The sequence below is a fragment of the Snodgrassella sp. B3882 genome (genome assembly GCF_026535915.1).
GTDB lineage: Bacteria > Pseudomonadota > Gammaproteobacteria > Burkholderiales > Neisseriaceae > Snodgrassella.
In genome coordinates this window covers 57,672-115,342 of the sequence record NZ_JAFNPF010000001.1, presented here as the reverse complement: position 1 = coordinate 115,342, position 57,671 = coordinate 57,672, and the positions used below count along the sequence as shown (strand labels likewise).

The 57,671-nt window shown below is 39.7% G+C and carries 57 protein-coding genes, 1 tRNA gene and 1 riboswitch (1 of these 59 only partly in view); of the genes, 13 read left to right on the top strand and 45 right to left on the bottom strand.

Translation table 11 applies throughout. From position 1 onward, the window contains the following. The first annotated feature begins 813 nt into the window (after nucleotides 1–813). Genes J3U68_RS00535 through J3U68_RS00525 form a run of 3 tightly spaced genes read left to right on the top strand, consistent with a single transcriptional unit; the run spans nucleotide 814 to nucleotide 3,154 of the window. Nucleotides 814–1,968, top strand: a complete 1,155-nt coding sequence (locus J3U68_RS00535) for a toll/interleukin-1 receptor domain-containing protein (protein ID WP_267373303.1) — start codon at nucleotides 814–816, stop codon at nucleotides 1,966–1,968. Continuing rightward, the gene (locus J3U68_RS00530; protein ID WP_267373301.1) at nucleotides 1,961–2,539 is read left to right on the top strand and encodes a hypothetical protein; all 579 of its coding nucleotides are present in this window, start codon (nucleotides 1,961–1,963) and stop codon (nucleotides 2,537–2,539) included. Before J3U68_RS00535 ends, J3U68_RS00530 begins: the two co-directional genes overlap by 8 nt. Next, complete coding sequence (locus J3U68_RS00525; RefSeq protein WP_267373299.1) at nucleotides 2,540–3,154, top strand: TIR domain-containing protein; 615 nt, start codon at nucleotides 2,540–2,542, stop codon at nucleotides 3,152–3,154. 58 nt (nucleotides 3,155–3,212) lie between these two features. Here J3U68_RS00525 and J3U68_RS00520 read toward each other — a convergent pair whose 3' ends face one another. From J3U68_RS00520 to J3U68_RS00375, 31 genes are all read right to left on the bottom strand, one after another. Beyond that, on the bottom strand, nucleotides 3,213–3,668 hold the full coding sequence (locus J3U68_RS00520; RefSeq protein ID WP_267373297.1) for a hypothetical protein: 456 nt from the start codon (nucleotides 3,666–3,668) through the stop codon (nucleotides 3,213–3,215). A 1-nt stretch (nucleotide 3,669) separates the two neighbouring features. Further along, nucleotides 3,670–4,149 carry a TIR domain-containing protein gene (locus J3U68_RS00515; protein ID WP_267373295.1) on the bottom strand — a complete coding sequence of 160 codons (480 nt, stop codon included), beginning with the start codon at nucleotides 4,147–4,149 and terminating at the stop codon, nucleotides 3,670–3,672. Nucleotides 4,150–4,182: 33 nt separating this feature from the next. After that, nucleotides 4,183–4,758, bottom strand: coding sequence for a toll/interleukin-1 receptor domain-containing protein (locus tag J3U68_RS00510; RefSeq protein ID WP_267373293.1), 576 nt, complete (start codon nucleotides 4,756–4,758; stop codon nucleotides 4,183–4,185). Between the two features lie 30 nt (nucleotides 4,759–4,788). Beyond that, the gene (locus J3U68_RS10635) at nucleotides 4,789–4,896 is read right to left on the bottom strand and encodes a hypothetical protein (protein ID WP_416384619.1); all 108 of its coding nucleotides are present in this window, start codon (nucleotides 4,894–4,896) and stop codon (nucleotides 4,789–4,791) included. A 2-nt stretch (nucleotides 4,897–4,898) separates the two neighbouring features. Then, on the bottom strand, nucleotides 4,899–5,507 hold the full coding sequence (locus J3U68_RS00505) for a JAB domain-containing protein (protein WP_267373291.1): 609 nt from the start codon (nucleotides 5,505–5,507) through the stop codon (nucleotides 4,899–4,901). 131 nt (nucleotides 5,508–5,638) lie between these two features. Further along, nucleotides 5,639–5,968 (bottom strand): type II toxin-antitoxin system RelE/ParE family toxin, encoded by a 330-nt coding sequence (locus J3U68_RS00500; protein WP_267373290.1) that lies wholly within the window; start codon nucleotides 5,966–5,968, stop codon nucleotides 5,639–5,641. Continuing rightward, nucleotides 5,965–6,240, bottom strand: coding sequence for a type II toxin-antitoxin system Phd/YefM family antitoxin (locus J3U68_RS00495; RefSeq protein ID WP_267373288.1), 276 nt, complete (start codon nucleotides 6,238–6,240; stop codon nucleotides 5,965–5,967). Before J3U68_RS00495 ends, J3U68_RS00500 begins: the two co-directional genes overlap by 4 nt. A gap of 1,118 nt (nucleotides 6,241–7,358) precedes the next feature. Continuing rightward, complete coding sequence (locus J3U68_RS00490) at nucleotides 7,359–7,724, bottom strand: roadblock/LC7 domain-containing protein (RefSeq protein WP_267373286.1); 366 nt, start codon at nucleotides 7,722–7,724, stop codon at nucleotides 7,359–7,361. Between the two features lie 21 nt (nucleotides 7,725–7,745). Further along, nucleotides 7,746–8,405: a peptidase M23 gene (locus J3U68_RS00485; RefSeq protein WP_267373284.1), complete on the bottom strand. Its 660-nt coding sequence runs from the start codon at nucleotides 8,403–8,405 to the stop codon at nucleotides 7,746–7,748. 6 nt (nucleotides 8,406–8,411) lie between these two features. Then, entirely contained in the window at nucleotides 8,412–8,948 is a 537-nt protein-coding gene (locus J3U68_RS00480; RefSeq protein ID WP_267373282.1) for a GTP-binding protein, read from the bottom strand. A gap of 19 nt (nucleotides 8,949–8,967) precedes the next feature. Beyond that, the gene (locus J3U68_RS00475; RefSeq protein ID WP_267373280.1) at nucleotides 8,968–10,134 is read right to left on the bottom strand and encodes an alpha-glucan phosphorylase; all 1,167 of its coding nucleotides are present in this window, start codon (nucleotides 10,132–10,134) and stop codon (nucleotides 8,968–8,970) included. Then, entirely contained in the window at nucleotides 10,131–11,627 is a 1,497-nt protein-coding gene (locus J3U68_RS00470; RefSeq protein ID WP_267373278.1) for a hypothetical protein, read from the bottom strand. Before J3U68_RS00470 ends, J3U68_RS00475 begins: the two co-directional genes overlap by 4 nt. Nucleotides 11,628–11,760: 133 nt before the next feature. After that, on the bottom strand, nucleotides 11,761–13,065 hold the full coding sequence (locus J3U68_RS00465) for a murein transglycosylase A (RefSeq protein ID WP_267373276.1): 1,305 nt from the start codon (nucleotides 13,063–13,065) through the stop codon (nucleotides 11,761–11,763). 455 nt (nucleotides 13,066–13,520) lie between these two features. Next, complete coding sequence (locus J3U68_RS10615; RefSeq protein WP_323811413.1) at nucleotides 13,521–14,021, bottom strand: BMC domain-containing protein; 501 nt, start codon at nucleotides 14,019–14,021, stop codon at nucleotides 13,521–13,523. Between the two features lie 12 nt (nucleotides 14,022–14,033). Next, entirely contained in the window at nucleotides 14,034–14,822 is a 789-nt protein-coding gene (gene pduB, locus J3U68_RS00455; protein ID WP_267373274.1) for a propanediol utilization microcompartment protein PduB, read from the bottom strand. A gap of 21 nt (nucleotides 14,823–14,843) precedes the next feature. Next, nucleotides 14,844–15,131, bottom strand: coding sequence for an ethanolamine utilization microcompartment protein EutM (gene eutM, locus J3U68_RS00450; protein WP_267373256.1), 288 nt, complete (start codon nucleotides 15,129–15,131; stop codon nucleotides 14,844–14,846). 267 nt (nucleotides 15,132–15,398) lie between these two features. Beyond that, entirely contained in the window at nucleotides 15,399–16,646 is a 1,248-nt protein-coding gene (locus J3U68_RS00445) for a histidine kinase (RefSeq protein ID WP_267373272.1), read from the bottom strand. A 104-nt stretch (nucleotides 16,647–16,750) separates the two neighbouring features. Beyond that, complete coding sequence (gene metK / locus J3U68_RS00440) at nucleotides 16,751–17,893, bottom strand: methionine adenosyltransferase (RefSeq protein WP_267373270.1); 1,143 nt, start codon at nucleotides 17,891–17,893, stop codon at nucleotides 16,751–16,753. 187 nt (nucleotides 17,894–18,080) lie between these two features. Beyond that, nucleotides 18,081–19,130, bottom strand: a complete 1,050-nt coding sequence (locus J3U68_RS00435; RefSeq protein WP_267373268.1) for an AraC family transcriptional regulator — start codon at nucleotides 19,128–19,130, stop codon at nucleotides 18,081–18,083. A gap of 17 nt (nucleotides 19,131–19,147) precedes the next feature. Next, the gene (locus J3U68_RS00430; RefSeq protein WP_267373266.1) at nucleotides 19,148–20,386 is read right to left on the bottom strand and encodes a PocR ligand-binding domain-containing protein; all 1,239 of its coding nucleotides are present in this window, start codon (nucleotides 20,384–20,386) and stop codon (nucleotides 19,148–19,150) included. A gap of 212 nt (nucleotides 20,387–20,598) precedes the next feature. Further along, nucleotides 20,599–21,516, bottom strand: a complete 918-nt coding sequence (locus J3U68_RS00425) for a glycyl-radical enzyme activating protein (RefSeq protein ID WP_267373264.1) — start codon at nucleotides 21,514–21,516, stop codon at nucleotides 20,599–20,601. 289 nt (nucleotides 21,517–21,805) lie between these two features. Then, on the bottom strand, nucleotides 21,806–24,355 hold the full coding sequence (gene grpM, locus J3U68_RS00420; RefSeq protein WP_267373262.1) for a glycyl radical diol dehydratase GrpM: 2,550 nt from the start codon (nucleotides 24,353–24,355) through the stop codon (nucleotides 21,806–21,808). Nucleotides 24,356–24,702: 347 nt separating this feature from the next. Next, nucleotides 24,703–25,014 (bottom strand): BMC domain-containing protein, encoded by a 312-nt coding sequence (locus J3U68_RS00415; RefSeq protein WP_323811412.1) that lies wholly within the window; start codon nucleotides 25,012–25,014, stop codon nucleotides 24,703–24,705. Nucleotides 25,015–25,028: 14 nt separating this feature from the next. Next, on the bottom strand, nucleotides 25,029–26,576 hold the full coding sequence (locus J3U68_RS00410) for an aldehyde dehydrogenase family protein (protein WP_267373260.1): 1,548 nt from the start codon (nucleotides 26,574–26,576) through the stop codon (nucleotides 25,029–25,031). 26 nt (nucleotides 26,577–26,602) lie between these two features. Then, a complete protein-coding gene (pduB, locus tag J3U68_RS00405; RefSeq protein WP_267373258.1) occupies nucleotides 26,603–27,391 on the bottom strand; it encodes a propanediol utilization microcompartment protein PduB in 789 nt (262 codons plus the stop codon). A gap of 21 nt (nucleotides 27,392–27,412) precedes the next feature. Further along, on the bottom strand, nucleotides 27,413–27,700 hold the full coding sequence (gene eutM, locus J3U68_RS00400) for an ethanolamine utilization microcompartment protein EutM (RefSeq protein ID WP_267373256.1): 288 nt from the start codon (nucleotides 27,698–27,700) through the stop codon (nucleotides 27,413–27,415). 385 nt (nucleotides 27,701–28,085) lie between these two features. Continuing rightward, on the bottom strand, nucleotides 28,086–28,622 hold the full coding sequence (locus J3U68_RS00395; RefSeq protein ID WP_267373254.1) for a GlcG/HbpS family heme-binding protein: 537 nt from the start codon (nucleotides 28,620–28,622) through the stop codon (nucleotides 28,086–28,088). A 16-nt stretch (nucleotides 28,623–28,638) separates the two neighbouring features. Further along, a complete protein-coding gene (locus J3U68_RS00390) occupies nucleotides 28,639–28,908 on the bottom strand; it encodes a EutN/CcmL family microcompartment protein (RefSeq protein ID WP_267373252.1) in 270 nt (89 codons plus the stop codon). Nucleotides 28,909–28,913: 5 nt separating this feature from the next. Next, complete coding sequence (locus J3U68_RS00385) at nucleotides 28,914–29,720, bottom strand: flavoprotein (RefSeq protein WP_267373250.1); 807 nt, start codon at nucleotides 29,718–29,720, stop codon at nucleotides 28,914–28,916. Between the two features lie 11 nt (nucleotides 29,721–29,731). Then, entirely contained in the window at nucleotides 29,732–30,556 is an 825-nt protein-coding gene (eutJ, locus tag J3U68_RS00380) for an ethanolamine utilization protein EutJ (protein ID WP_267373248.1), read from the bottom strand. A gap of 227 nt (nucleotides 30,557–30,783) precedes the next feature. Next, nucleotides 30,784–31,899: a 1-propanol dehydrogenase PduQ gene (locus J3U68_RS00375; RefSeq protein ID WP_267373246.1), complete on the bottom strand. Its 1,116-nt coding sequence runs from the start codon at nucleotides 31,897–31,899 to the stop codon at nucleotides 30,784–30,786. Between the two features lie 536 nt (nucleotides 31,900–32,435). Between J3U68_RS00375 and J3U68_RS00370 the strand changes: the two genes are divergently transcribed. The 4 genes from J3U68_RS00370 (at nucleotide 32,436) to J3U68_RS00355 (ending at nucleotide 37,638) form a co-directional block, all read left to right on the top strand. Beyond that, nucleotides 32,436–33,341 (top strand): hypothetical protein, encoded by a 906-nt coding sequence (locus tag J3U68_RS00370; RefSeq protein WP_267373244.1) that lies wholly within the window; start codon nucleotides 32,436–32,438, stop codon nucleotides 33,339–33,341. A gap of 73 nt (nucleotides 33,342–33,414) precedes the next feature. After that, the gene (locus J3U68_RS00365; RefSeq protein WP_267373242.1) at nucleotides 33,415–34,620 is read left to right on the top strand and encodes an acetate kinase; all 1,206 of its coding nucleotides are present in this window, start codon (nucleotides 33,415–33,417) and stop codon (nucleotides 34,618–34,620) included. Between the two features lie 248 nt (nucleotides 34,621–34,868). Then, entirely contained in the window at nucleotides 34,869–37,481 is a 2,613-nt protein-coding gene (gene mutS, locus J3U68_RS00360) for a DNA mismatch repair protein MutS (protein WP_267373240.1), read from the top strand. An 80-nt stretch (nucleotides 37,482–37,561) separates the two neighbouring features. Further along, nucleotides 37,562–37,638, top strand: a tRNA-Met gene (locus J3U68_RS00355). Between the two features lie 929 nt (nucleotides 37,639–38,567). Here the strand turns inward: J3U68_RS00355 and J3U68_RS00350 are convergent. The 8 genes from J3U68_RS00350 to J3U68_RS00315 all read right to left on the bottom strand — a co-directional run bounded on the left by J3U68_RS00350 (nucleotide 38,568) and on the right by J3U68_RS00315 (nucleotide 44,290). Then, nucleotides 38,568–38,921 carry a hypothetical protein gene (locus tag J3U68_RS00350; RefSeq protein WP_267373238.1) on the bottom strand — a complete coding sequence of 118 codons (354 nt, stop codon included), beginning with the start codon at nucleotides 38,919–38,921 and terminating at the stop codon, nucleotides 38,568–38,570. 524 nt (nucleotides 38,922–39,445) lie between these two features. Next, a complete protein-coding gene (locus J3U68_RS00345; RefSeq protein ID WP_267373236.1) occupies nucleotides 39,446–39,661 on the bottom strand; it encodes a YetF domain-containing protein in 216 nt (71 codons plus the stop codon). Between the two features lie 25 nt (nucleotides 39,662–39,686). Beyond that, complete coding sequence (locus J3U68_RS00340; protein ID WP_267373234.1) at nucleotides 39,687–40,094, bottom strand: DUF421 domain-containing protein; 408 nt, start codon at nucleotides 40,092–40,094, stop codon at nucleotides 39,687–39,689. Nucleotides 40,095–40,374: 280 nt separating this feature from the next. Next, entirely contained in the window at nucleotides 40,375–40,728 is a 354-nt protein-coding gene (locus tag J3U68_RS00335) for a GFA family protein (RefSeq protein WP_267373233.1), read from the bottom strand. 575 nt (nucleotides 40,729–41,303) lie between these two features. Continuing rightward, nucleotides 41,304–41,912 (bottom strand): peptide chain release factor H, encoded by a 609-nt coding sequence (prfH, locus tag J3U68_RS00330; RefSeq protein WP_267373232.1) that lies wholly within the window; start codon nucleotides 41,910–41,912, stop codon nucleotides 41,304–41,306. Then, the gene (locus J3U68_RS00325; protein WP_267373230.1) at nucleotides 41,912–43,048 is read right to left on the bottom strand and encodes an RNA ligase RtcB family protein; all 1,137 of its coding nucleotides are present in this window, start codon (nucleotides 43,046–43,048) and stop codon (nucleotides 41,912–41,914) included. The genes prfH and J3U68_RS00325 overlap by 1 nt, the downstream gene beginning before the upstream one ends. 324 nt (nucleotides 43,049–43,372) lie before the next feature. Next, on the bottom strand, nucleotides 43,373–43,828 hold the full coding sequence (locus J3U68_RS00320; protein WP_267373228.1) for a GNAT family N-acetyltransferase: 456 nt from the start codon (nucleotides 43,826–43,828) through the stop codon (nucleotides 43,373–43,375). A gap of 78 nt (nucleotides 43,829–43,906) precedes the next feature. Next, nucleotides 43,907–44,290 (bottom strand): macro domain-containing protein, encoded by a 384-nt coding sequence (locus tag J3U68_RS00315; RefSeq protein ID WP_267373227.1) that lies wholly within the window; start codon nucleotides 44,288–44,290, stop codon nucleotides 43,907–43,909. 1,093 nt (nucleotides 44,291–45,383) lie between these two features. Between J3U68_RS00315 and J3U68_RS00310 the strand changes: the two genes are divergently transcribed. The 4 genes from J3U68_RS00310 to J3U68_RS00295 all read left to right on the top strand — a co-directional run bounded on the left by J3U68_RS00310 (nucleotide 45,384) and on the right by J3U68_RS00295 (nucleotide 48,444). Continuing rightward, nucleotides 45,384–46,067 carry a hypothetical protein gene (locus J3U68_RS00310; RefSeq protein ID WP_267373226.1) on the top strand — a complete coding sequence of 228 codons (684 nt, stop codon included), beginning with the start codon at nucleotides 45,384–45,386 and terminating at the stop codon, nucleotides 46,065–46,067. 598 nt (nucleotides 46,068–46,665) lie between these two features. Continuing rightward, nucleotides 46,666–47,082, top strand: a complete 417-nt coding sequence (locus tag J3U68_RS00305) for a DUF421 domain-containing protein (protein ID WP_323811411.1) — start codon at nucleotides 46,666–46,668, stop codon at nucleotides 47,080–47,082. Nucleotides 47,083–47,107: 25 nt separating this feature from the next. Then, entirely contained in the window at nucleotides 47,108–47,728 is a 621-nt protein-coding gene (locus J3U68_RS00300; RefSeq protein ID WP_267373224.1) for an L-threonylcarbamoyladenylate synthase, read from the top strand. A gap of 62 nt (nucleotides 47,729–47,790) precedes the next feature. Then, entirely contained in the window at nucleotides 47,791–48,444 is a 654-nt protein-coding gene (locus tag J3U68_RS00295) for a site-2 protease family protein (RefSeq protein ID WP_267373222.1), read from the top strand. Nucleotides 48,445–48,534: 90 nt separating this feature from the next. On the opposite strand, the gene prmC is transcribed toward J3U68_RS00295, so the two are convergent. Both prmC and mgtE read right to left on the bottom strand, forming a co-directional pair. Then, entirely contained in the window at nucleotides 48,535–49,374 is an 840-nt protein-coding gene (gene prmC / locus J3U68_RS00290) for a peptide chain release factor N(5)-glutamine methyltransferase (RefSeq protein ID WP_267373220.1), read from the bottom strand. Nucleotides 49,375–49,395: 21 nt separating this feature from the next. Continuing rightward, complete coding sequence (gene mgtE / locus J3U68_RS00285) at nucleotides 49,396–50,679, bottom strand: magnesium transporter (RefSeq protein ID WP_416384646.1); 1,284 nt, start codon at nucleotides 50,677–50,679, stop codon at nucleotides 49,396–49,398. A gap of 438 nt (nucleotides 50,680–51,117) precedes the next feature. On the opposite strand from mgtE, the gene J3U68_RS00280 reads away from it, so the two are divergent. Next, on the top strand, nucleotides 51,118–52,011 hold the full coding sequence (locus J3U68_RS00280) for a LysR family transcriptional regulator (protein WP_267373216.1): 894 nt from the start codon (nucleotides 51,118–51,120) through the stop codon (nucleotides 52,009–52,011). Nucleotides 52,012–52,023: 12 nt separating this feature from the next. On the opposite strand, the gene J3U68_RS00275 is transcribed toward J3U68_RS00280, so the two are convergent. Beyond that, nucleotides 52,024–53,010 (bottom strand): aldo/keto reductase, encoded by a 987-nt coding sequence (locus J3U68_RS00275; protein WP_267373214.1) that lies wholly within the window; start codon nucleotides 53,008–53,010, stop codon nucleotides 52,024–52,026. A gap of 378 nt (nucleotides 53,011–53,388) precedes the next feature. After that, nucleotides 53,389–53,496: riboswitch (TPP riboswitch) on the bottom strand. A gap of 43 nt (nucleotides 53,497–53,539) precedes the next feature. Continuing rightward, nucleotides 53,540–54,202 (bottom strand): hypothetical protein, encoded by a 663-nt coding sequence (locus J3U68_RS00270; RefSeq protein WP_267373212.1) that lies wholly within the window; start codon nucleotides 54,200–54,202, stop codon nucleotides 53,540–53,542. Between the two features lie 184 nt (nucleotides 54,203–54,386). Here J3U68_RS00270 and J3U68_RS00265 point away from each other — a divergent pair, with 184 nt between their 5' ends. Beyond that, on the top strand, nucleotides 54,387–54,575 hold the full coding sequence (locus J3U68_RS00265) for a hypothetical protein (protein WP_267373210.1): 189 nt from the start codon (nucleotides 54,387–54,389) through the stop codon (nucleotides 54,573–54,575). Here J3U68_RS00265 and dld read toward each other — a convergent pair. Then, nucleotides 54,572–56,269 carry a D-lactate dehydrogenase gene (gene dld, locus J3U68_RS00260; protein ID WP_267373208.1) on the bottom strand — a complete coding sequence of 566 codons (1,698 nt, stop codon included), beginning with the start codon at nucleotides 56,267–56,269 and terminating at the stop codon, nucleotides 54,572–54,574. The genes J3U68_RS00265 and dld overlap by 4 nt on opposite strands. A gap of 104 nt (nucleotides 56,270–56,373) precedes the next feature. Next, nucleotides 56,374–57,671: the 3' portion of an ABC transporter ATP-binding protein gene (locus J3U68_RS00255; RefSeq protein ID WP_267373206.1), read on the bottom strand. 544 nt of this gene lie beyond the right edge of the window; only the last 1,298 of its 1,842 coding nucleotides appear in the window; its start codon lies beyond the right edge, outside the window; the stop codon is at nucleotides 56,374–56,376.

Sequence of the window (57,671 nt, the reverse complement as noted above, 5' to 3'; positions counted from 1 at the left end):
AGAGACCTACCACTAAGAGCCATTCTGCGGTTATTTCCCTATATCTAAACAGGCTATCGCAATTATCAAAGAATTATTAAGTTAACACTTTCAGGGACAAAAATACTTGTTAGCCCATCGTTATGAACCCAGATTGTGTTACAGTGAAAAGACCCTTGACCAAAGTTTAAACGCCTAGGTTAATATCAAACTTCCGACACAGGATATTAAAGCAACCATTTCAACGGCATTAACTGAGCTAGGTTATTCTAAGCGCAATTATTCCATGCAGACCCTAATCAGGTGCGACGAAACTATAATTACGCAGGCTATGTCGAGCAGCGTCGAACCATGATGCCCGGTTAGAACAATGGGAAGCTGAAAACACGATTCAATTCTGTGAACAACATCACTGCATTTAAACAATCTCCAAAAAGCACTCACCGTCATCAACAACGCCTTACACATCACCGCCCTACAAAACCGCAAACTTATCAACAAATCCTATCTAAACAAGCCATGACCTACAGCTGTAACCAAATAGAGGCATTGGGTCTAATAGACAAAATCTCACCTCATAACCTGATATATGCCTTACTTAAGATATGACCCGATACTTAATCAAACAAGGTTATACTGAAAAAGAAGCTAGCTCTCACTTCTATTGATTTGGGGGCATGAGGATGGTAGGGAACGGTTTATTGAAAGGGTTTATAGTTTGTAAAACTAATTGAATTGACATTAAATTATTTTTAATAAACTATATATCTTAATACTGATAACAATTTTAAATAAGAAATATAATAAATCTATACGATAACTAGGTAAAGATATATGAAATATCAGTTAATAATATTAGGGGCTCCAAATAAGTTCGAACAAGCTATTTTAGATTTGCTCTTCAAGCAAGTTGATGAACTAGGAATGAATTGTAATATGTTACATATTCTTAAACGTGACAATTTTAAGAATGGATATCATGCCAATTACCCTGCATATTGTTTATACATGGGTGATATTAATCAAGAAGCTGATTTAGACATCCTAACTATATTAAAAAATGATGCTACCTTAATCCTTCCTATTGTTTCAGATTTAACAAATTTTGATGAAAGCATCCCTGAAATATTAAAAAATCAAAATGGTTTTAAGCTATCAAATGAAGAAGAGATATCAAGTTTAGTTAGTTGTATTTTGGAAGGGTTTAGCTTAATAAGAACCAGTCGTAGAGTTTTCATTAGTTATAGACGTTCAGACTCCAGTCATGTTGCAATTCAATTGTATGAAGCTTTAGAAAAATCAGGATTTGACGTTTTTTTAGACACGCATAGTATTCGTCCAGGAGAGCCTTTTCAAGAAGAGTTATGGCATCGAATGACTGACTCCGATATTATTGTTTTATTAAATACAGCTAACTTTTTAGAAAGTAAGTGGACTAAACAAGAGCTGGCTAAAGCAAACTCATTAAGTATTGGTATTATTCAAGTTATTTGGCCTAATTTAAAATTAATTCCAGAAGCACATATTTGTAAACCGATTCTATTGGAAGATAAGGATTTTGACGATTATACCCACAAAAAATTAGAAGAAAGTGTAGTAAAAAACATTATATCTTCTACTGAAGTACTTAGAGCGAGAACTCTTGCTGCTCGTCAGGATAATTTAACGTCAGAATTTATTTCTTTTGCAAGTCAAAGTAATGTTGAAGTAACGCTCCATCATGATAAATTTATATCTATATATAAAAATAATGAAGAATATATAATTATCCCTACAATAGGTGTACCTAAGTCATTGAGTTGCAATAATGCAGAAGAGTTAATTTTAAGGATTAAACAAAAGAAGCCTAAATGTATTTATTTACTTTATGATCATGTGAATATCAGAAATAAATGGTTATGCCATTTAGAATGGCTAAATCAATATTTACCTGTACAATCTCTTAAGTTATCTGAATCTTTGACAATTTTAGGAGCTAATGGTGAATAAAATATTTCTTTCTGCCAGCATTCCTTTACCTGATAGAGACCCTAAATATATTGGAACAGCAGATATTTCAGCAATAAGAGATGCAGTAAATGCACTAGCAAAAGTTGTTATTCCTAATGCAATTTTAGTTTGGGGAGGGCATCCTTCTATTACACCACTTATTCGAGTAATTTTGGAAAAACTTAAAATAGATGTTTCTAAACATGTTGTTTTATATCAATCAGAATTTTTTAACAAAATATTTCCTGCAGATAATGAACAGATTAATTGTATAAAATTGATAAATGAAATTAAAGATAATAAAGATGAAAGCTTAGCACTAATGCGGAAAGAAATGATTGAGGGGAATGATTTCATTGCGGGAATTTTTATTGGTGGTATGGAAGGGGTTGAAGATGAGTTTAAGCTATTCAAACAATATCACCCTGATGCTTTACTTTTACCAGTAGCAACAACAGGGGCTGCTGCTTTATCAATTTATCAAGCATCTCCTGAAAACTATATGGAAGAACTTAATACAGATTACGCTTACATGGCACTATTTACTAAATTATTAAAAGGGAAAATTTAAATGAGTAAGAAAATTTTTATTTCTTATAAATATGGAGATACACAAGTAGCAAGACTTAATAGCCTATATAGTTGGGAATTAACAAAAGTAAGAGATTACGTTGATCTCCTACAAAAGCAATTAGAAAAACAAGGCGATCATATAAATAAAGGTGAAAATGATAATGAAAGTTTAGCTCATTTTAAAGATGAAACTATTCAGTCTAGGTTAGCCGATAAAATTTATGATAGTACAGTAACGATAGTCCTAGTTTCTAAGGGAATGAATGAGCTGTGGTGTTCAGAAAAAGACCAATGGATACCTTGGGAAATTGCCTATTCTTTAAGAACTAAAACTCGTTTTGATAGAACAAGTAAAACTAATGCTATTTTTGCTATAAAGTTACCGGATGAAAATAATAGCTACGATTATGATCCTAAATTGTTTAACATCATCAAAAATAACATGAATAACCGTAACTATTCATATCCATCAGACTATCAATCTGATTTACTAAACTCTTATATTTTTTATGTCAGATGGGACTGTTTTATCAAAAATATAAACTATCATATTGATTTATCATTAGAAATTTGGCGAAATCGTGATAAATATGTTATTAGTAAATCAATTTAAGAACTAGGTCATCAAAATCACTACTTATAATACATATTATTATAAGTAGTGAGAAATCTTAATTAAATCCAAATACAACCCATTTCATAATAAAAATTAGTATAGATAATGATAGATAGAATATCCAAATAGAAGGTGAAATGCCACATTTCATTAATAAGCATAAACCTTTATTTACAGGCATAACTGCATATAAGTCTTGAGTCGTTAGAGTATTAGTGTGTAACTTAGAAATAAATAGATTATAGGAGTTTTGAAATGCTTTTTCTAGCCCTAAGTAATAAATATCTAATACAGCAAAGGTGACGATTGGAAATAAAGCCAGATATATATATTCTACTTTACCTTTATCTGCAATCATCACTAAAACAGCTGATACAAGCGTAATACACCATGTTTTACAAGCGGCACTATTTGCAGCCATTCTTTGTATAACATTTTGTATAATTGACAAATGTGCCTGCACAGAAACTGAATCAAATTCTACTTGGATAGAGGTATCTAGATTAACCATTTTATGATCTTCTTGGTGCCATATTCACCCAATTTTCTAGGTTTCTTGAAATATCACCATAGGCATCATATGATAAGGGATCATAACACGGTATATAATCCGACAATTTCCTCCGGTTAGGCAGTAAAATTGTATCGAATGGGTTATTCCCTTTTCTACAAGTACCATTTATTGGACATTTTAAGTTATGAATATAAATACCAAAGATAGGTTTTCCTTCATCCCATGCTTTTCTAATTTCGTAATTCACCCAAGGTCTTGTTGATGTATCTGAACCGATCAAAACAATAACACATTGTTTGTTTTTCATGTTTTCATCAATCCATCGCTTAATTGACTCTTCACCACCACGCTTAACCCTTTCCCAATCATTCGCATTAACTGGAGGATTGCCCTCAAGCACTCCTATATTTCTTATTTGTTGAACTCTCATCACATCATTATCATAGTGAAAACTATAAAAAACAGGTTTTCCAGCCATATTTGCTCTCCATTCCATATGTAAAAAATATTCTTAACTTTTTTGTAGCCATGTTTCAAGTCGTATGATTGTATCATTATCGGGATAATGAACATAATATCCTCCTTTAATATATGCACCATTTGAATATATATTAGTTCCATTTTGATAGGCTATATAAGGATAGATATTTAAATACTCAGAACCTGAATAATGACTGTTATCTTTTTGTACAACTAATAATGCAATATTATTTCTATATTTTGCTGCATCACCAAGTCCTAACTCCCAGTTGCACCATTTAGAATTAATTGCTTCTTCAGTTGCTAATAAGATAAATTTATTATTTTGTCGGATTTTTTCCTTAATTTTTCTAGCTGTTTCAACCGATGTAACTTTTGGCATTTCTTCATCTAACCAATCCACATACACTTCTACCCCAAACTTTTTAAGAAAGCTTATTGCAGCTAATAAATTTACTTTTGACTCTTCGTGTTTATGAGATAAGAATATCGTAGTTTTATTAGCTTTAGATTCTACTCTGTAAGATCCAAGTGCAATTGCCGCCAAAGGTACGCTATTTTGAATATCGCTAAAACTTCTTAACATACTTTCTGTTATTAATGTCATGCCATCATTACCTTATACAAATTATTTACTTTAAACAATTTTCTTATTAATAATTTTTTTAACATCTTGCGGTGTAATCTCCATAATTTTAGCGATGCTTTCAATTGCAACGCCTTTATCAAGAAGTGCTGTAACCATTGCTATTTCGAGTTTTCTCGTCGCTCTTTTTCAATCAGTTTCTGTTCTTTTTCTAAACGAGCCTTTTCTTTGGCATCTTTTGTCTTATTTTTCTCTAATTCTAACTTTTCTTTAGCAATTCTTTTTTCTTCCTTCCTAATCTGCTCAACCACCTGATAAGTAGGCACATACTTAAGGCTTTTTTCCAACTCATCCATTAAACCAATATATCTAAAGCTTGTATAAGACAGAGGGGAAATTATCAAGTGGTCTACAAATTCAATGTTTAATATACGCCCTACTTGGATTAGTCGATCAGTGATATCTTTATCGGGTTCGGATGGCGCTAATCGCCCTGATGGATGATTATGTACGGCAATAACTCGACAAGCATTTTTCATAACTGCTACACGAAACACGTTCATGGGCTCAACATCAACCGATTTATAAGATCCCAAGGCAATGAGTTCTATATAAAGAATGTAACCTGCTAGGTTCATGCCAATAATCCAGAAATGCTCTTTTTCTTGGTCTATCTTGTTGTCACGAAGTAGTACATTTTTCATGATATTATAGACATCATCCGTGCCTTCTATATAACGCTTATCGTTTTTGCCGAGTTTTATATCCATTATGAGTTACGCTGTGTAAGAATGGGGTTGTTAATGTTATCAATATAGCATAATTCCATAGAATAAAAAGCCATTGATAGTATAAGCAATATCAGCTAATTATTAGCCTTATAGACATAACCTAGCTTGTACTAGCTTAATAAACGCCGCGCTAATAAGGTTTGCATATCACGCCTACCATTAGTAATAAAAAAGATAACGACCTGTTTGTCGATGACACGGTAGATAAGCCGATAAGGTTTAAAAAAGGCTTGACGATAATCACGATTGCCTAAACTTTGTAGTTCTTTAGGTACACTGCCCTTATCAGGAAAATGGCTTAAATTGTCTGCGGTTTTTAGTAGTTCATCCAATACATAATAGGCATTTTCTAAACAATCATGCTCCGTAATATAGTCGTAAATGTCTTCTAAGTCTGCCTCTGCATCTCCCGTTAAAACGACTTTATACGCAGGGATCAAGTTTTTTTCCTTTTACTTTTTAAACGTTTAACCACTTCTTTTACATCGGTAACCTGTCCTGCCTCTAGCTGTTTCTGACCTAATGCCAGAATTTTAAGTAATGCCAGTGTTTCTTGCGTTTCTTCATAGGAAGCAATATCTTGAATGACTGCTTTGGCTTCGCCATTTTGAGTAATAATTAATGGCTCCCTTGACTCAGTTAAATTGGTCATTACCTCAGCAGCATTGGCTTTTAAGTAACTGATTGGTTTTATCTGTTGAGAGTAGCGCATGTAAACCCCGTATTATTAAGACTAAATAAAGCCTAAAAAAAGACTTCATCTATTCTAAGTAGTTAAATAAAAAAAAGCAATCTGAGTCTAAAAACAGCTACTAAAAACTATTGCATAACACCCATAACAAGGACATCATTAAGGACAGAAAACATCAATATACAGTTATGATATGTGTATTTTCAACTCGTTAGCTCTTTTTTATTTGAGATACAATTTCCGCTCCAATATCACCTTAAGCCCAATCAGATTTTTCCCAAGCGAAATCAAATCCGCGAGATGCTCTTGTGATCAACCACACTTTTTTCATAATATGAATTTCTCATAAATGAGAGCTGCGGAATGAAGCACCCATTGTTTTAATTTCTTAAGATATTATTTTAATCAAACTTTGAAATGTCGGTAGCACAAACACGGAGTCGATTACCATCGGGATCATTTCCTACCAATTCGTATCCGAAATCGAGCATTTAGTGGTCAAGTTCAATTTTGACGTTTCGTTCTTTCCATATCGAATAAATATCATCTGCATCATTTTAGTTACATCACTAAATGACAGCTCAAATCTACCATAAAGATTGGGTGCCTTTGGCGTTATTGCATTACCTTCTTGGAGCCCGAAAAAAAATTACCATTCAATAAAAATACAGTAAAGCCAGAATAAGTTTTAACAGGTGGGCGTCGTAGATTTTAGTATAAAATTCTGTACTAATATCGACATCTTAGATATAAGCAATAACGCTATAAGGTTCAAACATTTTTTCCTATTGGTGTAAAAATTTTCTTACTTAATTAACCTACTTAATTTCGATTATCTACATTACGATGTAGCATTGCTGACAACTTTATGTCATATTGCAACCACACAAACAATTATTTAAATAAAACCATGTATGGTTTAAATTGTTATCTGGTTAGCAAAGGAGGAGCACTATCGGTTTAATTAACTATTCATCCAATACGAAATACAAGTACCACTTCGTAGTGTTATGCGAAAAACTGAGATTTTGAAGAATTCCAAATTTATCTATTTAACATTTCAATAAGATAAACATTTCCAGCTTCATTGTATTATTAAAATATAATTTCTTTCCTTTTCAACAGTAATAAGGATGTATTTAGCGCAGGATATCAATAATACTACGTGCAGCTCGCCGCGCATCAAGCAGGATAAGACCTAACGTAGCACTTTCGTTGGCAGTAACAGCCAAAACATTGGTATCTCCAGCTTGTATCAACAGTACATAGCCGTGTTTACCTTTTACCATCACTTGTTCAAGGTCATCGCATTGTAATTCGCGCGAGGTGCGATTTCCTAAGGCCAACAAGGCTGCAGCCATGGCACCTACTCGATCTGGATCAACACCATCCGGTAACAAGGTTGCAACCGGTAGACCATCGGTAGAAATTACAGCAGATGCGGTAATATCAGCCGAAGAATCATTCAAATCGCTCAATACCGAAACCAGTAATTTTTCTTGCATCTTGATATCTTTCTATGGATGTTATTTATTTGTTAGCTTAATATCTTCGCCATCCAACAAATAGAGACCGCGAACCAGAGTGACAAAGGCTTCACTATTAAGTAATGGAAGACCAGCTGTTACCAAAATATTTTTGGTATCCCTTATATATAAAGGGAAAAATGTCAGCTCACTCTGACCAGCAGGATCACAAATCCCAACTGCAGTATTATAAATATTGAGGTTATTTTTAATCAGCAGACTGTTTTTTTCTGACAATCTGGTCGCCTCACTAGCCAGATTGGCCACTTCTTCAGCCGTCTCATGATTAAAACCTACATTTGCAAGGTAAAAACCATCTTGGTCTACCAATAAAGCACGATGACTGTCAGATAATTGCCCCAAAATATCTTCAAATAGATCTGATGTTACTTTGACTATTTGAGAACTGGGCTGAGCTTCACCGTATAAAAATTCCAGGCGTTGTAAACGGTATAACAGACTGAGTGCTGTATGTATATCATCAGTTTCAGCCCATTGTTTTAACCGCTCTTCTGTCAATTTAGCATTGACATCAGCACGTAATATGTTGGCCAATAGCTTACGACTGGCACTAGGACTGCTACTGGAAACAGCATAAAAAGCTCCAGCCGGCATAACTTTAGGAAATAAATCATTGTGTAATTGTAATGTAGATTCCATCTTAAATTACCCTTCCAACCCCGGATCTATGGAATACAACATTGCAGTAACCAGTTGTTTTACATCGTCTTCATTGCGAGCATCAACTTCAAATACCGGGACATTCATATTATGCTGTGCCAAGTATTGCTGATAAACTTCAACACCTGGCTGTGGATTAAGATCCATTTTCGTCACTCCAACAACAACAGGAGCATCTTCAAGTAAATCATGGAAAGAAGTTAGAAAAAATTTCAAATCTTTCAAGGGATTCTGGCGTGTATTGTCTAGCAGCAGAATTAAACCCATACTACCTTTACTTAAGATACTCCACATAAAGTCAAAACGTTCCTGACCTGGGGTACCGTATAAATGAACTTTAGTCTGATCATCTAGTCTGATGACGCCATAGTCCATTGCTACAGTTGTATAACCTTTTCGATCCTGCGTCATATCTGATGCATTAGCGTCGGTCTGTATCGGAGGATCATCAGACAACGCAGCGATAGCAGTTGTTTTTCCTACCCCCACCGGGCCGGTAAATATAATTTTATTTTCAACCATGATTACTCCTGCTTAGGTATTAGTTGCCACGCAAGCGACCCATCAAACGCGCCAGTAAACCTTTCGGTTTTGCTGCTTCGCCATCAGTATCCTCTGCCGATTCCGTTCCATCTTCTTCTGTGGGTTCAGGCGATGGTGACGCTTTTCGGGTCAGAATCATTTCTTGCTCTTGTTCAGGTGCTGAATGAGTCAGCGGCTGCTCTATTTCGAGTGCACCGATGGAATAGGTAGCAGCAATATAATTCAAAACATCTTCCAATGACACTGGCAATAGTTTGTACAGGGTATTTAATGCCACAGGACTACGTACCAGAAAGGCGGATAACCTTATTCCCTCAGGTAAAAAAGCCAGCCGTGTCATATTTGGCCACGCTTTTAATTTGATAATGGTATCTGGCGTGATCGGATCAATTAAGCGTCCGCGTGATGTCCAGATGGATATTTGCCAAATACACGCCTGCAGTTTAAGTTTAGCTTTTTCGTGCAATTTCGCTGTTGAAGCCGATGCAGGTAGGACACGAGTTTTCCATTCCACATCATCACGCAAGCATAATTTTTGCAAAACATCGCTTTCTACTACGAGTAAAACCTTAGACTTATCCGGGAATACGATCAATACCGGCTTGTCTTCAAACATGATCGCTGTATCATTTTTCTGCTGCGATAAGGTTTGAACCAAACCTAGTAATGTTCGCTTTGTTTGGAAGCGTTCAATCTTAATTGATTGTTCAATTGGCTTGTCATCAGTTGGCTTGTCATCAGTTGGCTTGTCATCAATTTGAGCTGGCTGTTCTGTTTTACTTACAGCTGGCTCTAGATCGTCATAATTTTCTGGCAACCAAACGCCATTACCTTGCTGAAGATTGCGTAAATGTTGAAACAAAGTATCAAATTTGATGGGCTTCATCAAATAGGGGGCGGTGATTGAGGGTGCCTGACGGGCAAAGAATACCACAACAGCATTAGGATATTTTTCCTTGGTTTGCTGCCATACTTTTTCACCATCCTTAGAATCCCCATCTACCAGAATCAATTCAGGCTGAGTATTCTCTTCGTGCTGTATCAGCTGATAATTGACACTGTTATACATTTTGAATGCCATGCGCAACAGTGCTGTCTGACGATCATCCACATTGATGAGCAAAACTTCGGCAGTTTTTACTTTAGGTATTGAATTCTTCATCATGAGCTTTGCATACCACCGTGGTTAATACGTTGCAATAATTGACTCATTGCCAAAACAACTTCTTCAGGGGGAGTCTGAATTTCTGTGCGAATTGACTGCAACATTTTTTCAAGCCGTCCCCATTCTTCGGCGCGTTCATATAGGTCAAATAATGTAATGTAAAGCTGAGATTCCTGCGGATAGAGTAATACTGATTTTTCGAGCAAATCCATTGATTCATCAAACTGACCGTATGTCAGTAGGGATTTCACATCATGCAATACCCGTTCACCTGGGGTTTCACCTACATCATTACCTGAATTTGAATTTTCAACCAAAGGCAAGCGTTTGGCCTTAAGTGCACTACTGTTAACGGGTAAATAACCTTGATTAATGCCTATATCTCTTAAGACGGTTTCCCCAGGTTTTTTTTCTAGCTCTTCAAACATAGGATGTTGGCCCAAGCTATAACCCCAGCCAAGCATACGTTCCTTCACTTTATTGCCATATTTACCCAATGAATAGTATAGATTCCACAAATGCTGGGCAAATACATTGATGCTATTATGGCGATAATCCAAGGCAAGGGCATCGATAATGAGACCGGCTGGCTTTTTGGAAGTTTTGATGGCTTTATTCAAGCATCTGATGGCTGCATCATAAGGCAGTTGCTCTTTGAGCAATGCATAGCTGTTTTCAGGTTTAGAAAAGCTAAGAATAACTTCACGCTCATCTCCACGAATGTTGAAGTGGCCAACATAACCTTCTACAAGTGGTTCGAGAGCTTGGTCAGCATCCTGTTCGTTTAAAGCATCTTCTGCGATAACATGTTCATCAGGCATTTGAGAATGATCAATGCCGGCTTCTTTTTCAGTTTCTTTAACATCCCAATGCAATAAATCTTCTGCCAGAACGCGTAGACCTAAATGATTTTCATCCAGCCCGAGTCCCTGACGAATGAGATTTTCAATACTCGGCTGATCAAATGCATGACGATATACATCAATAACTTCACACAATTTATCTGCATCCTTAGCTTGAATGCATAAATCAGCCAGTTCAGCCGCCAAAGTGCTAACCATGGCTTCGCTTTGCGAACTGGCATTTTGCTCTAAATAGGTGGCTAAAGACTCGGCAGCTTTTTGAAAATAACCAAACTGTTTGTAAACTTTATATTCAGTTAGATGATCTACTGTAGCAACGGAAACCGTTGTTTCATCTGAAGTAGTCGAATTCCAATCCCAATCCTGTGATACCGTGGTCTTTTTAGGCTCTGGCTTTTCAACTTTGGTCGTAGACGCCGCTACAGGTTTTTTTTCTTTTGATATGTTGTTTTTTTTGTTTACAGAGGTCGTTTTCCCCTTATTTTTGGTTTTACCAGAGGATTTGGAGGATTTTGAAGACGAATTTTTTTTAGTTGACTGAGGGCGCCCGCCTGCTTTTTGGCGTTTATAAACGACAAACAACACCACCAGCAGAACAATTAAAATGGGCACAATTAATATTGGATCCATATCTTATGCCCTTCTTTTATTTGAATAACATTTAAGCGCATTATTAAATGCATATTTTCCATTGCCAGAACATTGCTTACAATTATTAACAGATTATTATATTTTACCTGAGCTTGCGTTTATTAGCTAGATTTTATTTTACCTGAGGCAACATCCCGTTTGGCAATAATTGCCACACATATCCTGGAAATTTCATTTTTCCTGCTAAAGCACCTGCTTCATCACCATATCCCCAGAAATAATCTACTCTGACCGCGCCGTTAATCGCGCTGCCAGTATCTTGCGCCATAATCAGGCGATTTAACCCATAACCATTAGCCGGATGGGTGGTGGCCAGAAATAATGGTGCGCCTAAACTAATAAAATGACTGTCTACGGCAGCTGAGTAACCACTGGTTAAAGGAACACCAAGTGCCCCAGTTGGTCCACTAGCCGGTTCAGTTGACGCGCGGAAAAAAACATAGCTGGGATTTTGTCCTAATACCTCTGCTAATTGTTGCGGGTGCTGTTGTAACCACGCCTTTATCCCTTGCATTGATGTTTGAGCCAATGGCAGATAACCTTTATTAGCCATATATTTACCAATAGAAACATAGGGATAATCATTTTTATTGGCAAAGCCAAGCCGTATCATGCGTCCATCGGGGGTTTGTAATTGCCCTGATCCTTGTACATGCAGGAAGAAAAGTTCGACTGGATCGTTAGCATAACCCAATATGGGGGCTTTGCCATTAAGTGCACCAGCATTAATCTGTGCCCGAGTATAATAGGGCACAAATTGATTCCCTTCGATTCTGCCTTTTATCGCTTTTGTTTTGTTGTTAAGGGGGAATGCGCTTAAATTGGCACTATACCTTCCATCTGCAGCAATAACTCCGCTATTTTTATTGGTTAAGCGGACACGCACGGTACCTTGCTGTTGGGTTGAAGATATTGGTACAACTATGAAATCATCTGGAATGCCATAAATTGGAAACCGAGCCTGAGTTGTTTGCTTAGTATCACCGAGCAACATAGGTTCGTAATAACCGGTTACGGTGCCTGCCAATTGTCCGTTTTGGCTTATTTGCCAAGGAGTAAAATATTGCTCAAAAAATTTCTTGGCATGATGATGACTTTTGCCAGTGTGCTGCGCTTGCTGACAAACCGCCTGCCATGAAGGCTGTGATTTTAGTTTGTGACAACTAACTTTAAATGCTTCAAGACTATCACCAAAAGACTGGTGCGACCATTCTGGTAAAGCCTGATACGAAGCCACTCGATAACTCACCCCCGCTTTGTCAGGGTTAAACACATAATCAACAGGAAAAGCTTGCCCAACAGGCGACATGATTGTTTCAGGTGGTTGTGTCTTGTTTTTTTTATGAAACAAATTACATGCAGCCAGCATCAAAACGCTACTCAAAAGCAGATAACGGCGGATTTTTTTGAAGTTCATGGCAAACTTTTTCTAAGTAATATCTAAAAATGAAAATGTGTAATAATATTATGGCAGGCTTTAGCAAATTAGAACAAGAGTAATGCGCATATATGATTGTTGCAAGAAATGCAGACGGGTTAAGCTTGATATCTAGACACTTTGCTGCTTTTAAATATAAAAAGAATATCATTGACAATGCATGATGCTATTTGTGTATAGATGCTTTCTGATTAAGGAATAGGAGTTTAAGCTATCTGTGTTTATACTCAATTAATCAATTGAGAGCAATATTCATCCTACATAACTATTATTATTGACGTTGTCGCTAGGTGACCAATGAGATGTGTTTCATTTTTGTTGCATTAACTCATGCAATAATGACAAAAAAAAGGACATCAACCTTATTTATGCTGATGTTCTAAACTACTTTTAAATGTCTAAAAAGAATATGATAAATATTTAAATTCCTAACTTTATTTATTTTTTTCTTTATTGGAAGTTAGCTTATTCCGTGTTTTGCTGGTTTTATTAATAACTTTCTTTTCTTGATTCGGCTTTGATGCCGAATTTTGAGCCGATAATGCACTACTCTCTGAAATAGGTTGGCTAGGTTTTTCTTCAGTGATCACTGTTACATCAATAGATTGTAATGTATCCATTTTAATTGGATTGGGCAGTTGTTCTTTTGCTATGGTTTCTGGTGAATTTAAAATGAGATCTATTCCTTCAGCTACTCTCGGTATAATTTTAGTTGCAAAAACCTGTCCCACTTTTGCTGCAGCAATCGAGGCGGCCGCAATTGCAGCATTCACCGCACCTACCTCACCATAAATTTTGATTACGACCATTCCTCCACCTTTGGTCAGTTCATAGCCAATGAGAGTGACATTGGCCGACTTCATGGCAGTATCTGCTGCGGCTATGGCAGCACTTAATCCAACTGTTTCAATTAAGCCAATACTTTTTTCAATCATAATCAAACCTAATTAAATGTAAGGTGTAGTCGTTGATTTCAAGGCACTCGGATCAAGTGTTGATAATAGGTTCAGCCCGACTTCTCTGGCTGCTATCACTGCCTGTCGCACCGCGCCAGAATCTCCTGAGAAGGTAAAGATCACTTCATTGCTGTAGCTGGTGCCATGACCCGGGCTTGAATAACCAACAGCTTCTACCACCGCTGACTTCGCTGCCACATCCGCTATCACTACACCTATCGCCGCTGGACATCCTACTGTCATCCCGAATGATTTTCCTATCGGTGCGCCAAATGCCTGATTTAACGCGCTGCTGGCTCTTGCTGTGTACTGAAACTCCAGATGCCCTGCTGCTGATCCGTATACATCTCCCATCGTCCGCTCTACTTCGTTTAACGATACTTCTATCGCCCGACGGGCATCCGATACATCTTCTGCTCCAAATATAATTAAGCTACCGTGGCCCCCTCCTCCTTCCGTATCGCGCGGTAATTCTATTTTGAGTATTTCGCTATTGGTTGCTTTTACCGCTTCATCCGCGGCAAATATTTGCGGACCAGCTCCGGTTCTTGCTCCCAATACCCCTATTGATCGATATTTCTTATCTATGCCCATGAGTTCATGCAGCTGACTATCGACATTGGCGATCACCAGTCCGATGGTGTGACCTGTTGCTGTGCCTACGTATTCTGTTAGCCCGCATTCACTATAATTTGAAGAAGCGACCTGTGCCGTTCCCAGAGAGGAGGATTGTTTCCTGATCACCTCTGATACGATTTGTTCTACTAAATTCTGGCTCATCTCAGCCCTCCTCTCCAGTTATCAATTTTTCACTATGCCAGAAGGTAATATTTTTTCGACTTCGGTATGCGGCCGTGGGATAACATGGATAGACACCAGTTCACCGACTTTGCTTGCTGCTGCTGAGCCGGCATCAGTAGCGGCTTTGACTGCACCAACATCACCTCTGACCATCACGGTGACCAGTCCTGAACCTATTTTTTCGTAACCCACTAATGTGACATTCGCTGATTTAACCATGGTATCTGCGGCTTCAATCGCAGCGACTAAACCTTTGGTTTCGATCATTCCTAACGCTTCTTGTTGCATGACAGCTCCTTAGATAGTTATTCAGGTGAATTGATTATTTAAACGGTACGGATTGTTTTTTTCTGTTGTTTTGGGATGGAATTTATACTTTTATCCAAAAGGATTATGATAATTTTTAGATGGTTTGATGGTAAAACGATGGTTGACAAAAGTCTTGCTAATAACAGGGATTATTTTGCTGTTTAATAAAATTTATTCGCAATATATTGCTAATGGTAAAAGGGCTGCAATTGATGTTTTAAAGTTTGGTTCTATTTTTAATGTGATTTAATTAATATGATGCAATTTGCTGCTCATGGGCAATTTCAATCTTACTATTGTGCCAAAATTTGGTTTATTTTGGCTTTCAATTTCTAAACCAAATTGCTCACCAAATAGCAGTTTGAGACGATTTTGAACGTTTTTTATACCAATGCTTTTATCAAAATTTCGTTTGGTTGTATTGGAGAGAATGAAGGAGATTTTTTCTGGTGAAATTCCATCACCATTATCTGAGACTTCGATAAAAATGGTTTTTCCATCATCATAGGCTTTGATGCCGATATGGCTCTTTACTTCTCGTGGCTCAACGACATAATTGAAACAATTTTCTACTAAGGGTTGTAAGATTAAAAAGGGACTAGCAATTTCTAAATATTTATCCGGCACGGTGATTTCATAAGTAAATCGATCTTTCATGCGAATTTGCTGAATAGCCAGATATCTTCTGATGGAACGTACTTCACTACCGATGGTAATTAATGTGTTGTCTCCTTTTTTAAGTATGTAACGCATCATATCCGAAAAAAGGTAAACCATCTCTTCTGTCTTTTCTGCATTTTCTAAAAAAGCGAGTTTTCCAATAGTATTGAGTACGTTAAATAAAAAATGAGGGTTGATTTGATAGGTTAATGCTTTATATTCTGCGTCGCGTAAAGCATGTTGTAACTGGGCTAAGTTACGTTGTTCTTCAGCTAACTTAATGCTTTTTGCATGTAGTTGTTTTTGAATGTTGTGGATATAACCTTGCTCAGCTATACCATGGGTGACATTGGATAATAAGTTTGCTGCGGCTTCTAATCGTTCTAAAGAAATTGAGCTGTTTTTTGCAGTGCTTGTAGCTTGATTAAACGTTTTTTTTTGGGTATTTAGCTTGCAACTTATTTCTGGAGTATTGTGCTCTTTCTCCATCTCACTCTTGCCATGACCTAATAAAAAAACACCTAAATATTGTCCTCTTACTATCAATGGAGCAGCCACTTCGATAAATCCGCAGTCACATCGAGTGGCTTCTAATTTTTTTAAGCTTTGAATAGTACGTGTGTCTGATTTTTTATTTTCATAACAGTGATGTTTGTATATGTTCCCATGATAAGTATGATGATCAAACAAGCCTGAATTATCTGGTTTAATCACCGCTATGCCTTTTTCATCAACAATGACTATATCGATACCCATTGCTTTTCTAAAGTGATTTTGTAGAGTCTGTAATCTCTCTATATCAATTAACTCGGTTAAATGAAAATGGTAAGTCATGTAAAACCTATAGATTTTAGTATTTCATTTTAGACTAGGCATGGTTATTGAATTATTAGGTAAATTGCTATGCAAAATTGTTGAATGCCTATAACTGAAACTCGCTATATTTGTGGAAATTTTTCCAATTGATCTAACTTTTCCCATGGAAATATATTTCGCCCAAAATGGCCGTAACAAGCTGTCGGAGTGTAAATGGGTGATAATAAATTCAAATGGTTAATAATGTGATAAGGGCGTAAATCAAATATCTCCTGAATTAATGCTTTCATTTTTGAGATCGCAATCTTTTCGGTATTGAATGTATTGAGCATCACGGAAACTGGCTCAGCCACGCCAATTGCATAAGCAATCTGGATTTCGCAACGACGCGCTAGCCCAGCTGCAACAATATGTTTGGCTACATAGCGTGCAGCATAGGCCGCACTCCGATCCACTTTTGAGGGATCTTTGCCCGAAAATGCGCCACCACCATGATGGGCCGCCCCTCCATAGGTATCTATAATTATTTTGCGCCCAGTTAAACCACAATCAGCAGCCGGCCCACCGACAACAAAACGTCCGGTCGGATTAATCAGATACTGGGTAGAAGGTAAAATCCATCTTTGTGGAATGATGGGTTTAATAATTTCCTCAATAATGGCTTCTCTAAGTTGATCCAGTGAGATTGAAGGGTGGTGCTGTGAAGATAAAACAACGGTATCTACCCCTTTTATCTGGTTATTTTCATATAAAAATGTGATTTGGGATTTTGCATCCGGCAATAAAAACGGTAATTGCTGATTTTTGCGCAACTGTGCCTGTCTTTCCATCAGGCGATGAGCGTAGGTAATTGCTGCGGGCATGAATTCTGGGGTTTCATCGGTAGCGTAACCAAACATGATTCCCTGATCACCAGCACCCTGTTCTTCTATTATTGTCTGATCAATTGCACGGGAAATATCCATTGACTGATGACCAAGCATATTGATGACCGCACAGGTATGTCCATCAAAACCGGTTTCTGAATGGTTATATCCGACACGATTGATGGTTTTTCTGACCACAGATTCATAATCAACGAGTGCCGTAGTGGTGATTTCTCCGGCTAAGATGACAGCACCAGTCTTGATTAAACATTCGCATGCTACACGCGCTTTGGAATCTTGTACTAATATGGCGTCTAATATTGCATCAGAAATTTGATCAGCTAATTTATCTGGATGCCCTTCGGAAACAGATTCTGATGTAAAAAGATAGTTATGCATCTTTTATCATTCCTGACTTTATCAATTTCTTCGCTTCATGCTAATCTTTGTTCCGCAAAATATCTTTACAACTATCTATACTTTTTTGTTCCTGCTGGTGGGCGTTGGGCAAATAAATACTAGTTAGTCTTAAAGTGATATGCTTTCGCTGATGCTATGCTCAATGAGATTTTTGGTGTGTATTTATTCAAGAGGAAAGACAGCATTCAACATTTTTATTTTCCTGACGGCGATATTCTGACGGTGATAGTCCTGTTTCTTTTTTAAATAATCGGCAAAAATAGTTAGCATCATTATAAGCAAGCTCTAATGCGATGGTATTGATTTGCAAATCACTAAAACGTAAAAGTTGCTGGGCGAGGATTATTTTACGTTTGGAAATATATTCTGAAAAACCCATACCAAATTCTTTTTTGAACAATCGACTTAAATAACAAGAGCTGATGTAGGCTTTTTCGGCAACTTTATCCAAAGAAATATCTTTTAAAATATTTTGTTCGATGAAATGTTGAGCACGTTGAATTGGGGTTAATTTTTTGCCGGATGCTTTATACGCCATATCAAAAATACGGTGACTGATATCCAGCATCATTGACAGTACTTTGTAATAGTTACTTTTATCAAGTTGGGTATTATTTAGATATGATTCGTATTCATGTATTTGTTCGATATCCCACCCTTTAGCTTTGATTATTTGCTGCAGCAGATCGATTAAATTAAATATTTCCTGATTATTTTCAGCGATTATTTGATCATACTGTAGGGATAAACTTTCAATAATTTGATTATTCCATTCAATATACTGAAATTTGTCCAGATATTGATTGAATGTTGCTTTTTGCTGTCTGATTTCATGACTTTTTTGCTCATTAAATTCTAAGCAGTTTTTGATTGTATTGATGAGAACTTGTGGCTTAATTGGTTTGAGCAGGTAGTCATCTACCTTCAATCCGAACATATGCCGCGCTACATCAATATCATCATTGGCAGTGGTTACAATCACTTTGGCTTCGTGGGATTTTCCGCGTAAATAGCGAATCACTTCCAAACCATTTGGTAACGGAATATTGATGTCAACCAATATTAGGTCGATATGATTAAGTTGATCAATGAGTTCAATAGCTTCAGAACCTTTACTGGCCTCAAATACTTTGATGCTGTCAAACCCCTTATTAATGATTTTCTTTAATGCCGCTAACTCGATTAATTCATCTTCGACTAATAGTATTTTATACATATTAAAATTCTCTAGTTTTATGCTGTTTTTTTGTTTATAGGAAATCTTAATCGTACTGTTGTTCCCATGTTGGGTTTAAATGGACTTTTTATTTCTAAACCATAGCGTTGACCAAATAGATGTCTTAGTCTATTTTGAATATTCTTGATTCCAATACTGTTTTGTTTATCTCCCTTTGTATCATCAGATAATATTTCATTTATTTGCTCAGCAGCGATGCCATCACCGTTATCGATAACTTCAAGTAATACATCCTCTCCATCATCATAGGCCTTTAAGGTTATATGTGTTTTTTCTTCCTTAGGTTCAATGACATATTTGAAACAGTTTTCTACTAATGGCTGTAAAACTAAAAATGGGCTGGTGACACTCAGATATTTATTAGGAATATCAATTTGGTAACTAAATCGATCTTTCAAGCGTATTTGTTGTATAGCTAGATAACTTTTTACCGCATTAACTTCGCTACCAATTGTTATTAATTTATGATCGGTTTTTTTTAGAATGTAGCGCATCATGTCGGAAAAATAGTAGACCATGTTTTCAGTTTGCTGCGCATTTTCTAATAAGGCCAAGCGACCAATGGTATTTAAAACATTGAACAAAAAATGTGGATTGAATTGATAAGAAAGAACTTTATATTCAGCATCACACAGTGCGCGTTCTAAGTCTGCACGGTTGCGTTGTTCTTCTGCCAGTTTAATGCTTTTTGCATTTAATTCTTTTTGGATTTTATTGGCATAGGCTTGTTCGGCTAAGAACAGGGTGATATCTAATACGGTATAAGCTGCGGCTTCGAATTTATCATAGGGAATATAATTGGCCTGTTGATGAGCCTTGATGAGTTGCTTATTTTTCTTCCACTCTAAAGAACGATCTAATATGTAGGGAATTTTTTGTTCTTTTTCAGGTTCTACTCTCACCTGCCCTGAAATAAAAGCCCCCAGATACTGTTCATTAACAATGATCGGTACGGCAAATTCAACAAAATCACAACAGCAACGGTAAACGACTGGTTTATTGGCAGACATGGCTGCGCGACCACCAGCGTTATCACACTGAAAACACCGGTATTGTTGCAATACGCTTGCCCGAGATAGTTTACAAAACTTAGAAAACCCACTTGGTTTGGTTATCGGAACCCCTTTTTCATCTACGATGACGATTGCCACGCCAATGGATTTACTGAAGTTTTCTTGCAATGTTTGTAATTGCTTTAGTTCTATTAGTTCCGTTAATCGGAATGTATAACTCATTAAACACTCCATTTACTCCGATTTTTATGCGTTTTAAAGCTGGCATAATGACGGTGAACATAAAATAGTTAATTGAAAATTACAATATATATCAATAATTTTCAATACTGTTTTGTGGGGAACTTAATCTAGAACATTATTTCATTCATTATTTTTGTCTTTTTTCAACTTTTTTTGCATAATTAAAGGTTTAATGCTTTTATTTTCGCTTTTCACCCGCCAATCTGGCATGCTATGTCAAATTTTTCGATTTCCTGCTTTAAAAGACTAATTTTATCTTTAGGTAATTCTTTTACACCATGAAGTGGATAAATGCGTCCGAGTAGGTTGTATTTATTTTCGCCAAAATTATGGTAGGGTAATAAATGGATTTCATTAATATTTTTCATCAACTTGGTGAATTCAGCGATTTCTCTAATGGCTTCAATATTATCGTTAACATTGGGTATCACTGGAATTCTGACTATGGTTTTAGTCAGGTTTGAAATACGAATGAGGTTTTCCAGAATGATTTGATTATCAACACCAGTCACATTTTTATGTATTGAAGGGTCGATGATTTTAATGTCTGTTAAGGCCAAATCGACAAAAGGCATGACCGATTCGATTATTTCTTTGGTCGTCATGCCGGTGGTTTCTATAGCCGTATGCCATCCCCTTTCTTTACAAGCTCGTAATAATTCTCGAGTGAATTTGGGTTGGGATAATGACTCGCCACCTGAGAGAGTTATGCCACCATCGGAGCGTCGATATATATTTTCATCTTTTTGTAATTCATGAATAACTTCCCATACGGTCATTTTCTTGCCCTTTAAAACTAAGGCATTAGTAGGACAAACTTCTGCACAGGCGCCACACGCCACGCAACGATCGCGATCGACCATATAGGGATTTTCTTTGGACAATGCTCCATACCGACAGGCTTCAAAACACTTACCACAGTGAATACAATTGCTTTTTTGATACATGATTTCAGGTTGTGGTTTTTGTGATTCTGGATTGCTGCACCATTTGCATGCTAATGGACATCCTTTCAGAAATGGAATGGTGCGGATACCAGGTCCATCATGCAATGAATAGCGTTGAATATTGAATACTGTGCCTTCAAGATCATATTCTATTTTTTCCATTTTTTTCTTTTCTTAGTTGATGGTTGGTGAATTTTTATTTTTATGTTTTATTTATCATCTGTTAGCAGATATAAATGATATTTGCTTAATCCCGACAAAGACCTGCATATGGTTATAGATGATGGAAAATAGAAATTTTTAGCAGTTAGTTGCACATTACTTTGGTCGCGATGTTAATCGCGAGTGTTTAAGTAAGGGATTTAGGATAAGTACTAAATCCCTTACTTTACTTATATACCCATTTGGTTATGCTTGTTTGGTAACATGGGTATATGCTTGAGCGCATTAATCAAAATTTTTGTTCGGTTCGACTAATGATATCGTCCTGAACTTCTTTGGCTAAAACGACGAACTGCGCACTATAACCAGCCACTCGCACAACTAAATCGCGGTATTGATCTGGATTTTGCTGAGCTTTAAGCAAGGTATCTCGGTTGATGACATTGAATTGCATATGCATCCCTTTGCGATCAAAGTAACCTCTAATCATGCCACTAAAATTCTTTAATCCGCTGTCACCTGCTAATGATGATGGTAGGAATTTTTGGTTATAGAGGGTTCCGTTGGAGGCAATAAAATGATCTAGTTTGGCCACAGAATTTGCCGCTGCGGTTGGACCAAGGGTATCTTTACCCTGTCGAGGTGAAACACCATCTGCTAAGGGTTCTTTCGCCAAACGCCCATCCGGTAATGCATTGACATCTTTACCAAACAAGACATTTGCAGATACAGGATAAATGCCAGCCTGAAACTGACCACCGCGAGGATTGGTGTATTTTTCTACTTCTTTACAATAAATCAATGCACAATGGCGGGCAACTAAATCGACGGCGTCTATGTCATTACCAAAGCAAGGTGTGCTGGCTAACAGGCGCCGGATCTCTTCATAGTGTTGGTTGCTACTGTTGGTGTCAGCACTCTGTGTCGATATTTGACGATAGACTTCTGTTTTAATAGCCTCAGGATCTAAAGTTCTATTTTTATTAATAATCCCTTTGACGATATCGTATATTTGCTGTTCGTTAAGTGATGTATCAACGTCTACTTTGCCATTGGCCAAATGGGCACCAACTGGATAACCGAAATTTGCCTGAAGGGCTTCTTTTAGTTCAGCCAAGGAAATTTTACCATCTTCAAATACCTGTTTTTGAATGGCATAGACTGAATCACCGGTATCTGCGACCCCAAATGCCTGTGGTCCGGTAAAGTTATAGATCGCTCCACCTTCTTGCAGTGATTTACCGCGACCGATACAGTCATCTACCATGGCTGATAAGAATGGCAGTGGGCAGCGTTCTGCATGGGCGATATCCACGCTGTTACATGCTTCTGCCAAATTGCGCACAAAGAATTGTATTTGCGTTTCAAAAGCCCGATATAGGTCGTCAATGCTACGAAATGTGGTCATATCTCCAGTAACTGGACCTAGCTGACGTCCATTTACCTGACCGTTGTTTAGGGTGATATCAAGTACTTTGGCTACGTTGAAGAATGCTGCATCATGCCATCCTTCTGTACGATGTGGTGCTTGAGGTTCTACACAACCTATAATGCAGTAATCCCGTGCATCTCTGAGAGACACGCCTCGATTCTGTAATGCAGGAATAATCACTTCGTCGTTATACATGGCCGGCACGCCCAAACCTAAACGCACGACCTCACACGCTCGGTATAAAAATTCATCTGGTGTTCCTTGCCATACACGTATGGAGAATGAAGGCTGTGGCAAGCGGACATGTGCGGTAGCTTGCATACACATATAGCTCATGTCATTAGTTGCATCCAAACCTTCTTCGGTTTGACCACCAACACAAAGATTTTGAAATACTGCATAGCCAGCAAAAGCCTGAGCCGAAATCTCATCACGGGTTTTGTTGACATCATTGAGTTTGATCCAGCAACAATCAACCAGTTCTTGTGCAAACTCTGCACTAATGCTTTTATCGGCTTGATAGTATGGGTACATATACTGGTCAAAACGTCCTGGGGAGATTGAATGTCCACTAGATTCGATTTGCAACATGCAATGAACGAACCAGAAGGTCTGACATGCTTCCCAAAAATTTGTTGCTCCACGTTCGGGCACTCTTTGACAGTTTTGCGCTATTTGTAATAATTCAGCTTTACGTTGCGGATTGGTTTCGCGTTGTGCCAATTCGTTGGCTTTATCTGCATAGCGATGAGCAAAATTAATTGCAGCTTTGTAGGTGATCACGACTGCATTGTAAAACTGTTCTTTTTTAATAAATCCTGGATCCATACGATCCAATTTTGCTAATGCATCGTTGACTTCTTCGATGATGCCACTAAATCCTATGCGTAAAATTTTGCCATAATCTACGCTGACATGCCCTACACCACCAAAAAAATAGTTGCCGACGGTAAATACGCCATTAGCAATACAGTCGCGAGTTTGTTGCGACATATAGGAATTTGCTAAATCACTGGTTGTTTTTCCTGGCCAATATTGGAATGCTTCGTGTAATTCTTGTGCGGTTTGCTTAGGGATGATAAATGGATCGGCAATGCGATGTTCCATCGTATCAAATTCTTTTTCTACCCATTCAAAAGAAAATTCTGGGCAGATTTCTGTTGAACGAGGATTTTTCGTAATCGCGCCGACGATGAGTTCATCATCACGAATGGTTACAGGTAAATTATTGAATAATTTTTCGGCAACTTTTGCCCGACGGATAATGGCAGGTAGACCCTCTGTTTCCTTATAAGCTTGCGTGGCCAATACAGCACGTTCTGACTCAACGTAGGGTTTTGCATTAATGATGGTATTTTTTAATCTAACAACGCGATCGGTTGGATTAGTGAACCCTTTCTCAATCATCTTTTTTACTCCTGTATAATTTTATTACCATGTCAATTGAATAAATCTTTTAATATGCCAAATAGTTAGTTTATCTACGTGATTAGTGATTAAATTGGCTGATAACGCTGGTTAAGCTTTTCACGTTGCCACAGTTATGATGGCTCGAATAACTGTTGGCTAATTAGCAGCGTTTCGTTCTATGTCTGATCACATGCTCAATCCTGGATAGCCATTTTTATTTGTTCTCCCTTGGTTTATTTGTCAACAAGATATTTATTTTCAGTATCCGTTTTTGGGTGTTTGATTAAGAAACAGGACTGCATATTTATTTAATCAACACGGGTAATACGCTATATTTTTTTGCTTCAGAAGCTTTGTTCACTAATTTCAATCTCCTCAACTGACTGCATAGCAGCTTGAACAGCAGCAATTTCACCAAATATCGCCAACGTGGTTACATGTTGTGGACAACTACCAAACACTTCAGATACCACGACATTGGCAGACTTACTGGCCACATCGGCATAAAAGTACAGATCAGGAATTGAAACCATTATCAAACCTACTGCGTCGACATGAAATTGGTCTAATAATGTTCGAAAATCATGCGGAGTACGTTTTTTTAACATGTCCAGAATTTGCTTACTCGGGGCATTAATGATTCTTTTCTTTGCCACGTTTACGCCTTTTCTTAACGAATATTCAGCATTTCCACCATGACGCATCGACGCTGACGAGCAAATGAGCGAGCTGAAGTCAAACCTTCTCCGGTAGGTCCTGCTATGGTGAAGGATGAAAATCCTTGTCCACCTGCACCCAACCCAGCATAGGAAGGTCCATTTTTAACGAAGATAGTGGTTTGAATCAGTTTGGCCATCTTGGTAAGTTTTTCCACGTTCATCGAATGCATAATCGCGGTATGTCGGTTGCCGTGTTCAACTTCAATAGCCAGATCTATGGCTTCATCAACATTGTTGACCCGTACTAACGGTAAAATCGGCATCATTAGCTCATGAACGACAAAAGGATGTGATTTATCCGTTTCAATCAGGATGATTTTGGTGTCATTAGGTGCAGCAATATTGAGTTGCTGTAACAAATAAATAGCGCTTTTACCGACAAAATTGGTATTAGGACCCGTTTTTTTGTCGTTTAAAACGAGTTCTTGTAATTGTGCAATTTGTGCTGGTTCAGAAAGCAGGTAGGCACCATTTTTTTTCATGCAATGGATTAGAAAATCTGCTACATGATCAACAACAATCAATTCTTTTTCCGCTATACAAGGCAGATTATTGTCAAAGCTGCATCCGCTGATGATGTCTTTGGCAGCCTTTTCGATATTGGCACTTTCATCAACGACAACTGGCGGATTACCTGCCCCTGCTCCAATCGCTTTTTTGCCACTGGACAATACTGATTGAACGATAGCTGGTCCTCCGGTGGCAACAAGCATCCGGATTTTGGGATGTGTCATCATGACGTTGGTGTTCTCAATGGAAGGCTGATCAACGGTAACCACCAGATTGGCCGGTGCACCTAACTGCGCTAATTTTTCATTGATCAGCTTAACTGCGAGTAACGAAACATTTTTAGAACGTGGATGTGGACTAAAAACCACGCTGTTACCTGCTGCCAGCATACCGATAGAGTTACAGATAATGGTTTCTGTTGGATTGGTGGTCGGCGTGATTGAACCGATCACGCCATAAGCAGAGTATTCCACCACGGATAAACCATCATCACCACTGTAAGCTTGGGTGATCAAATCTTCTGTACCTGGTGTTTTGGTAGCCGCTAAACGGTTTTTAATGAGCTTATCTTCATAATTACCCATGCCAGTTTCTTCAACTGCCATTGCGGATATTTGTTCTAACACCGATTGCTGCAAAAAAACTGCGCGAATGCCATCTATATATTTTTGTCGATCAGCCATCGAACAGACTAAATATTGCCTCTGCGCCTGATACGCCGCTTCAATAGCTTGATCCATACTGGTAAATATGCCATGTTCATTGCTAAACTGAATGTTGCCTGAATAGGGCTCAGATGGTTTGGTTTCAGATTTCTGTTGGAGTATTTCAGCCACTATTGCGTCAATTAATCCATGGTGATCGGAATCTTTTTCGGCACCTGATAACGACTGATCCGCTGGTTGAAATGTGTTTTCCTTGGACTCTGCCGCACCACTATATTTTTTTAATACATTAGCCACAGCTTGAGAGATTGCTAAATCATTCATATTCATTACCCGCTAATTTCTCAATATCATATGTAAGGTGTAGTCGTTGATTTCAGGACACTCGGATCGAGTGTTGATAATAGGTTCAGCCCGACTTCTCTGGCTGCTATCACTGCCTGTCGCACCGCGCCAGAATCTCCTGAAAAGGTAAAGATCACTTCATTGCTGTAACTGGTGCCATGACCCGGGCTTGAATAACCAACAGCTTCTACCACCGCTGACTTCGCTGCCACATCCGCTATCACTACACCTATCGCCGCTGGACATCCTACTGTCATCCCGAATGATTTTCCTATCGGTGCGCCAAATGCCTGATTTAACGCGCTGCTGGCTCTTGCTGTGTACTGAAACTCCAGATGCCCTGCTGCTGATCCGTATACATCTCCCATCGTCCGCTCTACTTCGTTTAACGATACTTCTATCGCCCGACGGGCATCCGATACATCTTCTGCTCCAAATATAATTAAGCTACCGTGGCCCCCTCCTCCTTCCGTATCGCGCGGTAATTCTATTTTGAGTATTTCGCTATTGGTTGCTTTTACCGCTTCATCCGCGGCAAATATTTGCGGACCAGCTCCGGTTCTTGCTCCCAATACCCCTATTGATCGATATTTCTTATCTATGCCCATGAGTTCATGCAGCTGACTATCGACATTGGCGATCACCAGTCCGATGGTGTGACCTGTTGCTGTGCCTACGTATTCTGTTAGCCCGCATTCACTATAATTTGAAGAAGCGACCTGTGCCGTTCCCAGAGAGGAGGATTGTTTCCTGATCACCTCTGATACGATTTGTTCTACTAAATTCTGGCTCATCTCAGCCCTCCTCTCCAGTTATCAATTTTTCACTATGCCAGAAGGTAATATTTTTTCGACTTCGGTATGCGGCCGTGGGATAACATGGATAGACACCAGTTCACCGACTTTGCTTGCTGCTGCTGAGCCGGCATCAGTAGCGGCTTTGACTGCACCAACATCACCTCTGACCATCACGGTGACCAGTCCTGAACCTATTTTTTCGTAACCCACTAATGTGACATTCGCTGATTTAACCATGGTATCTGCGGCTTCAATCGCAGCGACTAAACCTTTGGTTTCGATCATTCCTAACGCTTCTTGTTGCATGACAGCTCCTTAGATAGTTATTCAGGTGAATTGATTATTTAAACGGTACGGATTGTTTTTTTCTGTTGTTTTGGGATGGAATTTATACTTTTATCCAAAAGGATTATGATAAATCTTTGTTAATACTGATACTAAAGGTGCGTTTGATAAAAGTCTTGACAAATGGAGAGAGTATTTTGTTTTTGATTTTTACTGAAGACAAAATAATCCTAATAACTTATCGAAAGCTGTCCAACGTTTAGGTTTATTGGGTAAATAGAAAAAGGATTCTATAAATGTTGATTGCTTACAGAAGTAAGCTCAAAATAAAAAGCGACACTTTTTTGTTGCTATTTATTTAGCATAATGAATGGTTAAAAGACTGTTGGATGGATGATTTAAAAATTTAATTACTGTTTAGAGGGAAGCATTGTTGACTGAACTGACTGAGGCAATTAATGGCAATAAGCATATCTTCCTCCACCGTTCCACCACTAATGCCGATGCCGGCAATGATACGATTTTGATGTAAACAAGGAAAACCACCACCGACGCCACAAATATCAGCAATTCGTTCAACGCCAAAAAGAGCGGTATTAGGCTGCATCATTTCTGCTAATTTATGCGTTGGCATTTTCATGGCTACCGCAGAATAGGCTTTTTTGGGCGCTAAAGTATGGCTGACTAATAATGCTTTTGGCATGCTAAAATAGAACCGTTGTAAGCCATATCGATCAACCAATGCAAAGACGATATCTATGCCCAGCATTTTTGCTTGTTGTTCAGCTAAAGACGCCAGTAACATCATTTCATTGAGCGACAACTCTGGCATCAGATCGTGCTGATCTGACTGGGATGACCGATGTTGATTTGTCGTCTGATGCAGGTCGTTGATGGCGTTATCTATATAGTGATCAATGAGATTGGGTTGTAGATTATGCATAGCAGTACTTCTCCGATCATTCGGCCAGTTCAGTGGTATCAACGATACCAACAATGGCCGCATCTATGACAGAATGGTCTTTATTATTGGCTAATCGGGCAGAACTTCCCTTTGAGACAATGACCATTTCGCCATTACCTGCACCCACGGTATCCACAGCCACTTCCGTTGTTCCTTCCGATTGCATTTGAGCATTTAAGCGCCTGACAATGAGTAATTTCATGCCATTTAACGAAATATCTTTTGTGGTTGATACCACGGTTCCAATTACTTCAGCTAAATACATATATTTCAACCTTTAATGATGGGAATATTTTTTTGTCTGATGATATCCATTGCCAGAGGGGTCACCAGCGTGTCATAACCCAAATACAAGGGCGTTTGTGCATTATGACAACGGACTTGAGAGGATGCTATGAGCCTATTTTTCGTTTGACGAGCAAAGTTCAACCGGTTATTGCCATGAGGGGTCGAATCTTTTTCCTGAGTTTTAACGGGTAGATTTTTTGTTTCAGCGTAACAAGCTTTAATCTTTGTTGTTATGTCAGTAATACTGGCTAACTCGATGTTGTAGGCAATCAGCTTGGAAATTTGCGCATCAATATCATGTTGATAAGTTGGATTTAGGTGATGGTGCTGAGTTAAATAATCAAAGGTTACTACAATGCGCTTATTATCCAGCAATGCTTGTTGAATCCATTTTGCCGGCAAATTATCCGCAATATGATTCACGCTTTTAGCTAAACTATTCAGTGATAACTCTGGTAACAAAAGTAAGTCATATGGCAAATCTTGTATGATGTTTTCATTTGTATCGTGGAAAAAAAGAATATTTTCTGTGTGTGCCGATATTGAAATTTTCTGGGTAGACAAATGTTGCAGTGCTGAATTGGAAAAAAATATATTTATGGTTTGATTCTTAGGTAATGACAGCAATTGTTGCAAGACTGAAGCATAGCAAAGTCCGGCTTGGCCGCTAAATACAACGACTATTGATTGTGGCAATGCTAATTGCTGGTTAACTATGTTGAGCACGGCATCAGAAATTAAATCAACAATAACCTTATTGATCAGTTCAGATAAGTTGGAATTATGCATTCAAACTCCCTTTATCTTTGCGGTAGGTGCACGTGAAGCGCAATACCCATAGGAGTGACATACAAAGGCTCAGGAGGACAAATAATATTAAGACGGGTCTGCTCGTGAAATACTCGGGCAAAATTCTTGATGCAACTGGCTCCACCAACCAAATAGATGTTTTTGGTTCGATAAGGTTGGAGCCAATTTTTGACCAACGCAGCCATTTTTTCAATTACCGGCTTGATGATCGAAAAAACTTCATCAGCGCGTGCAGCATTTTTTTTGATCTGTTCAGCGTTTTCCACGCTGATACCTAACGCACCAGCTAAAACCAATGTCATATGCGTTCCCCCTGTGGGTTCATCCACCGATAAAATAATTTTGTTATGACGAAAAAATGCCATGCCTGTGGTGCCACCCCCAACATCGACCACTGCACCATTTTTTATCTGTAAAACTGTGGCAGCCGCAACAGGTTCATCGACCACGTTTGTCACAATTAAACCAGCTGACTCAACCACATTGGCAATCACTTTGGCATTTCCGCTGGAAATCCCTGGTGGAATGGCCGTAGCAGCATAAATCAAGGATTGTTGGAGATTTTCTTCCAGTTTTTGTTTCAGTTCGGAAACGATCTGGCTGGCTTTAGCATAATCAACCACAATGCCATCTTTAATCATGGTAGAGGGATAAGCAATACCGGCAACAGGCTGATTTTTTTCATCAATAACCGAAAGGACAATATTGGCTGTGCCTAGATCTACACCAACTTTTAACCTGCCGAAAGGTTGCTTACAAGTTTGTTGATTGATTAACTGTGCAAACTGATGTAATACGTTTTCAGAAGTTGGCATAAGTTTTCCTTACAGAGGATTTATGATTTGTTGGTTGCGCTACACAGGCCCATCAAAACTGTTATCGATTATTTCCACTCCTCTAAAATCATTAATCCTGTTTACATTTATTGTCTGTTTTCTCTTAGTGGCAGAAATAAGGTTGATTTCCTGCCATACCCCATTTCTGAAAGATAGCATTGTTTCTTTTCAGCGGTTATTACCCACAATTTCATTTTCGCCCTCTGCTAGCCAATAATTTGTTGGATTAAAGCACGGATATCGCTATGATTAACCGGTTTCGGGTTGGTTTTGGTGCAACTATCATTTAATACAGCGGTGATGACTTGTGGCAGATTCTGTTGTAATAATTCAATATTTGCGCCTAACTCTTTGAGCGATGCTGGAATACCCATCATTTTGTTCATGCGCTGAATTTCGTGAATAAGCAGTTGTACCAACACAGTATGATCATGATGCTGTAGCCCAATTATTCTGCTGCAATGAGCATAACGATCTGTAATCAATGCATCATCCAAACTATTAAATTGAATAATGATAGGCAACAGCATGGCATTGATTTTGCCATGGGCTATATGTAGTAAAGCCCCAAGGGCATGCGCCATGCCATGTACCAATCCCAAACCGGCTGAATTAAAAGCCATTCCAGCCATACAAGACGCGTTGTGAACTTTTTCTCTGGCTAGCTGGTTACTCAGATCATCCAATACCTGAGGTAAATATTCGTACACCATGCGCAAGGATTTCTCAGCCAATGCATCGCTAAAATCATTGGCATTAATGGAAACCAACGCCTCAATGGCATGAGTCATGACATCCATACCGGTATCCATAGACACATTTTTGGGTACGCTCATTACCAAGGAGGAATCCAGAATGGCAATATCTGCCAGCAGATCATCCGATACAAGTGGATATTTAATGTTATTCGTTGGATCAGAAATAATGGCATAAGAAGTGACTTCAGAACCGGAACCACTCGTGGTGGGGATGGCGACTAAAGCAATTTCTTCTGCGGTGCCCATTGATATCAAAGTAGCTGAAATGCCTTTGGCGGCATCTAAAGCAGAACCGCCACCAAAAGCAATGATCATCTCTGGTTTAAAATCACAAAAGAACTGTGCGCCTTGTTGCAAAATTTCAATACTGGGATCTGGTTTAACGTCTTTGAAAATCGCTACTTTACTTTGAGATAATTGTTCAGTAATTCGATTAATCAAGCCAGATGAAACCATAAAATTGTCAGTGACAATACCGATACGCAGACCGGCATACTGCTTTAATATCTGCAAAGCATTCGTTCCACTATAAATATGGGATTTAATGCTAAACTGTTTGACCATATGACTACCTATTAATCGAATATAAGAACGCAATTTTCATCAACGTTAATCTAACATTCATTATTTTCGAAGTAATAGCTTATCTTTGTTCACTAATAGTACATTCTTGTCATTGATCGATTTTCATATCAAAAAAATCATAAATCATCTGTTTTTTGAATTTAATGCAATATTCAGCAATATGCCTGTAATCGTTTGCTCTAAATGAACAATTCCAGATTGATCAGGCTTCGAATTATCGAAATGGAAATTAAGAGTTGTAGATGTTGCTGCTGCACCATTCGTTAACTTCGCTGTAACCAAATCATGCTGGTTAGTTTTCCAACATTGGCTCAAGTTTTGACTACTCAATATCCGGTATGACTAAGTATTTGATGATGTCATCAATACAGATAGTATTTTTTTGCTTTCTACCCCATCAATTTCACAATTAACAGGGTGTATATGTCAAAAAAATACAGTTTACTCATGGAATTATTGTGTTAAGTTTAGATAATTTCATGCTGAAACCTTAAATAAACCGGAGTTTATGCAAAATGGAAATATCTAATTTATTAATCGCATTTGGGTTTGGTGTTTTTGGTGCTGCTTTGGGGGCTTTAGCTGCTTTTGAATTTGTTGGACTATTGGTTATTGTTCTCGTCACTATTCAGGTGTGTACCGGCCACCCATCTGATTTTGTTAACCTTCCATTTGGCTATTTCGGCCCGCATGCAGGTGGCTTTGCTTCAGGGGTGGCTGCAACGGCCTATGCTGCAAGAAAAGGTAAACTTGGTTCCGGACGAGATATTACTGCCGGTCTATGTGGTCTTGATGCACCGGATGTTTTACTGGTGGGTGGTATATTTGGGATCATTGGTTATTTATGTATCTGGGTATCCAATAAAATTCCCGCGTTTTCTTCGGGACTGGGTTGGACTGATACTGTTGCTTTCACCGTCGTTGTTTCGGGCTTTATCACGCGTTTGGTATTTGGGAAAACTGGCTTATTGGGTAAACCAGCAGCCGGAATTAGTCATTTAAATCCGCCTGCTGAAAAATGCTGGATGCCCTATCATAGCCGTCTGCCTCAGCTATTAACTTTGGGAGTCGGGGTTGGTCTGGCGGCAGGTTATCTCGGACTTTCATTAGGTAGTAATGGTGCATTGCTGGCATTCGGGGTTTCTGCTTTTTCATTAATCTTTTTGCATTTCAATACCAACATACCTATTTCGCATCATATTGGTCTACCAGCAGCTACGGTAGCCGCTTTGTCCGGCAGTATATTATGGGCGGGGTTAATTGGTATCTGCTGTGCATTGCTGGGAGAATTACTTTCCCGCTTATTTTTGGTGCATGGTGATACTCATATTGATCCCCCTGCTTTTACCATTTTTATTGCCACCACGATTATTCACTTTTTAGCCACCATCGGACTGTTTAATACGATTACCTTGATTTAACTGCTTGAGTGCGTAAATTTCATACTATAGAATTAATTGTTTATACAAAACAACTAAAGTTAAAAGGGTAATTATGAGTTTAGGTAATAATGTTTTGGTGCTAAATTGTGGTAGTTCATCGCTAAAATTTGCCATTATTAATCCTCAAAGTGGGAAAGAATATCTGTCTGGGCTTGCAGAGTGTTTTAATCTGCCTGAGGCCAGAATTAAATGGAATTTAGACGGTCAGAAACAGCAACAAGATCTGGGCGCAGGAGCGGCGCATAGTGAGGCTTTAAAATTCATTATTGACAGCATTTTGCCACAGCAACCGGAATTACAATCCAGCATTACTGCGATCGGACATCGTGTAACACATGGTGGTGAGAAAATTACTCAATCTGTGGTGCTTGATGAAACGATACTGAAAGATATTGAAGCAGCTGCCATTTTTGCACCACTGCACAATCCTGCGAATTTAATTGGTATTCGGGAAGCAATGCAGGCATTTCCACACTTAAAACACAAAAATGTCGGTGTATTTGATACTGCTTTCCATACTACTATGCCGAAAGAAGCGTATTTATACGCTCTGCCTAAAGCATTGTATGAGGAACATGGTATTCGTCGTTATGGTTTCCACGGTACCAGCCACCATTATGTTAGTCTTCAGGCCGCTGAAATGTTAGGAAAACCATTAGAAGAGACCAACATTATTACTTGCCATCTGGGCAACGGCGCCTCAATTACGGCCATTAAAAATGGTAAGGTGGTTGATACCTCAATGGGGTTAACTCCGCTGGAAGGTCTGGTGATGGGTACCCGTTGCGGGGATATTGACCCTGCGATCATTGTGTTCTTGTCCAAAAATCTGAATATGCCTATAGACGAAATAAATGATTTATTGAATAAGAAATCTGGTCTAATGGGCTTAACTGGTGTGAGCAGCGATTGTCGTTATGTAACTGAACATTATGGTAAAGACGAAGGTGCTACCAATGCACTCGATGTCTTTGTGCATCGGTTAGTGAAATATATCGGTGCTTATAGTACGTTATTGGATGGACGTCTTGATGCCATTATCTTCACCGGCGGTATCGGTGAAAATTCAGCTGAAGTGCGCGAAATGGCTATTAATAAGTTAGGTATTCTTGGCGTTAGCATCGATCAGGAACGCAATTTAGCCGCTCGCTTCGGACAACGTGGTGCCATTAACCAAGAAGGTAGTCGCCCTGTATTGGTTATCCCGACGAACGAAGAATTGATGATTGCTCAAGATGCGGCACGTCTAACCAATTAAATATGATTTAGCTTTATCAGAACTATCTGCCTGGTATCGCCACGGGCAGATAGTTCTTTTTTATTCACCAAATCATACCGAATCTGTCTGCATTCATTGCTCCAATATCCTAACAATCAATATATTTATGGTTTTTTACCAGCCATTTCTTAAGGTTTTAAACAAGCTAATCTGTTTAAACCAACCGACACAACTTATGCAGTCTGTTACAATAACCCTTTAGTCAAACAAAATAATTTTCTAAGCCAATGAGCAAACCGACTATGACACCGATGATGGCGCAATACATGTCCATAAAAGCCGACCATCAGGATAAATTGTTGTTTTATCGCATGGGGGATTTTTATGAACTGTTTCTTGAAGACGCGGTAGAAGCAGCACGCTTGCTGGATATTACGCTCACTACTCGCGGGCAAATGAATGGTGAACCGATTAAAATGGCGGGTGTCCCTTATCATGCCGTGGAGCAGTATCTGGCTAAACTGGTCAAGCTCGGAAAAAGCGTGGCCATCTGTGAACAAGTGGGTGAAGTTGGCGCGACCAAAGGACCGGTAGAACGTCAGGTTGTACGCATTGTCACACCAGGTACACTGACAGACAGTGCTTTGCTGGAAGATAAAGAAACCAATCGCATCGCTGCTTTATATTGGGTAAAAAAACAACTCGGTTTGGCTTGGTTGTCACTACAAAGTGGTGAATTTCGCTGCAAAATTATTGATCCAGAAGCCGTGGTACACGAACTGGCACGCTTACAGGCGGCGGAAATTCTGCTCTCAGATCAGACACAGGATAAATTGAATCTGGCTGGCTATCAGCAATTATTAACGCGGTTACATGCCTGGCAATTTGCAGCGGATACCGGTGCAAGACTGATACAGCGATATTTCGGTAGTCAGGATTTGCGCGCATTTGGCTTGGAAGCAGGCAAACATGATGTTGCCATTGGTGCAGCAGGCGCACTGTTAAATTATGTGCAACAAACACAAATGCAGCTGCCTAAGCATTTAGACAGTCTGACGCTGGAACAGGAAACCAGCTATATCGGCATGGATGCTAGCACACGGCGCAATCTGGAATTAACCCAAACGTTGAGCGGACAAAAATCCCCGACATTGTTTTCAGTTTTAGATCATTGCGCTACTCACATGGGCAGTCGCTTATTGGCCATGTGGTTGCACCAACCTCTGCGCCAGCATAAACAAATTGTTGCGCGCCAAAAAGCCATTGAAACTTTGGCGGTACATCGTGTTGCCATAGCCGGCATGTTAAAACAAGTAGCGGATATTGAACGTATTGCCGCACGCATTGCTATTGGCAGTGCCCGTCCACGCGATCTATCTTCTTTACGCGATAGCTTGCATACTTTGGCCAATTTTCAGCTACCGGAAGTACCCGATAGCAGTCTGGTTGAGACCTTATTTGAACAATTTCCACCGGCCAAAGCGGTTGCTGAACAATTAACCGCAGCCATCATGCCGGAACCAGCAATCTGGTTGCGTGACGGAGGAGTGATCAATCACCACTATCATCAGGAGCTAGACGAATTACGGCGCTTACAAAATCACGGTGATGAGTTCCTGCAACAACTGGAAGCCCGTGAGCGCGAACGCACCGGTTTATCTACGTTGAAAGTGGAATACAACCGCGTACATGGTTTTTATATTGAGCTAAGTAAAGCGCAGTCAGAGCAGGCACCGGCAGATTATCAACGTCGTCAAACGCTGAAAAATGCCGAGCGTTATATCACTCCAGAATTAAAAGAATTTGAAGAAAAAGTGCTTGGAGCGCAGCAAAATGCGCTTGCCTTGGAAAAACGCCTATATGACGCTTTACTGCAACAATTACAACAAGAGCTACCATTATTACAGCGTTGCGCCAAAGCTGCGGCAACGTTGGATGTGCTCACCACCTTTGCTTCTTATGCTGAGCTCAGCGATTATTGCTTCCCTCAGTTTGTGAACTATCCTTGTTTACAGATTAAAAACGGTCGGCATCCGGTGGTGGCGGAACAAGTTCAACATTTTACCGCTAATGACACGCAGCTGGATGATAAGCATCGCCTGATGTTGCTCACCGGTCCGAATATGGGCGGTAAATCCACTTACATGCGACAGGTTGCATTGATTGTGCTATTGGCGCATCTGGGTGCACCGGTACCAGCGGAAAACTGTACGTTAGGAACGATTGATCAGATATTCACTCGCATCGGTGCTTCAGATGATTTGGCTTCCAACCGTTCAACTTTTATGGTGGAGATGTCAGAAACCGCCTATATTTTGCATCATGCCACTAATCAATCACTGGTTTTAATGGATGAGGTGGGTCGTGGCACCTCCACTTTTGATGGATTGGCGCTAGCCCAGGCTATTGCTGAACATTTGCTGCAGAAAAATCAAAGCTATACTTTGTTTGCCACCCATTATTTTGAACTGACTCAATTACCGGAACAATTTAGTCACGCTTTTAATATGCACCTTGCCGCTTTGGAAGATGGGCAAGAAATTACTTTCCTGCATCACATTGAACCTGGACCAGCGAGCAAAAGTTATGGTATTGCCGTGGCCAAACTGGCCGGTCTGCCCAGCCGTGCATTAAATTCAGCGTATCGGCATTTACAATCATTGGAACAGCACGCAGCGGCGAATCAACCGCAAATGGATATGTTTCAAGTGAAATCCGATCTAGACGCAACACGCAATGATGCTGAACACGATGAAGCCATAGTGGCTGCTGCTGTGATACCGGCTGATCTAAGCGATAAACTCTCATCGCTGAATCCGGATGAGCTGACTCCAAAAGCAGCCTTGGCATCCATATACGAATTGGTGCAATGGTGGCAACAATATCAGCAAGATCATTGATTACTTTTGCCCAAAACCACTTTCATTGATTTAAGGCTTGACATTGTCGGCATTATGCGTATAATTATCACCTTACCAGACGCGGGGTGGAGCAGCATGGTAGCTCGTCGGGCTCATAACCCGAAGGTCGTAGGTTCGAATCCTGCCCCCGCAACCAAATTCCTAAACGCCTTGTTTAAAACAAGGCGTTTTGTTTTATCGACTTATCTCATGCAATTCATTTTGTTCTGTTATCCCTCTACGGAATGCTTTTAGCAAAAATATAATGCAACGAATAGGGAAAAAACTATGTTGCGTTATGGTTTAGACAATTTTTCGCTTTGTGACTTGTAAAACCTAGGCAAATAAACACTGACTGGATAACTAGACATTATCTGATTGGATAAATAAGCAATATGCTTGCTTGCTGTTCACTATCCAAACCCGTTACCAATACTAAAAAGCAAAAACAGCAATTTTTAGTTTCATATGTTTAAATTATTGGTAAAAAAAATCTTTATAAAAATAGGTATATAAAATTATACATTTATCGCAATTGGACATCTGTTTAGTAATAAAACTAAAGAACACAATCCCCTATCTTCAGTTTCATAGTTATTAAGTTATTCCATTTTAAACCATACTCCATAGAGCATTAAGCAACTTCCTAACATAAAAAATATTCGATAATATAATTTTATTTTTTCTTTATTTGATAGCACAAATTTCACAGGATTTTTATTTAGGTTTTCAATGTTATATTTTTGGTGGAATTTAATCAGATAATCTGAAATATTATCAGCAACTAGTAAGATGCATAAGTTAATAAAAAACACTATTAAAAAAGACATAAATAATTTTGGGAAAAATTTAATATGAAGGAATTCTTTTAATACAGTAAGGTTAAAATATTTAATTAAGATTCCTATTAATAGAGCATTAAATATATTCAATATTACATAAATTATAGGGGATAAAACTAAACAACCTCCTAAAAATATACATAGTTTTCTTTTAGGATAAATGAGGGGAGCCTTAAAAGAAAAAAAGTAATATAAAACTACTGATAATATAAAAAATAAAATTTTCATTTTCTTGTTATTTAAATTATCCTATTCTAGCTGTAGAACATCCTGTTAATATAGTTCCTTCTATTGCAGAAGGGGGAAAAACTTCGTATATATGGTCTACTAAACTTACTGCACCGTCTATAACAGGTTTTACACTGATAGCCACTTCTACTTCTCCTTTTATGCCCACTAAAGCTGCTATTTCTCCTCCTATATTAAATCCAATTGCATAGTCATCATAGTCTAAATATGCTCCTCCTTTTCCACCTATTGCAGCAGCCCCTCCATGTAATCCTACCTTAGCTTTAACTATTCCGAAAAAAACAGATTGGCCTGCATAATTAGTTTTTGCCGCTCCGGCATCTGCAGATGCTTCAACTTGAAAACCCATTCTTTTATCAGAACCACCAGTTAGTATTTGTGCTTCCGCTTTTGCTTCTGCTACGTGAACTGGATGCTATTTTAACCTGATGGTTAAACAATGAATTGGGTAGCTGGAAAGATTCATTTTTATTCAAGCGATGACGATTATGCAGTAGTTGCTACTCAGGTCATTGCCTGAATATGGATACCACAGTAGGCATTATGCGTCTCATTAATCATGATCACAAGCATAGATCCCGATTTGAATGTTGCAGCCTATGTGTTATGTAACAGAAGCAACACTGATGTTGAAGCAACTGTATTAATTTTTGAATATTTAGTTGAGCTCGATGATGCAACGGATGATATCCCTGCTTAATTAATTGCCCGAAACGCCATGATGGTTAATTAATATAAGGAATCATGGATTCTTAACGGTTTTTTTAGTCAAATTAATGATTAATGGCAACGCAGTTTTGCTGCACTGATGCCCATCTGACTCATTAAACGGCCTCGATTGATTATGTTTCATGCATTAGATCATCTTTTGGATCAACTTAGATAGTCTTTATTATCTGGGTAAACCCATAATTTCTGGTCATGCACTTCTGCGAGAAAGACATCATCCAGTTTTTGCCCTAAACGAGCCAATTCACTTTCCAGCCATGCTTCATCGTAACCCAATATTTTTAAGTTATCAGTATTCACCACACTATTTTCAATAACCACAATGGCCATGGCCGGTTCGCCTTTTTTTACTACGGTCATCTGCCCATTGTACTCAAACCAGACATCACTCAGAATTTCTAAACTGGTGTAACCATCGCTGATGGAGCAACATGATAAAATCTCGGATAGATAATCTTGCTTTGCGAAAATTTTGCGTCAGCAAGATACCATTTTGCATTAATCTTATCGACGTTCCATCGACAAAGTCTTTGGCAAAGGTGCGCTGAAAAGTTAAATAACGAACTAACAATAATAATCCAGCCCAAAATGTGGCCGCAATCACCAACAGTAGAAAACTGATGGACGGATTGTATAAAGGTCCACCAATAATCGCGCCAAGAACGACATTACCCACCTGATCTATAGCCGAAATAGGTGCCAGTGATCCTTTACCTGATAGGTTGATGTACACCAGCAGGATGCAGAAAGCAACCAGCATTTTGAGGATGATGTTGATGTAGATAGGATTCAAGGTGGCTTCCTTTGTCTGTGCGGTGGCTTTAGTCCAACATTATTTGCATTTTTGGTTTTTGCAATCATGGTTTTATCGATACCATGATGTGTTTACTGTAGCTGTTATATTTGTGGCAGACTATAGTTGACACCTGTTTTTTATGGCTTATTTACATTAATTTCCTTAGATGTTCTTTTTTTGAATACAGAATTTTTCTGTGTCAGTTTAAACACAAGTATTTTTATGTCTTTTTTGTGCTGAGCTGTCTCTGTGATTTGAATATATTTTTATTTCTTCGTTATATTATATTTTCGTCAAATTGTAAGCCACCATCACAGATGGAATCCCAGTTTGCTTTGGATTGAGTGTAAATATGTATTTTTTGCTGAGGGTAAATTGCTGTATCTAATGTGCCAGCACGCAAACGATAAACATTTGGCATACTGTCTCGTGAAGTATAGAGGTTAGATCCACATTCAGAACAGAAAAAACGGTTTACGCCATTAGCTGAAAATTTTTTTAGCTTATCTCGACCTGATAGGATTGTGAAAGCATCGCTGTTTATTTGCACCGCTGAATTAAATGCGGAACCACTCCATTTGCGGCAGCGTTGACAGTGGCAAAAGACCATTTTTTCAATTTGATCGCTCATAGCAATCTGGTATTGAATTGCAGTACATAAACAGCTTCCTGTCAGCATATATTTCTCCAGTACTTTTCCTGTGAGTTGCTATCGTCTGGTGCATTGGCACTGGCATAATATTATCAGATTAACACTAAACTTTTCTTTATTGACTTGATTTTTTTGAATGAGAGGGTTTATCCGAATCTGTAGTCGGTGATTTCTGTGCTCAAGATTATTATCACTACTAAGCTGTCTGGTGGTTGTACTGATGTGTATATCATCGTAACATTGTGGATTAAATCGAGAATGATTTACGGCAAGATTATTTGATTGTACTAAACATTTTATACGGTTGAGTAAATAAATCGGAATGTGAAATGGATGATTCTATTCGTTTTGCTTTAATTTTTTTCAGGTATTTGGAAAAATATTACACAAATTTTTGCTATTTGACTCTACATCCCCACAGAAAAACACCTTGTTTGATTGTCTCTTTCTTAGGTTTAATTAATTCAACTGAGCTTATGTGCAGTAAGCTCAGTTGTGTAGTATGAAAATAAAGTAATCAGCTTTATGAACGATGGATGCTCTGGACTAAAACATTATACAGGTTTGAAATCCTGTCCGATAAATATTCGAGTGGGATTTCCGCGCGCTATTTGGTGATGGTGCTGATGACGCTCTGCTTTGTGTTTGGCGTATAACTGTTGTTTCTGTTGCGCCAGTTTGTGTTGTAGCAGTAGAACAGCCAGTTTTTTATTGGTATGTTGGCTACGTGCGGTCTGGATTTTTACGCTGATACCGCTGGCTAGGTGGGTGGCTCGGACAGCTGATTCTGTTTTGTTAATATGCTGACCTCCCGCACCGGAGGCACGCATGGTGTCGAAAATAATTTCATCAGATTGATGTTGGGTAATTGTCTCGTAACATGCGGCGCCGATAAACCAGTTTTTACGTTTGTGTTTTGGGCGGTAGGGGCTGGGACAAATCCATTGAATGGTTCCCACCCACTGTTTAGCTAAGGATCTTTCTAGTTCACCATTAAGAGCAAGCAGTACTGAGTGGAGTCCATGTTTTGACTGTTCTTGCTCCAATATGTCTATTTCAACCTGAATCTCTATGGCTTCGTGTTGCAGGCGTTCCAGTGCTTTTGCTACGGCCAGACAGCATTCAGCCGGCCCGTAAGCCGCTGATAATTGTAAAAGCAGCATTATTTTTTCTCCGTTTTTACTTTATAGGTGACCACTGGTTTGAAACGGGCTATTGGCCGGATTAATTCAGCCTGTACCATGGCAGTAATGACGCTATCGATGGATTTATAGGCCTGCGGTGCTTCTTCATAGATAAGTTCACGGTCGGCACAAATTACACGGCTGCCATGGACAGTACGGCTTAGCTGTTCGACGGTATAGCGTTGGGATAGTCTGCCTTTGCAGGCTGAGCGCTGCCATTTGCGTCCTGCGCCATGTGCGAGGGAGTAAAGGGCGATTGGGGTATCCAATGGTTGCACCAGATAGCTGTAATCGCCGCGCGAACCCGGTATCACCACTAGTCCTTGGGTAGCAGGTGCTGCACCTTTACGGTGCAGCCACCCGCTTTCGCCATGGATGCAGGTCGCTTCGATAAAGTTATGGCAGATGTCTGCTAGTTTTTGCCCTTGTGCACGCAGATTAGTCAGTATGCGGCGGGCAATCAGCTCCCGATTTTGCCGTGCATAGGCCAGTGCCTGATTGTGCTGTGTCAGATAGGATTTACCGGCTTCACTATCTGCGATTAAGCCCTGATGACCATACTGACGGATGTGTTTATCCAGAATCGCGCCACCGAGTCCGCGGGAACCACTGTGTACCATTAGTTGCAGGTGCTGCTTATTTAAACCGATTTGTTCGGCGATTTCCGCTACATAAATGGTATCCAACATTTGTAATTCGGCAAAATGATTGCCTCCACCTATGGTGCCGGATGCATAGTTATGCTGTTGTAGCGGCTGTATATCTGGCCAGAGGCTGATACATTCCGATGCATTCAGTGGCTGATCGAGATTGCCCAGTTGTTTGATTAGTTTGGCCTGATTTATGGCATGGGTTTTAAGTGATGTTTGCCATAATGACATGCCGCAGCCAATGTCGCCGCCAATCAGTGCTGGATAAATAAGTTGTGTAGTAAAAAAAGCTGCGCCAACGGGATAGCCGCGGCCGGGATGAATATCCGGCATGGCTGCTGCATAGCTGATGTCGGGTAATGTTGCTGTTGTGTGCAGCTGCTGGATAGCTTCGCCTTCTAACCACAGTTCGGGGGTGGTAATTAGGATGATGCCAGCAGTTGGCTGCTGAATAGAATTGCCCATTCTGATCCATTCCAATTTATTTTATTTAAATAATAAACAGGCGTTGTCATCCTTGTTCATTGTGTATGAACAGGTATAACGTGCTGTAAAGAAATTGGCAGGCCGAAGCCAAGGATCAGGAGGTGATTAGCCCTGGGTTGACCTGCAAAGGATAGGTAGTACAAACATAATGATTCCTTTCCGTTGCAATATAAATAATTTGATGTGTGCGGTACTTTAAATCAGCTTCTACTGGCCGTCAAATATTCAGTTGTTTTTTTCGGGTCGGCTGGTGCGTTGTGGCTGTTTCACCACTTTTAGGCTGTTTCGGCACGCTTGTTGGCCTTAGTTTAAGTTTAAAAAATAATAAACAAATTGTTCATCAATCTGATAGCCAGCCTGTTCATATAGGGCTCTTGCCTTGTGGTTGTCGTTGGCGGTACACAATGAAATACCACTGTAGCCATTATCACGTGCAAATTGTGTGACGTATTGCATCAGTTGTGTGGCAATCCCTTTTTGTCGGTGGTTTTCAGGGACATATAGGTCATTGAGTATGATTGTGGGCGATACGGATAATGAAGAAAAGGAGAAATATAGCTGTACAAACCCGCAAGCTTGTTGTTGATCATAGGCAATGAAGATAACGGAATCCTGCTTTTCCAGTCTTTCTTGAATAAAATTTCTGCTTGCTGTCTGTTTGTCCGTCAGGCCATAGAACTGCCGATAGCTGGCAAAAAGCATGATGGCATCATCAAGCTGTTCTGATGTTGCTCGGATGATTGTAATTTGATTTAACATTATTAAATTTTTCTACAAATGTGATTTAGGGGACACATATTTTACAATAATTACCCGTGCGTTAGTTTCAATTGGTAATCATGTTTCCTGCATAAGCCGCAGTGCCTGCTCTGGACTAAAGCCACCTGAGCCGGCACCAATCAGAGGAAAGGCGACTGAAGTATCATTGCGGGTATTGACTAGGTGCATGGCAGAAATAACTGAAGTACGAATTGAATAGGCACTGGTACGCCAGAACATGTTGATACCGGCTACGTGGATAATGGCTTGATAAGGCAATTTACCGGCATTGGTTACCACTGCGGAACCTAATTTAAGTGCACCTATTCGGCCAAGTTCGCGAAAAGGAGCATAGCCAGCTTTTTTCTTGATGGCATCGGATACTCCCCTGCGGCAACAGTAACCACCAATGAATAATATGGCGATTCCATGTGTTGACGATGACTTCGAGCGGTTGTTCAAGTAAATTTTCCAGAATAATTTCAAGCTGCATGATGAATTTGCACTTTAAATTCTGTAAATTTTGCAGCAGCATTTTATGCTGGCTGTATCGTTTTACGGTCAATCATGTTTTTTTATCAGCAATGGGCATATTTTACCTGTCAGTTTGACAGGCTTGTGTTTAGAATAGCTCTCTTATGTCAATCACATAATAATGCTGCTTGCTAAGCAAAACATCGGCTATTGTAAAAGAATAACGGCAAACCAGAATAAAAAATCATGACAATTCAACAATAGGCAATATGGCACCATTCTGATTTGTTCACTTAAATTTAGCTGATTACAGAAATAATATTGATTTAAATAATAAAATAATTGATAAAAATCACTACAAAACAGTTAAACGGCATAGTCCTAATGATGGTATTGCACAATGATAAAAAATACGTAAAGAAGAAAAGTTGGTGGTAATGAGTATTTTGACGGATGTCAATAATAATAATATTAAATCGGAAAAGGGAAATTTAATGATAAAGAGAAAAAATATTTTACAACTGATTCTATCAAGCTTTAATCATTCCAATACTTGAAAATTTCCCCATTGATTTAGATTTATCTACCAATAAAAAATTTAAATCGGCGGAAAATATGTTGACAACGCAAATAAAATTAATCAAGATGCACCTGATTTTTTTGAAGAATTTTCAAACTATTAGTTGAAGCTGAAGATATTAATGGGAATTCAATTAACAGTGAATACAGATTGGGTTACTTTACCGTTTTTCCATTAGGAGCTAATAGTCATGATGATATTCATGGGAAAACTGCATTTGAAATTACAGTTGATTTTGCAGGAGTAAGAAGAAAAATTTTCAAAAAAATTTAATTTTATTTCCTTTAAGACATTTTGTACCATGAACCACGAAGGATTGCATGGATTTAATGTGAAGCATACGCATAGAAATAGCTCTCCTTTAGACGAAAATGTTTTTCCAAATACTGATTAGGATAAATCACATTGAGCCAATAAGGTTATGCGGTACAGAGATATAGCGTACAGTATGTGGCATTGGCAATGGCATATAATTAACCCTAATATACCGGACACGGAAAAATGAAAAAATTGATTGTAGTAGGTTTATTAGTTTTACTAAACAGTTGCAGTAGTCAAATAATAAAAAATAATTTAAACGAAAATACAAAGGAATATTTCGACATAAATAAATATAAAGATTGGGAAATAGATACAAAATATTCACCGACAGGAAAAGATAAATATTTAAAAAAAGGAGAGGAACGAATAAGTATTGAATATTTTAATGATGCAGTACAAATAGAATTAAATAATATTAATTCACCTTATTATAAATTTAATAAATTCTCACTTAAAACCAATCGTTTATTATTAACTGGAACAGAATTTTATAAAATCAACATAGGAATTTGGGAAAGTTATAATGAAACGGGGCAATTAATCAAGAAAATAGATTATGACAAGCCGTATCAATTTTCGATAGAAGATTTAATAAAAAAAATGAAGAACGAATATGATATAGACTTATTGGATGTTGAACGTGTTAGTTATGTTTCAAGATATGAAGAAAAAAAAGATGTAAATCTTCCTTTATATGAAATTTGCTATAAATATAACTCACTGAATAATAACAAAGTTGAGTATTATCTCATTAACGGAACCACCGGAGAAACACTATTTACTATCAAACGTTATTTGGGAGATAAACAAGGGAGCCTACTGGATAATTATTTAGATAGTTTAAAAAGTGAAAAACAAAAATAGTTGCGGTTTTACGCACCTATGACGGCAAAACTACACAGAAGAACAGTGGATAATCAAGGAAGAGGAAGAACTATGGAATCAATACACTCAAAATCAGAATTTAACAACCGCTATAGATATTGAAAAAAAGAGAAACAAAAAAGGAAGAGGCTTTTTCTTACATACCAGAAAAGAAACAGATTAATGAATATTTCTAAGTATTATTAAATACAGTATGATTAAGCGGTTAAATTCAGCTTAAACCAAATAATAAAAAACGAAAGTAAAAAACATGTATTAATGGAGCATATCATAACAGAGAATGCCGTAATACAATGAAATAAGGGCACGACCCAATTCCAATGATTCGTAATAAGTCAGATATTTTTCTCCATTAACAATAAGCTCGCCGCCACAGAAAAAGATAAACAACCCATACAAAACATAAAACCATTGTGAAAGTGCAAATTAAACCAACTAAAGGTGGATATTTGTCTTGTATGCCTAGCCCTAAGTGTTGGAAACAAACAGCTAACAAAAATAAAATTAATCTAGCTTTATTATTACTAAACACATCCATCTGCACCTGTTTAGGTATAATAGTTACTCAATATCTTTAATGCTTGCTTTGTATGCAGTTCAATATTTTGGAAGCCGGCAAAGGAATTGCATAAGCTCAATTTACATTAACATCATTACTAAGATGCTTGCGGCATTTTGTATCCTATTGTTATACATCAACCTATCAGGTAAAGGATCACTGGCACCTATTTCGGCTATAGATCAGGTGGGTAATGTCGTCCTTGGCGCGATTATTGGTGGACCTTTATACAATCCGTCCATCAGTTTTCTACTATTGATGATTGCAACAACATTTTGGGCGGGATTATTATTGTTAGTTCGTTATTTAACTTTTCAGCGCACCTTTGCCAAAGACTTTGTCGATGGAAGGTCGATAAGATTAAGGCAAAATGGTATCTTGCTGACGCAAAATTTTCGCAAAGCAAGATTATCCATCCGGGATTTTATATTGTAATAAATGTGAAATAAGGAAGACGAGTATGGCTCAGTTTTTTGCTATTCATCCTGACAATCCGCAGGAACGATTGATTGTGCAGGCTGCGGATATCATACGCCATGGTGGTGTGGTTGTTTATCCAACTGATTCCTGTTATGCGTTGGGCTGTCAACTAGGTAATAAGGAGGCAATGGAACGGATTCTGCGTATCCGCGGTATTGATCAGAAACACCATCTGACGTTGATGTGTCATGATCTGAGCCAGCTTGGTATTTACGCCAAAGTGGATAACAGTCAGTTCCGGTTGCTGAAATCTTCTACTCCGGGTAGTTATACTTTTATTTTGCAAGCCACTAAAGAGGTACCGGCGCGCACGCTGCATCCGAAACGCAAAACCATTGGCTTACGCGTACCGGATAATCGTATTGCGTTAGCTCTGTTACAGAATCTAGGCGAACCGATGTTGTCGTGCACACTGATGCTGCCGCATGAAGATGAACCATTAACCGACCCATATGAAATCCGTGATCAACTTGAGCATGCAGTAGATCTGGTGATTGATGGCGGTTGGTGTGGTACAGACCCGACGACGGTGGTGGATATGACAGATGGAATTGAACTGATACGCGCAGGTAAGGGAGACATCAGTTTGCTTGGATTATAAATGGCAAACTGGTACTATATCTGGTTCTGATGAAAAATTTGTAATCTTTAAAGGAAAGCACATTGGAGAATTTTGAAATCGGCTTAGTGTTTCTGGCGATTATACCCATTTTATCGGCGATTACGCTAACGTTGGTCGCGTCTGGCTATGTTGCACGATATTACGGTGATGACACTGCTGAAACGATGGGACGATTAACCCTCAATCCGCTCAAGCATATCGACCTGATTGGAACAATTATTTTGCCACTGATTATGTTTTTAATATCCAATGGTCAGTATATTTTTGGCTGGGGCAAGTCGATGCCGATTAATTCTCGTAAATTTCGAGATGTACGAATGGGCATACGCATGGTGGCAATATCTGGGCCGTTAACCAGTCTGTTAATGTGTCTAGCTTGGTCAATGATGTATGTTATCAGCTTTTGGATTCCAGAATATTTTCAGGAACCGTTAAGCATCATGTCCATGATGGGCATTAAATTTAATGCCGTTTTCTGTGTTTTAAATTTAATCCCTATTCCGCCACTAGATGGGGCACGTTTTATCGATACCTTTTTACCGGCACGTGCATCTATGCAATATCGTAAGCTGGAACCCTATGGAACTTGGATTATTTTGTTGCTGATGGCTACCGGTCTGCTCGCCTATTTCATTGAGCCGTTTCTTGAACTCATTTTGCGAATGTGCCAAGCTTTAATATCAATTTTTATGTAATGATGGCTGTTGCATCAGAGTTTTATACACAGCAAAAACCGCTTGCTCGACCTATTCGGCAGCGGTTTTTGCTATTTTTCCCCTTACCATTTATGCCGTTGCTACCCATTGCCCAAGAGTGACCCGATCCAATCCAGCCAAATCTGGCTGCGTTTGTATTTGTACAAAACCATTTTGGGCTAAGGTGTGGCGCACAGCTTGCCCCTGATCATAGCCATGTTCAAGCATTATCCAGCCTTGGTGACGCAGAAATGTGGATGCACCGGTTATGAGGGATGTCAACGCGCTCAAGCCATTGTCATGATCGGTCAGGGCGTGCTTGGGTTCAAAGCGCAGATCACCTTGCATTAAATGGGTGTCGTCCGCAGCAATATAAGGTGGATTAGAAACGATGATATCCACGCTGTGTGCTAATGGTTGTGGTTGAGCCTGATACCATGAACCCTGACCAAAAATTACCTTAGCCTGTAGGGCAATGGCGTTTTCTCTGGCCACAGTTAAGGCAGCCGCACTAATATCGGCAGCCCACACTTCGGCGTCGGGTCTTTCACAAGCTAGGGTGATCGCAATGGCACCACTACCGGTGCCTAAATCCCAGATACGACCTTGTGGTGGTAGACGTGTTAAGGCTGCTTCCACCAAGTGTTCTGTTTCTGGGCGAGGTATCAGAACTGCTTCTGACACGTTAAAACGCCGACCATAAAATTCTCTCCAGCCCAGCAAATAAGCCATTGGCTCACCAGCTAGTCTTCGGGCAGCTAGCTGATCCAAGAGATTTTGTTGCTGTATGGTAAGCTGACGCTGACCATGCGCGATGATGTCGGCATGACTAAGAGACAAAATGTGTTGCAGTAGTAGTCGCGCCTCCAGCCTATTCAAACCACTGCGTTGTAGCCAAAGACTGATCGTGGTTGGTTTTTCTTGGGTCATGATAAACATCCGTTGGCGCAGTTAGAGTAAAAACAGGGTAGCCAGACCGAGGAAAATAAAGAATCCGCCCGAATCGGTTACCGCGGTTATCAGAACGCTGCTGCCCAGTGCTGGATCACGCCCTGATTTTTGCATTAATACTGGAATTAATACGCCAACTGTGGCGGCAAGTAATAGATTTAAAGTCATGGCTGCCACCATCACTAAGCCTATGCCCAGGTTATGGTAAAGAAAATACGATAGCAAACCCATGACTGATCCCCAAATAAGACCATTGACTAGTGCAACGCCTTGCTCTTTGCGCAGTAATCGCCGAGCCTGACTGTTGCTGATTTGCCCAGAAGTCATGGCACGCACAATCATGGTGATGGTTTGATTGCCTGAGTTGCCACCTATACCCGCTACAATAGGCATCAACGTAGCTAGGGCAACAATTTTTTCGATGGAATGTTCGAACATGCCGATCACGCGGCTGGCCAGAAAGGCAGTACACAGATTGACAGCCAGCCAAATCCAGCGGTTTTTAACTGAATCGATGATCGGGGCAAACAAATCTTCTTCTTCGCGTAAACCGGCCATATTCAACATATCGGCTTCGGATTCTTCACGGATAACATCCACCATTTCATCTACGGTAATGCGCCCGATCAGTTTGCGATTATCATCGACGACTGGCGCGGTCACTAAGTCATAGCGCTCAAATGCAGCCGCTGCTTCTTCGACATCGTCTTCAGGCCGAAAGGTAACCACGTCATCGGCCATCACTTGTGAAACCTCTGATTCTGGATCCGCTACCAACAAGCTACGGATCGGCAACACCCCTTTGAGCACATCCTGATCATCAACGACAAAAATTTTATCGGTGTGGTCGGGCAGGCGTTCAAACCGGCGTAAATACCGCAGTACAACTTCACAACTCACATCGGCACGGATACTGACCAGTTCGAAGTCCATTAAGGCACCCACCTGATCATCTTCGAACGACATTGCCGCCGCTATTTGTGCCCGCTCTTCTTCATCCCGGCTGCTGAGAGCTTCATACACCACCTGTTTTGGTAAATCGGGCGCCAGCTCGGCCAATTCGTCTGCATCCAGATCATCAACCGCAGCCAGCAACTCCTGCTGTTCCATGTTATCGATCAGGGTTTCACGCACTGGATCGGATACTTCCAGTAAGACTTCACCATCTTCGGTGGGTGTCGCCAGTTTCCACACCAGCATACGTTCTTCTAATGGTAAAGATTCTAGCAATGTCGCCATATCTGCGGGATGCAGATCGTGCAAGGTGGTCAGAAGTTCGGCCATGGCCTCTTCCTGCTCTGTTGTCTGCAGGAAAGACTGACTAGGTGAATGAATATATTCAGCAGCTGGCAATAATGTTGCCACCAATTCACAGATATGATCGGTATCTAGGTGTTGTCGTTCCAGCTCGCTAGCGTTGCTATGGCTATCCATTGTAATTGTGTCCTGACCATTTTTTGCACTAAAGGCAAGGTTATTGCTGCGCCTGCGAAGCGTATACTCCGAGGTAAGATAGGTTTTTAAAGATAAATTAAAGCCTGCTAAAGCAGGCTACAGTTATATTGTACACGGATTTTACGGGTGAACTGTGACTTTATGCCATAGAAGAGTCGGCAAATATTAATTCGTGGATAAAAGTCAGCAACGAAAACGCGAGTGAAATCGATGATTTTTTGGTTGACCATGCATTTTTAAATGCCAAATTTAACAGGAAGATAGCCAGTGTTAAAAGAAAACTTCAATGAATTGCTGTGTTTTTTTGCGGTAGCCAGAGAAAAGAGTTTTACCAAGGCCGCGGGAAAACTTGGCGTAACGCAATCTGCCCTGAGCCATTCCATCAAGGTATTGGAACAGAAATTGCAAACACGGCTTTTAATCCGCACGACACGCAGTGTTGCCGTGACAGATGTGGGCGCCCAGATCATTGCCAGACTGGAACCGCGCCTGAATGAATTGGAGCAGACCTTGCAATATCTGCTTGATCGTAACGGTGTGGTCAGCGGGCATATTCGCTTATCGGTTGGGGAACATGCGGCGTGTTATGTTTTGTGGCCTAAGCTGGAGTGTTTTCTCAAAACATACCCACAAATTAATCTGGAGTTGGTTATCGACAATCATTTTGTCGACATTGTGCGTCATGGCTTTGATGCTGGTGTCAGATTGGGAGAAAGTATTGAAAAGGATATGGTGGCGGTGCAAATCAGCGATGAAATGCGTATGGTTGTTGTGGCGACGCCGGCTTATTTTGCCAGTCATGGTCTGCCCACTCATCCAACAGAATTACAGCATCATCAATGCATTAATTTGCGCTTACCCAGTGCCGGTGGCATATATCAATGGGAATTTGAACAGGCAGGAAAATTATTCCGTGTTAAGTTAGGTGGACAACTGATTCTAAACCATATAGGACTGCGTAAGAATGCGGTATTGGCGGGATTGGGTATTAGCTGCTTTCCTGAAGACATGGTGGCACCAGAGCTGGCATCCGGCAAGCTGGTGAGCGTGCTTGAGCAATGGAGTCCATCTTTTCCGGGTTATTATTTATATTACCCTAGCAGAAAACAGCATACGCAGGCGTTTCGGTTGCTGCTATCGGCACTGCGTATGCCATTTTAATTAAAGCAATCTCTAGCGACCAACTCGTGCTTGTAATTCAGCAGGATAGCGCTCACCGACAATTTGCACTTGTGCCAGTGCCTGATTCATTTCGCTGATGTCCGTCGGTGTCAGTTTGAGAGTGGTTGCAGCCAGATTCTCTTTCAGACGATGCAATTTGGTGGTCGCAGGAATCGGAACGATCCACGGTTTTTGCCCCAATAGCCAGGCCAGAGAAATTTGTGCAGCAGTGGCCTGATATTTGGCAGCTAATGATTGCAACAACTGAGCTAAACTCTGATTTGCCTTCAAGGCAGCCGGTGCAAAGCGTGGCACCTGACGTCTGAAATCATTTTCGGCAAAGGTAGTATTGGCATCAATACTTCCGGTGAGAAAGCCTTTTCCCAGTGGACTAAACGCCACCAGCCCAATTCCGAGCTCTTGCAATAAGGGCAGGATTTTTTCTTCAGGTTCGCGCCACCACATCGAATACTCGCTTTGGACGGCAGCCAAAGGTTGGACGGCATGAGCACGCCGGATGGTATCGGCACCGGCTTCAGACAAGCCAAAATAGCGCACTTTTCCTGCATTGATGAGCTCCTTAACTGTTCCAGCTACATCTTCAATCGGAACTTGCGGATCTACCCGATGCTGATAAAGTAAATCAATCACATCAGTTTGTAATCGGCGTAAGGAGCCGTCAACAGCCTGACGAATATGTTCCGGTCGACTATTTAAAATTTGCTGGTTATTCTCATTAATCGAAATCCCAAATTTGGTGGCGATCACGACTTGATGACGATATGGCTTGAGCGCTGTCCCTACTAATTCCTCATTCAAATAGGGTCCATAAACTTCTGCGGTATCGAACATGGTCACCCCTTGTGCAACCGCTGAGCGTATTAATTCAATGCCTTGTTCAGCATTGATCGGCGGTCCATATCCGTAGCTTAAGCTCATGCACCCCATACCTAAAGCTGAAACAGCTAAGCCACTTTTGCCTAAATAACGCTTTTGCATACAAAATCTCCTGTACTGTGTGCTGCTAGCGAACAATAAATTTGCCTTTACAGCATACTGCTTGTTTGGTCAGAGATTAAGTACCGCCGTTTACGAGGGTTTATGAATGCTATTCATCAATAATTAAATCTTAGGCTATGCATTCGTAGACAATTTATCAATTTACCAGTATTACATTGGGCATTTTATTACAATCATTTTGATCGCTTCTTAGGGACCCCACTGTGACATAAAAGGGTTATAACTATAGACAGTTAAAGTTGGCTGCTCAGCAAAGACGGCGCCGGTAAAGCACAATAAAGGAAAACAATAGACAATAATTGACTGTGACGAAACATTTTGTCTCCAAAATAGTAAGTAAAAGACAAAAGGTTTGGGCAGATATCATAACTCAAATCCCTCCGCTGGCATGATCCAGTTCAGGTTCGACGAGTTATGTTAGCAGGTTAACATTCTCAGCCCAACTCGGCACCCCGTTGAGAACAATATTAGCTTAGAGGGTGAAGGTTTAATTGTAAATAGTTACCCTTCACTGTGACAAATAAACTCTTTCTTTCTTGGAAGAGACTAACTTAAATTGCCCTTGATTAATCTGATATATGTCTTCCTTATATTCTAACCACTTAGGGGCATTTTTATGTGACTCTGCATCAGGATATTCAACACAGTAAGGCACAGACATTTTTATGTTTATTGTTAAATCCTCATTGACCGAAAATTTAATATTACTGTCATATTTATAGTCATATCCACTATCTAAAAGCAAAGCATCAATCAATTTACCTTGTTCATCGTAACTATTTATTTGAACATTTGCTACTTCTGTATCAGTACGACCAGAAGGATTACCATTATAAATTATCACTTTGTAAAGATAATTATCCTGCACAAAGCCACCTACTACGTAGTAGCGGATATCTTGTGTAAATCGATCAAATAATAGATCAAATCTATAATCCCCATTTTTAATCGGAAAATCGATTTCTTGCTTATTTAAGGGTTGAGTAAGTTTTGAATACTCGTCCGAAAGGATAGTGTAACCATCACTTTGCTTATAGTATTTTTTAAATTGTGAAGAAGTTATGGGGAGTTTTAGGTTTGGCACATTGTCAGGTGCTTGAGCCAAGGCTAAAGCAGAAAAAAATAAAAATATATTGACAATTACACCCCATTTAACAAATTTTTGGAACATTTATCACTCTTTCTATTTAGGCAATTTATTTTGAACATACAGTAACCTATGTCACTCTAATTTACCATAATTTTATTTTATATAAACACGCTGTATTTACTTGTCCTTAACTAATCCCACAGTGACAATTTATCAATTTACCAGTATTTCATTGGGCATTTTATTCCAATCAATTAGGTTTAGTGTGAATATTCAACAATTATTAATGCAACGCATTTCACAGGCAATGATTATGGCAGGCGCCGATAAAAACAGCGACGCGCTAATCAAACAATCTGCTAAAGCACAATTTGGTGATTATCAAGCTAGTGGCATTAGATATAAAAAAACACCAGACTGTGTCAGACTGGTGATTGTATGCAGATACCGTTAGGCCCAGTATTTCTTTTTCGACGTCTTTCCTATACCAGGATTGAAACTATTGGTAGGATCTAGCTGTCGATAAAATTTGGTCAAAGCTGGTTTGGCATGGTACAGATGACCAACATTGTGTTCGGCTGGATATTGTGCACCTCTTTGATCCAATATAGCCAACATTTCATCTTCCACTTGGCTGCAATTGGTGCCTTTTTTAGCAATGTAATCCTGATGGAAAACATGGCAGAAAAAATGTCCATAATACATTTTATGGATAAAGTGCTGATTGATGCTTTCTGGCAAGTGTTCAAACCACTCACTGTCATTCCGGCGCAACGCCACATCCAGTGCAACAATATTTTCTACTTGATCGCTGTGTGCATTGCGATAAGTGGTTGCCGCTCCGGCAGCAGCAAACCGGTGAAGCATGGCGGCTTCGGCCTCTTTTTCATCACAACGGAAAAAATTGCCTTGTTTTTGCTGAAAATAGTCTTTTAAAAACGCCTCTGCTTCAGCAATCCCATCATCAGCCATTTTTAAAATCAAATGGTGTTCATAACGGTCGCGGTAATCACGAATGGACTGTGGTAAATGCTGTGGTAGCAATCTAGACACAAACACCGCAAAGCGGTCAGAGAAATTTTTTGGGAAAAAGGGGATTTTGGCGGTGGTACGATCAACAAAATTTTTGAAAGCAAATAACCGCGGCATGGCATCGGTACCAAATTTTTGAATGGCAATAAAAATATCTTTACCATACACCGCTGCAATATCGAAGGCTTCTCGATGCATATATTCACCCGATACAGGCAGATTTTTAAAGGTGCTCAATATATGCCGGCGGATATCATCCAACTCATGAGTATCATTGGTCCCTATGTAGAATACAGCTGAGGTTTTTTCAAGAGGAAAAGTGTCCAAACGCACAGCAAAAACCATTAACCGACCAGCACTGCCCGATGCTTCATAATGGCGCGCTGGGTCCGCATTGAAGCGGGCTGGTGTATCTGCATCAATTTCACGCACATGATCACGATAGCTGTGATCGTGCCCCAAACCGGCATCGCGGGTGATGTCTTTATCAGTATATTGACCATTTTGCAGATTATTAAGAATGGCTTCGGGCGTATCGCCCAATTCTATTCCCAAGTGGTTGACCAGATGCAGCTGATTGTGTTCGTCTAACTGGGCAAATACCGCCATTTGTGTATAAGCTGGACCACGCTGGATCAATGCTCCACCAGAATTATTACACACCCCGCCCATGACCGACGCCCCGATGCAGGATGAGCCGATCACGGAATGTGGACCACGATTATATTTTTTCAGTTCTTTTTCTAAGCGAAATAAGGTGCTGCCAGGCAGACAGACCACCTGCTCTCCATTGGCAATCACTTTGATCCCGTCTAACCGGCGCGTACTGACAATAACGATAGGGCGGTCGTAATCATTACCATCAGGTGTTGATCCGCCCGTCAAGCCGGTATTGGCAGATTGGGTGATCACAATAACATCAGCAGCAACACAGGCCTGCAATACCTGCCATTGTTCAACTAAACTACCCGGTAATACAACGGCAAGGGCATCACCCACACCAAAACGGATTCCCTGACGATAAGGCAAGGTATGCGCCGGATCTGTCAGAGTGTGTTGCTGTCCGACGATATTTTGTAACTGTTGGATCAATTCTGATCGATTGTTCGTATCCATCAATCATTCCTCCTTCTGAATGGTTAACATGTTATTTTGATTAACACTAACTATTCTAGAACGATTAGATGTTAACGAAAAGAGCTTTTATATCGTGTCGTGATTCACATTTCTGGAATAAATCCACCACTTTGCCGCTGCCACAGCATGGCGTACACCCCATTTTTGGCCAATAGCTCACTATGCGTGCCCTGCTCAACAATCCGTCCTTGATCCATAACAATCAGTCGATCCATCGCAGCAATAGTAGACAGACGGTGTGCTATCGCTACCACAGTTTTTCCTTGCATCAGCTGAGTTAGATTTTCTTGAATGGCTGCTTCCACTTCAGAATCTAACGCGCTGGTGGCTTCATCAAGTAATAATATTGGCGCATCTTTCAGAATAACCCGTGCAATAGCAATACGTTGCCGTTGCCCGCCAGATAATTTCACTCCGCGCTCACCGACATGAGCGTCATAGCCATGACGGTCTTTAGCATCGCTCAAAGTAGGAATAAAATCAGCTGCTGCCGCTTTTTCCGCTGCCTGTTGCATTTCTTGTTCGGTAGCATCAGGTCGACCATAGATAATGTTATCGCGTACCGAACGATGCAATAAAGAAGTATCCTGAGTCACCAGCCCAAGTGCAGCGCGCAAACTTTCCTGAGTGACATCACGAATATCCTGTCCGTCAATCAAAATCCGGCCACCTTGCACATCATAAAAACGCAACAACAAATTGGTTAATGTGGTTTTGCCCGCTCCACTGCGTCCGACCAAACCCACCTTTTCCCCTGCACGGATATGCAGATTAAAATCAGTTAACAATGGCTTATCAGCGCTATATGCAAAATTAACATGTTCAAAATCAATCGCACCATGTACAACCTTTAACGGCAGTGCATTCGGTTTATCCTGAATAGTATGCGGACGCGACAGAATATTCATGCCATCTTCCACTGTACCGATATTTTCAAACAGGCGTGCACTTTCCCACATGACCCAACGCGATAAACCATTAATGCGCGAAGCCATGGCTGTTGCCGTGGCGATTGCCCCCACTCCAACCTGTCCTTGTATCCATAACCAGATTCCCAGTCCGGCCGAGCTGACCACCAACAAAATATTAATTGCGGTACTCAAACTGTCGAGCAAAGTGGCCAAACGCATCTGCGCATTAACCGTGACCAAAAATTCCTGCATTGAAGCTTTAGCGTAGGCTGCCTCGCGCGAGCTATGTGAAAAAAGTTTGACTGTGGCAATATTAGTATAAGCATCAGTAATACGACCGGTCATCAGACTGCGAGCATCTGCCTGCCGTTGAGCGGTACGGGATAGTTGTGGAATCAAAAATTTTAATACCAAAACAAACAGCACGATCCACATAATAAATGGCAGCAGCAGCCAGCTATCCATACCAG

What these genes read in the sequence shown, in the direction of transcription:
- J3U68_RS00535 (WP_267373303.1), top strand. Translation starts at nt 814, where the DNA reads ATGAAATATCAGTTAATAATATTAGGGGCTCCAAATAAGTTCGAACAA.
- J3U68_RS00525 (WP_267373299.1), top strand. Translation starts at nt 2,540, where the DNA reads ATGAGTAAGAAAATTTTTATTTCTTATAAATATGGAGATACACAAGTA.
- J3U68_RS00520 (WP_267373297.1), bottom strand. Translation starts at nt 3,668, where the DNA reads ATGGTTAATCTAGATACCTCTATCCAAGTAGAATTTGATTCAGTTTCT.
- J3U68_RS00515 (WP_267373295.1), bottom strand. Translation starts at nt 4,149, where the DNA reads ATGGCTGGAAAACCTGTTTTTTATAGTTTTCACTATGATAATGATGTG.
- J3U68_RS00510 (WP_267373293.1), bottom strand. Translation starts at nt 4,758, where the DNA reads ATGACATTAATAACAGAAAGTATGTTAAGAAGTTTTAGCGATATTCAA.
- J3U68_RS10635 (WP_416384619.1), bottom strand. Translation starts at nt 4,896, where the DNA reads ATGGTTACAGCACTTCTTGATAAAGGCGTTGCAATTGAAAGCATCGCT.
- J3U68_RS00505 (WP_267373291.1), bottom strand. Translation starts at nt 5,507, where the DNA reads ATGGATATAAAACTCGGCAAAAACGATAAGCGTTATATAGAAGGCACG.
- J3U68_RS00495 (WP_267373288.1), bottom strand. Translation starts at nt 6,240, where the DNA reads ATGCGCTACTCTCAACAGATAAAACCAATCAGTTACTTAAAAGCCAAT.
- J3U68_RS00490 (WP_267373286.1), bottom strand. Translation starts at nt 7,724, where the DNA reads ATGCAAGAAAAATTACTGGTTTCGGTATTGAGCGATTTGAATGATTCT.
- J3U68_RS00485 (WP_267373284.1), bottom strand. Translation starts at nt 8,405, where the DNA reads ATGGAATCTACATTACAATTACACAATGATTTATTTCCTAAAGTTATG.
- J3U68_RS00480 (WP_267373282.1), bottom strand. Translation starts at nt 8,948, where the DNA reads ATGGTTGAAAATAAAATTATATTTACCGGCCCGGTGGGGGTAGGAAAA.
- J3U68_RS00475 (WP_267373280.1), bottom strand. Translation starts at nt 10,134, where the DNA reads ATGATGAAGAATTCAATACCTAAAGTAAAAACTGCCGAAGTTTTGCTC.
- J3U68_RS00470 (WP_267373278.1), bottom strand. Translation starts at nt 11,627, where the DNA reads ATGGATCCAATATTAATTGTGCCCATTTTAATTGTTCTGCTGGTGGTG.
- J3U68_RS00465 (WP_267373276.1), bottom strand. Translation starts at nt 13,065, where the DNA reads ATGAACTTCAAAAAAATCCGCCGTTATCTGCTTTTGAGTAGCGTTTTG.
- J3U68_RS10615 (WP_323811413.1), bottom strand. Translation starts at nt 14,021, where the DNA reads ATGATTGAAAAAAGTATTGGCTTAATTGAAACAGTTGGATTAAGTGCT.
- pduB (WP_267373274.1), bottom strand. Translation starts at nt 14,822, where the DNA reads ATGAGCCAGAATTTAGTAGAACAAATCGTATCAGAGGTGATCAGGAAA.
- eutM (WP_267373256.1), bottom strand. Translation starts at nt 15,131, where the DNA reads ATGCAACAAGAAGCGTTAGGAATGATCGAAACCAAAGGTTTAGTCGCT.
- J3U68_RS00445 (WP_267373272.1), bottom strand. Translation starts at nt 16,646, where the DNA reads ATGACTTACCATTTTCATTTAACCGAGTTAATTGATATAGAGAGATTA.
- metK (WP_267373270.1), bottom strand. Translation starts at nt 17,893, where the DNA reads ATGCATAACTATCTTTTTACATCAGAATCTGTTTCCGAAGGGCATCCA.
- J3U68_RS00435 (WP_267373268.1), bottom strand. Translation starts at nt 19,130, where the DNA reads ATGTATAAAATACTATTAGTCGAAGATGAATTAATCGAGTTAGCGGCA.
- J3U68_RS00430 (WP_267373266.1), bottom strand. Translation starts at nt 20,386, where the DNA reads ATGAGTTATACATTCCGATTAACGGAACTAATAGAACTAAAGCAATTA.
- J3U68_RS00425 (WP_267373264.1), bottom strand. Translation starts at nt 21,516, where the DNA reads ATGGAAAAAATAGAATATGATCTTGAAGGCACAGTATTCAATATTCAA.
- grpM (WP_267373262.1), bottom strand. Translation starts at nt 24,355, where the DNA reads ATGATTGAGAAAGGGTTCACTAATCCAACCGATCGCGTTGTTAGATTA.
- J3U68_RS00410 (WP_267373260.1), bottom strand. Translation starts at nt 26,576, where the DNA reads ATGAATGATTTAGCAATCTCTCAAGCTGTGGCTAATGTATTAAAAAAA.
- pduB (WP_267373258.1), bottom strand. Translation starts at nt 27,391, where the DNA reads ATGAGCCAGAATTTAGTAGAACAAATCGTATCAGAGGTGATCAGGAAA.
- eutM (WP_267373256.1), bottom strand. Translation starts at nt 27,700, where the DNA reads ATGCAACAAGAAGCGTTAGGAATGATCGAAACCAAAGGTTTAGTCGCT.
- J3U68_RS00395 (WP_267373254.1), bottom strand. Translation starts at nt 28,622, where the DNA reads ATGCATAATCTACAACCCAATCTCATTGATCACTATATAGATAACGCC.
- J3U68_RS00390 (WP_267373252.1), bottom strand. Translation starts at nt 28,908, where the DNA reads ATGTATTTAGCTGAAGTAATTGGAACCGTGGTATCAACCACAAAAGAT.
- J3U68_RS00385 (WP_267373250.1), bottom strand. Translation starts at nt 29,720, where the DNA reads ATGCATAATTCCAACTTATCTGAACTGATCAATAAGGTTATTGTTGAT.
- eutJ (WP_267373248.1), bottom strand. Translation starts at nt 30,556, where the DNA reads ATGCCAACTTCTGAAAACGTATTACATCAGTTTGCACAGTTAATCAAT.
- J3U68_RS00375 (WP_267373246.1), bottom strand. Translation starts at nt 31,899, where the DNA reads ATGGTCAAACAGTTTAGCATTAAATCCCATATTTATAGTGGAACGAAT.
- J3U68_RS00370 (WP_267373244.1), top strand. Translation starts at nt 32,436, where the DNA reads ATGGAAATATCTAATTTATTAATCGCATTTGGGTTTGGTGTTTTTGGT.
- J3U68_RS00365 (WP_267373242.1), top strand. Translation starts at nt 33,415, where the DNA reads ATGAGTTTAGGTAATAATGTTTTGGTGCTAAATTGTGGTAGTTCATCG.
- mutS (WP_267373240.1), top strand. Translation starts at nt 34,869, where the DNA reads ATGAGCAAACCGACTATGACACCGATGATGGCGCAATACATGTCCATA.
- J3U68_RS00350 (WP_267373238.1), bottom strand. Translation starts at nt 38,921, where the DNA reads ATGGGTTTTCAAGTTGAAGCATCTGCAGATGCCGGAGCGGCAAAAACT.
- J3U68_RS00345 (WP_267373236.1), bottom strand. Translation starts at nt 39,661, where the DNA reads ATGACCGTAGTAAAAAAAGGCGAACCGGCCATGGCCATTGTGGTTATT.
- J3U68_RS00335 (WP_267373233.1), bottom strand. Translation starts at nt 40,728, where the DNA reads ATGAGCGATCAAATTGAAAAAATGGTCTTTTGCCACTGTCAACGCTGC.
- prfH (WP_267373232.1), bottom strand. Translation starts at nt 41,912, where the DNA reads ATGCTGCTTTTACAATTATCAGCGGCTTACGGGCCGGCTGAATGCTGT.
- J3U68_RS00325 (WP_267373230.1), bottom strand. Translation starts at nt 43,048, where the DNA reads ATGGGCAATTCTATTCAGCAGCCAACTGCTGGCATCATCCTAATTACC.
- J3U68_RS00320 (WP_267373228.1), bottom strand. Translation starts at nt 43,828, where the DNA reads ATGTTAAATCAAATTACAATCATCCGAGCAACATCAGAACAGCTTGAT.
- J3U68_RS00310 (WP_267373226.1), top strand. Translation starts at nt 45,384, where the DNA reads ATGAAAAAATTGATTGTAGTAGGTTTATTAGTTTTACTAAACAGTTGC.
- J3U68_RS00305 (WP_323811411.1), top strand. Translation starts at nt 46,666, where the DNA reads ATGCTTGCTTTGTATGCAGTTCAATATTTTGGAAGCCGGCAAAGGAAT.
- J3U68_RS00300 (WP_267373224.1), top strand. Translation starts at nt 47,108, where the DNA reads ATGGCTCAGTTTTTTGCTATTCATCCTGACAATCCGCAGGAACGATTG.
- prmC (WP_267373220.1), bottom strand. Translation starts at nt 49,374, where the DNA reads ATGACCCAAGAAAAACCAACCACGATCAGTCTTTGGCTACAACGCAGT.
- mgtE (WP_416384646.1), bottom strand. Translation starts at nt 50,679, where the DNA reads ATGGCCGAACTTCTGACCACCTTGCACGATCTGCATCCCGCAGATATG.
- J3U68_RS00275 (WP_267373214.1), bottom strand. Translation starts at nt 53,010, where the DNA reads ATGCAAAAGCGTTATTTAGGCAAAAGTGGCTTAGCTGTTTCAGCTTTA.
- J3U68_RS00270 (WP_267373212.1), bottom strand. Translation starts at nt 54,202, where the DNA reads ATGTTCCAAAAATTTGTTAAATGGGGTGTAATTGTCAATATATTTTTA.
- dld (WP_267373208.1), bottom strand. Translation starts at nt 56,269, where the DNA reads ATGGATACGAACAATCGATCAGAATTGATCCAACAGTTACAAAATATC.